At 36.9% G+C, this 57671-nt stretch carries 47 protein-coding genes, 17 tRNA genes, 1 rRNA gene and 2 other annotated features (1 of these 67 running past the window's edge); of the genes, 16 read left to right on the top strand and 49 right to left on the bottom strand.

Translation table 11 applies throughout. The annotated features are described in order from the left end of the window. Both BQ6100_RS04695 and BQ6100_RS04690 read right to left on the bottom strand, forming a co-directional pair. Positions 1-1690 carry the 5' portion of a putative thiazole-containing bacteriocin maturation protein gene (locus tag BQ6100_RS04695; RefSeq protein ID WP_075980570.1) on the bottom strand. It extends 278 nt beyond the left edge of the window, so 1690 of the gene's 1968 nt are visible here — the first part of the coding sequence; it begins with the start codon at positions 1688-1690; its stop codon lies off the left edge, out of view. Between the two features lie 154 nt (positions 1691-1844). Beyond that, positions 1845-2060: a heterocycloanthracin/sonorensin family bacteriocin gene (locus BQ6100_RS04690; protein ID WP_235816568.1), complete on the bottom strand. Its 216-nt coding sequence runs from the start codon at positions 2058-2060 to the stop codon at positions 1845-1847. A 186-nt stretch (positions 2061-2246) separates the two neighbouring features. Between BQ6100_RS04690 and BQ6100_RS21180 the strand changes: the two genes are divergently transcribed. Next, complete coding sequence (locus tag BQ6100_RS21180) at positions 2247-2417, top strand: hypothetical protein (protein WP_159433128.1); 171 nt, start codon at positions 2247-2249, stop codon at positions 2415-2417. Between the two features lie 51 nt (positions 2418-2468). Here BQ6100_RS21180 and BQ6100_RS04680 read toward each other — a convergent pair whose 3' ends face one another. From BQ6100_RS04680 to BQ6100_RS04670, 3 genes are all read right to left on the bottom strand, one after another. Beyond that, positions 2469-3884 carry a SpoVR family protein gene (locus BQ6100_RS04680; RefSeq protein ID WP_075980567.1) on the bottom strand — a complete coding sequence of 472 codons (1416 nt, stop codon included), beginning with the start codon at positions 3882-3884 and terminating at the stop codon, positions 2469-2471. 143 nt (positions 3885-4027) lie between these two features. Next, entirely contained in the window at positions 4028-4348 is a 321-nt protein-coding gene (locus tag BQ6100_RS04675; protein ID WP_075980566.1) for a DUF3889 domain-containing protein, read from the bottom strand. A gap of 31 nt (positions 4349-4379) precedes the next feature. Beyond that, positions 4380-5384: a M14 family zinc carboxypeptidase gene (locus tag BQ6100_RS04670; protein ID WP_075980565.1), complete on the bottom strand. Its 1005-nt coding sequence runs from the start codon at positions 5382-5384 to the stop codon at positions 4380-4382. A 174-nt stretch (positions 5385-5558) separates the two neighbouring features. On the opposite strand from BQ6100_RS04670, the gene BQ6100_RS04665 reads away from it, so the two are divergent. After that, a complete protein-coding gene (locus tag BQ6100_RS04665; RefSeq protein ID WP_075980564.1) occupies positions 5559-5816 on the top strand; it encodes a YhdB family protein in 258 nt (85 codons plus the stop codon). 114 nt (positions 5817-5930) lie between these two features. Here BQ6100_RS04665 and BQ6100_RS04660 read toward each other — a convergent pair whose 3' ends face one another. After that, positions 5931-7667, bottom strand: coding sequence for a phospho-sugar mutase (locus BQ6100_RS04660; protein WP_075980563.1), 1737 nt, complete (start codon positions 7665-7667; stop codon positions 5931-5933). Between the two features lie 242 nt (positions 7668-7909). Between BQ6100_RS04660 and BQ6100_RS04655 the strand changes: the two genes are divergently transcribed. Both BQ6100_RS04655 and BQ6100_RS04650 read left to right on the top strand, forming a co-directional pair. Beyond that, positions 7910-8347 carry a disulfide formation protein C gene (locus tag BQ6100_RS04655; RefSeq protein ID WP_075980562.1) on the top strand — a complete coding sequence of 146 codons (438 nt, stop codon included), beginning with the start codon at positions 7910-7912 and terminating at the stop codon, positions 8345-8347. 1 nt (position 8348) lies between these two features. Then, positions 8349-8819: a thioredoxin family protein gene (locus tag BQ6100_RS04650; protein WP_075980561.1), complete on the top strand. Its 471-nt coding sequence runs from the start codon at positions 8349-8351 to the stop codon at positions 8817-8819. A 46-nt stretch (positions 8820-8865) separates the two neighbouring features. On the opposite strand, the gene BQ6100_RS04645 is transcribed toward BQ6100_RS04650, so the two are convergent. Beyond that, positions 8866-9264, bottom strand: coding sequence for a YhcU family protein (locus tag BQ6100_RS04645; protein ID WP_075980560.1), 399 nt, complete (start codon positions 9262-9264; stop codon positions 8866-8868). 182 nt (positions 9265-9446) lie between these two features. Here BQ6100_RS04645 and BQ6100_RS04640 point away from each other — a divergent pair, with 182 nt between their 5' ends. The 5 genes from BQ6100_RS04640 (at position 9447) to BQ6100_RS04620 (ending at position 17644) form a co-directional block, all read left to right on the top strand. Further along, the gene (locus tag BQ6100_RS04640; RefSeq protein WP_075980559.1) at positions 9447-10367 is read left to right on the top strand and encodes an RluA family pseudouridine synthase; all 921 of its coding nucleotides are present in this window, start codon (positions 9447-9449) and stop codon (positions 10365-10367) included. A 229-nt stretch (positions 10368-10596) separates the two neighbouring features. Then, entirely contained in the window at positions 10597-11214 is a 618-nt protein-coding gene (locus tag BQ6100_RS04635) for a DUF47 domain-containing protein (RefSeq protein ID WP_075980558.1), read from the top strand. A 14-nt stretch (positions 11215-11228) separates the two neighbouring features. After that, positions 11229-12227, top strand: coding sequence for an inorganic phosphate transporter (locus tag BQ6100_RS04630; RefSeq protein ID WP_075980557.1), 999 nt, complete (start codon positions 11229-11231; stop codon positions 12225-12227). Between the two features lie 331 nt (positions 12228-12558). Continuing rightward, the gene (locus BQ6100_RS04625) at positions 12559-13902 is read left to right on the top strand and encodes a peptide MFS transporter (protein WP_075980556.1); all 1344 of its coding nucleotides are present in this window, start codon (positions 12559-12561) and stop codon (positions 13900-13902) included. A 700-nt stretch (positions 13903-14602) separates the two neighbouring features. After that, complete coding sequence (locus tag BQ6100_RS04620) at positions 14603-17644, top strand: efflux RND transporter permease subunit (protein ID WP_075980555.1); 3042 nt, start codon at positions 14603-14605, stop codon at positions 17642-17644. A 73-nt stretch (positions 17645-17717) separates the two neighbouring features. On the opposite strand, the gene BQ6100_RS04615 is transcribed toward BQ6100_RS04620, so the two are convergent. Continuing rightward, a complete protein-coding gene (locus BQ6100_RS04615) occupies positions 17718-18620 on the bottom strand; it encodes an aldo/keto reductase (RefSeq protein ID WP_075980554.1) in 903 nt (300 codons plus the stop codon). An 88-nt stretch (positions 18621-18708) separates the two neighbouring features. Next, on the bottom strand, positions 18709-20502 hold the full coding sequence (locus BQ6100_RS04610) for an ABC transporter substrate-binding protein (protein ID WP_075980553.1): 1794 nt from the start codon (positions 20500-20502) through the stop codon (positions 18709-18711). Positions 20503-20604: 102 nt separating this feature from the next. Here BQ6100_RS04610 and BQ6100_RS04605 point away from each other — a divergent pair, with 102 nt between their 5' ends. Beyond that, on the top strand, positions 20605-21822 hold the full coding sequence (locus BQ6100_RS04605) for an MFS transporter (RefSeq protein ID WP_075980552.1): 1218 nt from the start codon (positions 20605-20607) through the stop codon (positions 21820-21822). A 112-nt stretch (positions 21823-21934) separates the two neighbouring features. On the opposite strand, the gene BQ6100_RS04600 is transcribed toward BQ6100_RS04605, so the two are convergent. After that, positions 21935-24355: a heavy metal translocating P-type ATPase gene (locus tag BQ6100_RS04600; protein ID WP_075980551.1), complete on the bottom strand. Its 2421-nt coding sequence runs from the start codon at positions 24353-24355 to the stop codon at positions 21935-21937. A 331-nt stretch (positions 24356-24686) separates the two neighbouring features. Continuing rightward, positions 24687-25658 carry an alpha/beta hydrolase gene (locus tag BQ6100_RS04595; protein ID WP_075980550.1) on the bottom strand — a complete coding sequence of 324 codons (972 nt, stop codon included), beginning with the start codon at positions 25656-25658 and terminating at the stop codon, positions 24687-24689. A 381-nt stretch (positions 25659-26039) separates the two neighbouring features. Between BQ6100_RS04595 and BQ6100_RS04590 the strand changes: the two genes are divergently transcribed. Next, complete coding sequence (locus BQ6100_RS04590; protein WP_075980186.1) at positions 26040-27275, top strand: IS110 family RNA-guided transposase; 1236 nt, start codon at positions 26040-26042, stop codon at positions 27273-27275. A 115-nt stretch (positions 27276-27390) separates the two neighbouring features. Here BQ6100_RS04590 and BQ6100_RS04585 read toward each other — a convergent pair whose 3' ends face one another. Both BQ6100_RS04585 and proC read right to left on the bottom strand, forming a co-directional pair. Next, a complete protein-coding gene (locus BQ6100_RS04585; protein ID WP_075980549.1) occupies positions 27391-27954 on the bottom strand; it encodes a helix-turn-helix domain-containing protein in 564 nt (187 codons plus the stop codon). Between the two features lie 174 nt (positions 27955-28128). Further along, positions 28129-28941 (bottom strand): pyrroline-5-carboxylate reductase, encoded by an 813-nt coding sequence (gene proC, locus BQ6100_RS04580; protein WP_075980548.1) that lies wholly within the window; start codon positions 28939-28941, stop codon positions 28129-28131. Positions 28942-29173: 232 nt separating this feature from the next. On the opposite strand from proC, the gene BQ6100_RS04575 reads away from it, so the two are divergent. After that, positions 29174-29842, top strand: a complete 669-nt coding sequence (locus tag BQ6100_RS04575; protein WP_084780217.1) for a spore coat protein — start codon at positions 29174-29176, stop codon at positions 29840-29842. A gap of 133 nt (positions 29843-29975) precedes the next feature. Here the strand turns inward: BQ6100_RS04575 and BQ6100_RS04570 are convergent, their stop codons facing one another. The 8 genes from BQ6100_RS04570 to queG form a co-directional block, all read right to left on the bottom strand. Further along, positions 29976-30293: a hypothetical protein gene (locus tag BQ6100_RS04570; RefSeq protein ID WP_075980547.1), complete on the bottom strand. Its 318-nt coding sequence runs from the start codon at positions 30291-30293 to the stop codon at positions 29976-29978. A 234-nt stretch (positions 30294-30527) separates the two neighbouring features. Continuing rightward, entirely contained in the window at positions 30528-31691 is a 1164-nt protein-coding gene (locus BQ6100_RS04565; RefSeq protein ID WP_075980546.1) for a TIGR04053 family radical SAM/SPASM domain-containing protein, read from the bottom strand. A gap of 252 nt (positions 31692-31943) precedes the next feature. Beyond that, positions 31944-33113, bottom strand: coding sequence for a sporulation protein YhbH (gene yhbH, locus BQ6100_RS04560; RefSeq protein WP_075980545.1), 1170 nt, complete (start codon positions 33111-33113; stop codon positions 31944-31946). Between the two features lie 279 nt (positions 33114-33392). Beyond that, positions 33393-35288, bottom strand: coding sequence for a PrkA family serine protein kinase (locus BQ6100_RS04555; RefSeq protein ID WP_075980544.1), 1896 nt, complete (start codon positions 35286-35288; stop codon positions 33393-33395). Between the two features lie 424 nt (positions 35289-35712). Further along, the gene (nfsA, locus tag BQ6100_RS04550) at positions 35713-36462 is read right to left on the bottom strand and encodes an oxygen-insensitive NADPH nitroreductase (protein ID WP_075980543.1); all 750 of its coding nucleotides are present in this window, start codon (positions 36460-36462) and stop codon (positions 35713-35715) included. Between the two features lie 72 nt (positions 36463-36534). Next, positions 36535-37020 carry a tRNA (uridine(34)/cytosine(34)/5-carboxymethylaminomethyluridine(34)-2'-O)-methyltransferase TrmL gene (trmL, locus tag BQ6100_RS04545; RefSeq protein WP_075980542.1) on the bottom strand — a complete coding sequence of 162 codons (486 nt, stop codon included), beginning with the start codon at positions 37018-37020 and terminating at the stop codon, positions 36535-36537. Positions 37021-37158: 138 nt separating this feature from the next. Continuing rightward, positions 37159-38070, bottom strand: coding sequence for an amidase domain-containing protein (locus BQ6100_RS04540; protein WP_075980541.1), 912 nt, complete (start codon positions 38068-38070; stop codon positions 37159-37161). 77 nt (positions 38071-38147) lie between these two features. Beyond that, entirely contained in the window at positions 38148-39296 is a 1149-nt protein-coding gene (queG, locus tag BQ6100_RS04535; protein WP_075980540.1) for a tRNA epoxyqueuosine(34) reductase QueG, read from the bottom strand. Between the two features lie 108 nt (positions 39297-39404). Between queG and BQ6100_RS04530 the strand changes: the two genes are divergently transcribed. Then, entirely contained in the window at positions 39405-40073 is a 669-nt protein-coding gene (locus BQ6100_RS04530; RefSeq protein ID WP_075980539.1) for a B3/B4 domain-containing protein, read from the top strand. Between the two features lie 62 nt (positions 40074-40135). Here the strand turns inward: BQ6100_RS04530 and BQ6100_RS04525 are convergent. The 3 genes from BQ6100_RS04525 to BQ6100_RS04515 form a co-directional block, all read right to left on the bottom strand. After that, positions 40136-40209: transfer RNA gene (locus BQ6100_RS04525), tRNA-Gly, on the bottom strand. Positions 40210-40413: 204 nt separating this feature from the next. After that, positions 40414-41088, bottom strand: coding sequence for a hypothetical protein (locus tag BQ6100_RS04520; RefSeq protein WP_075980538.1), 675 nt, complete (start codon positions 41086-41088; stop codon positions 40414-40416). 112 nt (positions 41089-41200) lie between these two features. Beyond that, entirely contained in the window at positions 41201-41659 is a 459-nt protein-coding gene (locus tag BQ6100_RS04515) for a hypothetical protein (protein WP_075980537.1), read from the bottom strand. 245 nt (positions 41660-41904) lie between these two features. Here BQ6100_RS04515 and BQ6100_RS04510 point away from each other — a divergent pair, with 245 nt between their 5' ends. Further along, positions 41905-42924, top strand: a complete 1020-nt coding sequence (locus BQ6100_RS04510) for a DUF3231 family protein (protein ID WP_075980536.1) — start codon at positions 41905-41907, stop codon at positions 42922-42924. Positions 42925-43046: 122 nt separating this feature from the next. Here BQ6100_RS04510 and BQ6100_RS04505 read toward each other — a convergent pair whose 3' ends face one another. Together BQ6100_RS04505 and BQ6100_RS04500 are read right to left on the bottom strand one after the other, a co-directional pair. After that, positions 43047-43661: a LysE/ArgO family amino acid transporter gene (locus tag BQ6100_RS04505; RefSeq protein ID WP_075980535.1), complete on the bottom strand. Its 615-nt coding sequence runs from the start codon at positions 43659-43661 to the stop codon at positions 43047-43049. A 17-nt stretch (positions 43662-43678) separates the two neighbouring features. After that, complete coding sequence (locus tag BQ6100_RS04500) at positions 43679-44605, bottom strand: GGDEF domain-containing protein (protein WP_075980534.1); 927 nt, start codon at positions 44603-44605, stop codon at positions 43679-43681. Positions 44606-45063: 458 nt separating this feature from the next. On the opposite strand from BQ6100_RS04500, the gene ppsA reads away from it, so the two are divergent. After that, positions 45064-47484, top strand: coding sequence for a phosphoenolpyruvate synthase (gene ppsA / locus BQ6100_RS04495; protein ID WP_075980533.1), 2421 nt, complete (start codon positions 45064-45066; stop codon positions 47482-47484). A gap of 263 nt (positions 47485-47747) precedes the next feature. Here ppsA and BQ6100_RS04490 read toward each other — a convergent pair whose 3' ends face one another. From BQ6100_RS04490 to BQ6100_RS04465, 6 genes are all read right to left on the bottom strand, one after another. After that, positions 47748-48221, bottom strand: a complete 474-nt coding sequence (locus tag BQ6100_RS04490; protein WP_235816567.1) for an FGGY family carbohydrate kinase — start codon at positions 48219-48221, stop codon at positions 47748-47750. Positions 48222-48379: 158 nt separating this feature from the next. After that, positions 48380-49213, bottom strand: coding sequence for a BtpA/SgcQ family protein (locus BQ6100_RS04485; RefSeq protein ID WP_075980532.1), 834 nt, complete (start codon positions 49211-49213; stop codon positions 48380-48382). Positions 49214-49509: 296 nt separating this feature from the next. Then, on the bottom strand, positions 49510-49908 hold the full coding sequence (locus BQ6100_RS04480; RefSeq protein WP_075980531.1) for an acyl-CoA thioesterase: 399 nt from the start codon (positions 49906-49908) through the stop codon (positions 49510-49512). Positions 49909-49991: 83 nt separating this feature from the next. Continuing rightward, positions 49992-50762 (bottom strand): 3-hydroxyacyl-CoA dehydrogenase, encoded by a 771-nt coding sequence (locus BQ6100_RS04475; protein ID WP_075980530.1) that lies wholly within the window; start codon positions 50760-50762, stop codon positions 49992-49994. Between the two features lie 83 nt (positions 50763-50845). Beyond that, a complete protein-coding gene (locus BQ6100_RS04470; protein ID WP_075980529.1) occupies positions 50846-51997 on the bottom strand; it encodes a thiolase family protein in 1152 nt (383 codons plus the stop codon). 189 nt (positions 51998-52186) lie between these two features. After that, complete coding sequence (locus tag BQ6100_RS04465; protein ID WP_075980528.1) at positions 52187-52972, bottom strand: enoyl-CoA hydratase; 786 nt, start codon at positions 52970-52972, stop codon at positions 52187-52189. Positions 52973-53431: 459 nt separating this feature from the next. On the opposite strand from BQ6100_RS04465, the gene BQ6100_RS04460 reads away from it, so the two are divergent. After that, the gene (locus BQ6100_RS04460) at positions 53432-54028 is read left to right on the top strand and encodes a TetR/AcrR family transcriptional regulator (protein WP_075980527.1); all 597 of its coding nucleotides are present in this window, start codon (positions 53432-53434) and stop codon (positions 54026-54028) included. Between the two features lie 215 nt (positions 54029-54243). On the opposite strand, the gene BQ6100_RS04455 is transcribed toward BQ6100_RS04460, so the two are convergent. From BQ6100_RS04455 to rrf, 17 genes are all read right to left on the bottom strand, one after another. Further along, positions 54244-54325, bottom strand: a tRNA-Leu gene (locus BQ6100_RS04455). A 591-nt stretch (positions 54326-54916) separates the two neighbouring features. Then, positions 54917-55005 (bottom strand) — tRNA-Leu (locus BQ6100_RS04450). Between the two features lie 28 nt (positions 55006-55033). Further along, positions 55034-55107: transfer RNA gene (locus tag BQ6100_RS04445), tRNA-Cys, on the bottom strand. Positions 55108-55116: 9 nt separating this feature from the next. Then, positions 55117-55191: transfer RNA gene (locus BQ6100_RS04440), tRNA-Gly, on the bottom strand. A gap of 4 nt (positions 55192-55195) precedes the next feature. Next, positions 55196-55270 (bottom strand) — tRNA-Gln (locus tag BQ6100_RS04435). Between the two features lie 179 nt (positions 55271-55449). After that, positions 55450-55525 (bottom strand) — tRNA-His (locus tag BQ6100_RS04430). A 10-nt stretch (positions 55526-55535) separates the two neighbouring features. Further along, a tRNA-Trp gene (locus BQ6100_RS04425) sits at positions 55536-55609 on the bottom strand. 6 nt (positions 55610-55615) lie between these two features. Beyond that, positions 55616-55699: transfer RNA gene (locus tag BQ6100_RS04420), tRNA-Tyr, on the bottom strand. Between the two features lie 46 nt (positions 55700-55745). Beyond that, positions 55746-55821: transfer RNA gene (locus tag BQ6100_RS04415), tRNA-Thr, on the bottom strand. A 168-nt stretch (positions 55822-55989) separates the two neighbouring features. After that, a tRNA-Phe gene (locus BQ6100_RS04410) sits at positions 55990-56065 on the bottom strand. A gap of 168 nt (positions 56066-56233) precedes the next feature. Continuing rightward, positions 56234-56310, bottom strand: a tRNA-Asp gene (locus tag BQ6100_RS04405). Between the two features lie 7 nt (positions 56311-56317). Beyond that, a tRNA-Met gene (locus tag BQ6100_RS04400) sits at positions 56318-56391 on the bottom strand. Positions 56392-56560: 169 nt separating this feature from the next. Further along, positions 56561-56636: transfer RNA gene (locus BQ6100_RS04395), tRNA-Val, on the bottom strand. Positions 56637-56639: 3 nt separating this feature from the next. After that, positions 56640-56714 (bottom strand) — tRNA-Glu (locus tag BQ6100_RS04390). Between the two features lie 15 nt (positions 56715-56729). Next, positions 56730-56821, bottom strand: a tRNA-Ser gene (locus BQ6100_RS04385). 3 nt (positions 56822-56824) lie between these two features. Further along, a tRNA-Asn gene (locus tag BQ6100_RS04380) sits at positions 56825-56899 on the bottom strand. Between the two features lie 9 nt (positions 56900-56908). Then, positions 56909-57026 (bottom strand): 5S ribosomal RNA (rrf, locus tag BQ6100_RS04375). 254 nt (positions 57027-57280) lie between these two features. Then, positions 57281-57440: a sequence feature (23S ribosomal RNA rRNA prediction is too short), on the bottom strand. Positions 57441-57459: 19 nt separating this feature from the next. Beyond that, positions 57460-57628 (bottom strand) — a sequence feature (23S ribosomal RNA rRNA prediction is too short). Positions 57629-57671: the final 43 nt, after the last annotated feature.

The following is a 57671-nucleotide window of genomic DNA, read 5'->3' as shown; positions in this document are numbered from 1 at the left end:
TTCTAAGTGCAAAGGTTATATTTAAGCCCGCCTTTGTGTAAGATTGACCATTAGACCTTACCCGTATAACAGGGAAGCCCCAAATATCCTCTCTTAAATCGATGATTGATGGACCATTTAAGGTGGTCAATGCATTTAAGTAATACCTGCAGTACCGATCTTCTATTGATCCTTGCTGCAAATCCAAAATCTTACCCTGTTGATTTTCCTTTCTTTCTTTTATTTCTTCATCTAAGTATTTTTGTATCCCCCGACAAATGGCCTCTTCGATTGTTTCTCCTGCACCGATACCCATAAACCCCTCTGGAATGCTCGAGTTCACATAGTTATTCTGATTTTTAAATTCCTTTGCATGTAAATCAATCAACTGTGAAACATACATTTCAATGCCGGTCAGCCCGGCATTTTTTTTTGCTTCCTCATGTGTTAAACCAGCACAAACAACTTCAGGAAGAAGTGCTGCTGGTCCATTAGTCAATGGGTTTACTGCCTGAACATAACATTGTGCAAGAGGAAGCTGTGTTAAATCCCGTTCCTCCCATGTATGGAAAATTCCTATCTCCTCAGAGGTTAATCGGCTGAAATATTCCAATAGTTTACTAGGTGGAGAATTTCTATTAGATTCATGTTTCATCTTTAAATCTAGATCTTCAATCAACCTAGGAGTAATATTTACAGACGTAACCAATGGGTGTGCGATGAATGATAACCAGTTACCTTCCAATGTTTCAAGATTTAGCAAGTAAATTTGATTTCTTTGAGTGGAGGATGCAATTCCTGCAGCTTTCTTGAATAATTCAAATACAAGGCAATTTGCGAGAATGGCACCAGATGTTGGAGAGACGTTGTTAGGTTGTTGCTGATCGACTTGCACCGTAGCTTGATGTAGGCGGCGCCAAGCAGACTCCCAGCATCCATCAGATTCTGGATGAACGACCGGACCAGATAGACCCACTTGCCCTATGCATATGGCAGGTAGGAATCCCTTCCCTTCCTCCTTACAAACAACATTAAGACTTCTTAGTTCATTTACATTCCCTTCCTGCGAGACATATAGAACCCAATCATATTGCTGTACAACTTGTTTCCAGAATCTCTTGTGTTCACCTTTCTCAAATGGGACCTCCTTAACACCCACCTCAGGGTCTAACTCAAGGGCGTTCTGCACTATCTCATAAATTCGAAGTCGATTGGTAGGTATCGATCCTGTTATTAGAAAATCGAATTTTGGAAGTCCGGATTCAATTAATGCGCCTAATAATGAAATTAGAATGGGACCAGCTCCAACGATCAGTACTTTAGCCTGACGGAATTCTTGAAAGTGGTACGCACCAGAATCAACAAAATTTTCGATAAATTCAATTTGCGAAGAATATTTTTCAAGAATCGCAGGATTTAATTGATGTGGTCGATCTTTACTTACATCCCGGACAAATCCATTTTGGTACAACGTTTCTCCAATCTCAAAAACTCTTTTCTTATAAGGGGCAGTTAACCCCTCCGTTAATTCTCCCAATGTTTTCTCCCCATTGAACATCGGAATTAGTGTTTCAATCCACTGGTAGATGGTACTGCCTTTCATGCGAAATGAGCTTTCATTATTTCTAAAATACACACCACCTTCTGGGTCGGGAAGGTAAAATGTGTCTCTTTTTACCTTCAATCGCGTGGAACCGTTTAGTTTTGTCATTCAATTCCTCCTTATTTCTAATCGATTCTAGCTATGCATTACCATTCTATGTAATTTTATTTGTCCCTTATGAATAGCCCAAAAAGTAGTGCCCTTGCTATATTTATACAAGGGCACCTTATTATCATAATTCACTTAAATTTTGAGTAAACGATTAACCCCAACAGCGGAAGCAACTATGACATCTAAAACAGTTAGAACAACTGAAACAACTAAAACAGCTAAAGCAACTAAAGCCGCCACAACGATGAAAGCCTCCACAACGGCCAAAGCCTCCGCAACGACCAAAGCCTCCGTAAATACCAATTAGACGTTCATTCTCACCATAAGGATCCAGATGATTTAACTCGCCAACTTGGTATGGGTCCATTTCCAAGCTTTGTAATTGATTTTGAAGATTATACATGTTTTCTACTCCTTTATATTTAATTATCAGGTTCAACCGACACCTGACGGAGAGCTGAATGAAATGACAATCAGATTGGGCATTAAACTCATCAGATATTTCATGTACTCTCTTCAACAAAATATGATTCCTTTTAGGACGTTGTTACTGATGTCAAAGCCTAAATATAAACGGAGAATGAAGCCTTTGGGAGAGTTACTTTATGACAAACTTGCATTAACCCTAATAATTATTAGTATTTATGAACTATTGCTTATTTCGGTTAAGGGCAGCTTCCAAACTGGAGAGTTAATCGAAGAAGGATTAACCTTTTTTTGCTGAGGTTACTAAATTCCAAAAAAAAAGCAGGAGTATTCCCCTGCTTTTTAATCATTATAAATATTTTCTATGAATGCTTTTCCCATCATAAGTAAACAGCATATTTTTCCCCTCTATAACTGTCTCCAGATGAACTCCCCTTCCCCATAGCTGATGTATATAAGGAAGAACCTTTTCCAAATACTTAACATCCAATTCGATATCTTCATACCAGTGTTTTAAATATAGCTCACCGTTTTTTTGATAGTCTCCATCGGTAACGGTAATATATGGAAATCCTCCATTTACCCGCATACCTACTAATTGATCTCTTACCTGCTCCCAAGCCTTATCAACAATTTTATAGTCTTTCCCCTGTTTTTGGAATAAATACATATCCTCTCGATAGACTAAATCTTTCGTTAAGTAGTTGCGTAGAAAAGAGATATCTGATTCAATTTCACGTACCTCAAATATTTTTTCACGACCTGATCCTGGCTTCACTCCGCGTTTTTTCATTTCTTCTGTTGGATTATTGTATCGTTCTTCAATATCCTCATAGATTTTTAACCCCAAATAGTATGGGTTAATACCTGTTCGGGACGGCTGAACCACTCCTGCATTTAATTTTGCAAATTCTATCGACTCAGCAGAGGTTAAATCCATCTCTCGAAGAATCCTTTGATGCCAGTAGGACGCCCAGCCTTCGTTCATAATTTTTGTTTCTAGCTGTGGCCAAAAATAGAGCATTTCCTCCCGCATCATGGTCAAAATATCTCGTTGCCAATCTGAAAGCTCACGACTATATGATTCTATGAATAACAGCAGATCCTTTTCAGGCTGTGGAGGAAATTTTTTAACTTTCTTTTTCCTTTCTTGCCTTTGATTATTTCCACCATCCAATCCCCAAAGTTCATCATATGGGCTGGATTGCGCAATCTCTTCCTCTTCAAAAGGGTCATCCTCTAAGCTCCAAGATAGCTTCGGCCTCATTAAAGAAGGATCAATATGTTCTTCAATGGCTAAAACCGCATCCAAAAATGTCTCAACTTCAAGCTTGCCATGCTCTATTTCATATTTGCGAATTCGCTCAGCCGTCGCTGCCATACTCTCGACCATATCACGTTTTGTATTTTGGAAACGAACATTATTTTTAAAAAAGTCACAGTGAGCTAAAACATGGGCAACAATTAATTTATTTTGAATAAGCGAATTCGAATCAAGCAAAAATGCATAACATGGATTTGAGTTAATGACTAACTCATAAATTTTCGATAAACCAAGATCATAATGAATCTTCATTTTATGAAATTGTTTTCCAAAGCTCCAGTGGGAAAATCGCGTTGGCATACCATAGGCACCAAAGGTATAAATAATATCAGCCGGACAAATTTCATACCTCATTGGGTAATAATCTAAACCAAAACTATCTGCTATTTCAGTAATTTCTTTAATAGCATACTGCAGGGCATTACGATCCTCTTCACGCATTCGCAGCTCCCCCTTAAAGTTCCTTTATCACAATGTATGAGGGGGATGTGTAAATGATGATTTTTGAAATTCGAACTTATTCCCCTTCCAATATCAAAAAAAAGCAAAGGTAAATGACCTTCACTTTTTCTCTAATCCCTCACCTATTTATCCGTCTCTTCTACTGACAGGTTTAACAACTTTTCGTTATTAAGATTATGAATAATCTTAACCAAAACAAATTTCGGCTTTTTATTTTCGAGAACCTCAAAACGGAAGTTGTCCATTACCTCACTGTTTGATACCTTTTGCCTCCCCATATATTGGTACTCTACTATATCCTGACCTGGATAATCCTCTTTTACAACAGATATGGCAATTCTCCCATATTTTTCATAATCCGGTTTTTGAGCCAGAGTGTTCATGGAATGGAAGGAAAGTAAAAGACTGATTAACATAGTCATCGAGAAGATATTTTTTTTCATCGTATCCTCCTGTAATTAAGTCATTTTACTTCTATTTTTTGTTATTGTTGTTTGGAATATTCGATGCCTCTTTAATTAAAATAAATCCAACCTCTCGATTTCGTTCCCACTCTTCTTCAAATAATGACAAGGGTGGACTGGTTTCCTTTACAAAAGGGCAAATTTCTATTGTTATTGCAGGAAGATGGAAATTGGTGATAAACCAATCTGTATAACCCGCACCTGTTGCATTCTTTGATGGCTTACTTAATTGATATTTTGTAGTTTTTGCCACCTTTTCTGCAATCCGACGATCTCTCTCAAGGTTTTTTCCATTTTTATAATTCCAAAAAACTTCTCTGCCCGACGAGTGGTAAGCAACAGCAATAGTCGGCTTCACTTTTTTAGTGAAATGAGTAATCGCTACTACCTCCCTTGCCTGTAACGGCTTTTTCCCTTTATAAAATTGGTAATAAGGTTTAGTCGGCCCAGCCTTTATTTGTTCCCATCCTGACGGATATTGCCTGTTTAAATCAATCCCTTTAGCATTAGCCTTCCACCTTGCAAAATCATTTGATCCTTCATTCATTCTTTTTAGTTTCCATCGCCTGATAAAAGAGAAATCTTCTATTCCATTCTGCTGAATCATAACCCCATCTGGATTTAACATAGGAACAAACCAAATGGAAACCTTGTCTAATAATTTATCGGAGTGACTCCCGTAATTCGTCCCTTTTTGATAGGCCTTTGCATATTCTTCAAGCATCTTCATCAATATCGATGTCGTCATCCACTCTCTACCATGATGGGAACCAATCATTAGAATATTGCTGTTTCCCTTTCCAAGCTTTATTGCCCATAATTCCCTGCCTAAATATGACCTTCCAATCGAAGTGACTCGAATAACATCCCCATATTGTTTTTCTAACTGCTTAATATCTTGCTCTAAAACCCTATACGAGTACACTTGCTTATGATTAATAAAAGATTCATTTGCAAAGGAAGTATGAGGAGAAAAGAAATAAATTAGCGTAAGAACTAGATACATCCTTTTCATCTAATACCCCGTTTATAGATTCTTTTGCGATTATAATATTGCTTGATCTATTTCCTTTTATTCAGGAAATAACTGATAATCCTTATAAATCAACGAGACCAACATTTTCTGTATGTTTTTTTCTCCGTCACTCATATACTATTTTCAACTCCTTAAAAAGGAGGAGAGAAAATAATGAGCAGAGTAGATTATGACCGAGCATTGTATTATACACATAGATCTGAATGGGACAATTTGCTAATACTCATGGTAAGGACAAAAGACCATTTCCTTTCAAAAAAAATAGAGCATTTCCTGCATGCCTATAATTTTGAAAAGGATTATTCCGTCATCGAGAAAAAGCTATATTCATTACTCCGATACATCGACCATGCAAATGAATTATCAACTGAAGAAGAGCTGGATACAGCATATTACTACAGCACAACCTAACACACAAGAATTCCACTAATTAAAAACACGGCCTTTTAAGAGCCGTGTTTTTTCATCACTTATAGTGAAGGTTTATAAAGGCACAATAATTGAACAGCCTGTCAAATTCTATGTTTATAACTCATTCAATCTTATGTCAATTAACTCCATAAATTGTTTTTCAATGTTTTGCAAAGCTAATTTGCTTCCTTCTAATGAGCTTTCTTTTATACCAAAATAAAATTTAATTTTTGGTTCGGTTCCAGAAGGACGAATGCAAATCCAAGAACCATCATCTAAGAAATATTTGATTACATTGGACTTTGGAAGATGGATTGTCTCCATACCCCCATCATAATTATGACGAACACCAGATAAATAATCCTCACTTTTAATAACCTTCTTTTCACCCAATTGTCCCAATGGATTTTCTCTAAAGGAGGATAATAACCTCTCTATTAACTGAGACCCCATTTTCCCTTTTAACGTAAGTGAACGTTGCCCCTCAAGGAAGTAGCCATACTCATCAAATATAGAAATTAACGCTTGGTACAAAGTCATGCCTTGCATTTTATAAAAAGCACAGGCCTCGGTAGAAAGGATTGCTGCCTGAATGGCATCCTTATCCCTTGCAAAATCAGCGATTAAATATCCGTAACTCTCCTCATAGCCAAATAGGAAGGAGTAATTGCTATTCTGCTCATATTCCTTAATTTTTTCTGCAATAAACTTAAACCCTGTTAAAACATCAACGGTTTCCACATCAAATGAGGAGGCAATGGCACGACCAAGCTCTGAGGTAACAATTGTTTTTAGCATAACTCCATTTGAAGGAAGACTACCCTTTTTCTTTTTTTCAGTTAAAAGATAATGTAGCATTAATGCTCCTGTTTGATTCCCTGTGAGAACGACATATTCACCTTCCTCATTTTTCACAGCAATTCCTAGACGATCTGCATCTGGATCGGTTGCAATTAATATGTCCCCATTCACTTCTTTTCCTTTTTTGATCGCTAGTTCAAATGCAGCGTGTTCTTCAGGATTTGGACTTTTAACAGTAGAAAAGGCTGGATCCGGTTGCTCTTGCTCTGGAACTACATGGACATTGCGATATTGAAGAGAGTGTAGAGCATTTCTGAGAGGTTTGTTCCCCGTACCGTGAAGAGGAGTAAAAACGATTTGAATATCGGATTCTTGAGCAATATTCGGATTTTCGGAAACAGTTTTTAGCTTTTCAATATAAGCTTGGTCAATTTCCATACCAATGATATGAATAAGACCTTTCTTTATCAAATCCTCTTCATCCGCCACCTCAATTAAGAGTTCATCCTCTATCTCATTTACCTTTGTAATGATGATATCTGCATCGAACGGTGGGACTTGTCCACCATCTGGACCATAAACCTTATACCCATTATATTCAGGTGGATTATGACTGGCAGTAATGACAATTCCTGAAAACGCCTGTAAATATCGAAGGGCAAAAGACAGCTCAGGAGTTGGTCTTAATTCATCAAAAACATAGGTTTGGATTCCTCTTGTGGACAAAGTTTTTGCTGCTTCCATAGCAAATTCTCTGGATTTATATCGAGAATCATATGCAATAACTACTCCTCTTCTTTTTGCATCTTCACCGAATGATTCTATGTAAGAGGCTAGACCAGCTGTGGCCTTACGAATGGTGTAAACATTCATGCGATTGGTTCCAACACCTATCTCCCCTCGCATACCACCTGTACCAAATTCTAAATTTTTATAAAAGGCATCCTCTAGGAGTTTTTCATCTGAAAGAATGGACTCTAATTCCAGTCTCATTTCCTGATCTAAGTCTCCAAAATGCTGCCACTTTTCTACTTTTCTTCTCCAAACCATTGCTACTCCTCCAATTCCATCAATTCAATCTATACATTATATATTTAATTTACATGAAAATGACTGATAAAAAGTCCCCATCGGGAATTACTTATTACTATTTTCTAGCATAAATGTGTGGTAATATATTTGAATAATGAAGAGCAATTTTCATACTATTTTTATAGGTATTAAAGAATATAAATATCTATCCATTTTTTGTATGATTTGCCAATTCTATAATAACTTAAAAGGAGACCAATATGAAACCATCAAATAAGGATCAGCGGGAAAATCTGCTATTTTTATCATGGGCGGCCTCTGTTATTGCCATGTTTGGTAGTCTATATTTTTCAGAAATCCGTCAATATGAGCCTTGCGAACTTTGCTGGTATCAACGAATTTTGATGTACCCATTTGTCGTAATTCTCGGAATAGCTGTGGTTAAAAAAGACTATCGAATTTCTTTCTATTCAATGATTTTATCAATTATTGGAGCTGGTATTTCTCTTTATCATTATTCTCTTCAAAAGATTTCCTTTATTGCTGACACAGCACCTGCCTGTGGGAGAGTACCATGTACTGGTCAATATATCAATTGGTTTGGATTTATAACTATTCCTTTTTTAGCCTTAACAGCATTTATTATTATTTTTATCTGTAGTTATCTCATTTGGAAAAATACGCGAGGGGAGAAATAGGATGAAAAAAATAATCATCTTTTTAGTTGTCATTATCGCTCTATTTGCGACAGTGGGAGTTCTAACAAAAATGCAGAATGAGGAAAAGGTGTCTGAAAAGAATCCTTATGGTAAAGACTCCTTACATCCAGAAACAGTAGAACAATTAGATGATCCAAACTATCAAAATCTCATCTTGCCTGATGAGCTTGCAAATGCTCTAAAAGACAAAAAAGATACAACAGTATATTTTTACAGTCCAACATGTCCTCATTGTCAGAGGACTACCCCAATTGTCGCTCCATTGGCAAAAGATATGGATATTAATTTAGTACAATATAACCTTCTTGAATTTGAACAAGGCTGGGATGACTATCATGTTGAAGAAACACCGACAATCATTCAATATAAAGATGGAAAAGAAACAGCTCGAATCACGGGTTATCACGAGGAAGCAGAGTTTGAATCTTGGTTTAATAATAACAGTAAGTAAATAAATAAAATATCAAAAGGCTGGTCAAGCAGACCAGCCTATCTTATTATATTAAAAGTTCGTTAGCAGCTTTCGTATAAATACTAAATACACCATTTTTCATATTCCTTGACTCAAGAAATTGCTGAAACTCAAAAGGAAATGACAGCCCAAAGTCTGTTAAAATTTGGATATTTTTACTATAAAGAGTTTCATACTTATCTTTCGGCTCAGATGATAACAAAATAAATTTTATGGTTTGTAAGCTAGCGATTACTTGAAAAGCTTCCTTCAATGTCCCAAAATATTCAAAATGTCTAGTAGAAGTTTGCAATACATTTAACCTTTCAAACTCTTTAATATCCTCGTCTGAAAAGTAAATTGGGAAAATACTTGTATAAAATTCCTGCACCAGTTCTTCAACTTTTCTCTCTTGATCTGGAGTAGAAGCATAAACAACCTTCACAAAAAAACCCACCCTTAAAATAATCCATATAATTATTTATATACCCTTACATATAGAATAGAATAACATATATAATGCATAAGAAACGGTGGTAATTATACCCACCATGATGTATATCAAACCGTTTTATTAGTCCATAAACAAAATAAGCTAAATACTTAATACATAAGGAGAATTTCCAAATGATTTCTACAAAACGAAGGGGAGAATGGTTTGAAATGACCATTCCAAATGAATGGAAGGGATTTACTGTCGATAGGATTTTTAGAGAAGTTTGGAGGGCGCCTAATAAGCAAATACACTACTTTAGAACGAACAAAATGGTTAAGGTAAATGGAGGTCATTCAAGCTGGCAAAAAGAATTAGAAACGCATGACGTACTCCAGCTTCAACTTTTTGAAGAGAAAGATTTTGGAATACAACCAAATTACATGGATATAAACATTTTATTTGAAGATGACCATCTTCTCATTGCTAATAAGCCTGCAAATATTAATACACATCCTAATAGCCCTGATCAAACGGATACATTATCTAATGCTGTTGCCTATCATCTATTAGCACAGGGAGAAGCCCTTAAGGTTAAGCATGTTCATCGCCTAGATCGCGATACTACAGGAGCCCTTCTTTTTGCTAAGCACGACCTTGCTGGTTCTATATTAGATTCAATGCTAGAAGAAAGACTTATCAAGAGAACCTACCTCGCCCTCGTACATGGTATTTTGAGACAAAAGAAGGGAACGATTCATCTTCCGATTGGAAGAGACCGCCATCACGCAACGAGAAGAAGAGTGTCGAACAGTGGACAGGATGCCATTACAAATTTTGTTGTATTGAAAAAGTATATGAATAAAGACATGACTCTTATCCAATGCACATTAGATACAGGAAGAACACATCAAATTCGTGCTCATTTAAGCCATATTGGGCATCCCCTTGTTGGGGACGAGCTCTATGGTGGTAAAACGCTTTTCAGAAGGCCCGCATTACATGCAGTTAAATTAGAACTTTCTCATCCCTTTACAAAAGAGGAAATCGTTTGTCATGCTCCATTTCTTGATCAACCACCCATTTTTCTGGATATTGATCCATATGATGTTTAAGCTTAAATAAAGCTTCTTCTTACATATAAATGAATCTCTTATTCATAATTGTATAAACTACATTTATGGAGTTTTTTTTACATTTTTCGATCGTTTTGTAAAGGGAATGTAAAGATTGTGTAAATTTTTCTAAAATGACTTTTCCTAATCTCAACCTTTCGTATACAATTTTCATTGGTCAATAATGTTGTTGCATTGATTTTTTGGATATTTAATTGGGGGTAAAAACATGGCTTTCAAGAAAAAAGACAAATTTTCAGGTTTGCTTAGCAATATCGCAACGAATTTAAAGGAAAGTGCGAATTTCTTTGCAGACTATAAGCTGAATAACGTTTCTGATTTAAAAACCTTTTCAGAAACAATGAAGGATTATGAGCATAAAGGTGATTCCTTTGTTCATGAGATGATTAAGGAGTTAAACAATGCATTTATCACTCCTATCGAACGTGAGGACATCCTGCAATTAACAATGAGCATGGATGATGTGTTGGATGGACTAGAGCACACTTCTGCCCTATTCGAAATGTACAACATCACTCAAGCTGATGAATATATGGTGAAGTTTGTCGAAGCAATTCGCAGCTGTACACATGAAATTGAGACATCAGTAGAATTATTAAGTACGAAAAAGCTTCAAAAAATTAGAGAAAACGCCATTAAGATTAAGGATTACGAGTCAAAATGTGATGGCATTCAACGTCAATCAATTAAACACCTTTTCACAATTGAAAAAGACCCTATCCGTATCATTCAGTATAAAGAAATTTATGAAAGTCTTGAAGAGATTGCAGATAGCTGTCAAGGAGTGGCGAACACTTTAGAAACAATAATCATGAAAAATGCATAAGGAGCAAAAAAATAATGGATGGTTTATTAATACTTACATTATTAATTGTCATAGGTGCCTTTGCATTTGATTTTATCAATGGGTTTCATGATACAGCTAATGCAATTGCTACAGCTGTTTCAACAAAGGCATTAAAGCCTAGACATGCTATTATCATGGCAGCAACCATGAACTTTGTTGGAGCTATGACATTTACCGGAGTAGCAAAAACAATTACAAAAGACATTGTTGATCCATTTACGTTACATAATGGCTCATTGGTTATTTTAGCTGCTCTTATTGCAGCCATTTTGTGGAACCTTATAACTTGGTATTATGGAATACCATCTAGTTCCTCCCATGCCATAATTGGATCAATTGCAGGCGCAGCTATTGCGGCAGCCGGTTTTGATGCCTTGAATTACAAAGGTTTTATTAAGATTATTGAAGCGTTAATCCTTTCTCCAATCTTAGCTTTTGTAGTAGGGTTTATTGTTTACAGCATATTTAAGATCATATTTAAAAATAACAACTTAGCAAAGACAAACCGAAACTTTCGACTGTTCCAAATTGGAACGGCGGCATTACAGGCATATACACACGGAACAAATGATGCTCAAAAAGCGATGGGGATCATTACAATGGCTTTAATTGCAAACGATTATGCCAATACCTCAGACATACCTTTTTGGGTACAATTAGGCTGTGCAACTGCGATGGGTCTTGGAACCTCAGTTGGTGGATGGAAAATTATAAAAACCGTTGGTGGCCAAATTATGAAAATCCGCCCAGTTAATGGAGTTGCAGCTGATTTAACAGGTGCAATGATTATCTTCGGTGCTACCTTCATTCATTTACCAGTTAGTACTACCCATGTTATTTCATCTTCCATTTTAGGTGTGGGAGCCTCCCATCGTCTAAAAGGCGTAAAATGGGGAACAGCCCAAAGAATGCTAATAACTTGGGTAATAACACTTCCCATTTCAGCATTTATTTCTGCTTTAATTTATCTATTTTTAAATGTATTTTTCTAACGTAATCACTTGATTATATATAAAATATGTGAAGGTCATCCATCCTTTGGACAACCTTCACATGTTTTTTTATTATTAGTTAAAAATAGAGACTATCCCATTGATTTTTTGTATCTAAAATATTATTCTGAGATAGTATTTTAGATACTAGTTTGCACAATATAGGCGTCATCGTTTTATCGGAATTTTATAATAAATTACGAATAAAAATACTTTTACTTATATTCATAACATAGGGATGATTTTTACTTTTTCTTAAACTATTGACCAATTAATTATTTGTAAATTAATATTATTAACATATTCTAAAATAATAAATAGGAGGCTTTATATGGAAGCAACAGTTGATGTTAAACAGCAAGAAAAAGCCAGAAAAAAACATCCTCCTGGATTATACCTACTTTTCTTCACAGAGATGTGGGAACGTTTCAGCTATTATGGAATGAGAGCAATTTTAGTATTATATTTAACTTCTTCCCTAATTAATGGCGGTTTAGGTATGAGTGAAGGCTTCGCAATGGGGCTTTACGGATTCTTCACAGGAGCAGTTTATTTAACTCCAATGGTAGGAGGCTGGATTACTGACCGATTTATTGGTAGACGTACAGCAATCACTATTGGTGGGGTTACAATGGCCCTTGGTAACATAGCTCTTTTTGCAAGTCAAACAACTTGGGCGTTGTATGTAGGGTTAGCTCTTTTAATAATCGGAAATGGTTTCTTCAAGCCAAATATTTCCACCATGGTTGGAGAGCTTTATGAAGAAAATGATCATCGCCGTGATGCTGCCTTCACTATATTCTACATGGGTATTAATATTGGTGCCTTCTTCTCACCTCTAGTTGTCGGACTATTCACAGAGTTTAGATATGGATTCCTTGTTGCCGCTTTAGGAATGATTATTGGTCAATTGATCTTCAACTTATTCGGTAATCGTTATTTAGGTGATATTGGTAAAGCTCCAACTGCAAAACCAGTTGCTACAACTCAAAATGCAAAGGCGAAAAATCAACCATTAACTAAGAAGGAAAAACAAAGAACAGCAGTAATTTTTATTATTACTGCATTTGTCATTTTCTTCTGGGCTGGATTTGAACAAGCTGGAAGCTCATTGACTTTATACGCGGATCGTTTTGTTGATAGGAGTGCTGGCGGATTTACAGTTCCAACAGCATGGTTCCAATCTCTAAATCCATTATTCATTGTCATTCTTGCTCCAATTATTTCAGGTTTCTGGATTAAGCTTGCCAATTCAAAACGTGGAGATTTAAAAGTTCCAACAAAAATGGGACTAGGGATGATATTCCTTGGATTAGGTTATATGGTGCTATTAATTGCTGTATTACAAACAGGCAGCAATGAAGGTACTATCACAGTAAAAGCAAATATGATGTTCTTAGTTCTAACCTATTTAATGCACACCCTTGGTGAATTATTCTTATCACCAATCGGTTTATCACTAGTAAGTAAAATTGCTCCAATCAAGCTTGCTTCCTTACTAATGGGTGTTTGGTTAGCTGGAAGTGGTATTGCTAATATCCTTGCTGGTCAATTAGCTGTTTACACTCAATCACTTGGATATTTTGAAGTATTTGGATTAATCGGTTTAATGGCCATTGTATTAGGATTTATCTTACTATTGGTTTCAAAGAAATTAGTGAATATGATGGAATAATAAAAAAACTGTCCAATTAGGACAGTTTTTTGTTTAGGCATTATTTATTCACGTTCATATTGAGACAATCTGATCTATGTTCCAGGCACGAGGACTCCTCTATAAATGCTATCGCAATTTTAAGTGCGGTGTGTTACCAATAAAGCGATTTCAATGTCCAGCAGGAATACAGGGCTAAGAAGACCCAGAAGCAGTGAATTTCAAGAAGGAACCTCCCTGTCACGCCCGCAAACCTATTCTGGAACGGAAATCACCATTCTAATTTAATAGAACCTATGCTAAAAAATAATTTCCTGGTTGAAACAATTTAAGCTACAAATATGGATTACACTTTCTCCTGATTTGCTATTATTATTATTCCCCCAAACCAATTCCATTTTTATCCCTAAAAAAAATCAGTCTAAAGCCTTACATATTTTTTTATTTGATGAGGATATAATTGTAAAGTCTATTAACATATGGTAAATGAGGGAAATTTTTTACATCGCATCCTTCATGGTTTTTTCTGAAAAATAACAAAAAAGGTCCCACAAAAAATGAAATAATAAATCTTTACATCTATGACTTTTGTACTATTTCTAGACAGTAAATAGTGATTGTCTTAATATTTTTCAAAAGATAACATTTTTATTTTCATTTTTCAAATTGAAAGGATCCATTCTAATATGGACTTAGGGGAAAGAAAGGGGAAAAATTATTTATGTCTTTGCTTACAAAATGGGCTTTTGGAAACAAAGTAGCCGTAACGCTTATGACTATTCTTATTCTAATAGTAGGCGCAATTAGCTACTTTACTCTACCAATGGAATTCTTACCTGAAGCTGACAACCCACAAGTAACGGTTGTTGTCATTGGTCAGGGTACAGATTCGAAAACAATGGAGACAGAAGTCACTACACCTATTGAAAATGCTGTATCGGGAGTTACAGGAAAGAAAAACATTTTATCAACAACAGGTGATGGTTTTTCAAAAATAGATTTATTTTTTGAGTCTAAAACAGATATGAAGCAGGCAAAGCAAGATGTCCAAGAAGCCATCAATAATTTGAACTTGCCTTCAAATGTATTAAAACCATCAGTTGTTCAGCTAAATACAACAATGATTCCTATCGCGGAGCTAGCTGTCTCATTTAAAGATGGAGTTACAAATAAAAATGTAGAGTTCATGAAAGAAAAAATAGTACCACAATACAAAGATATTAATGGTGTCTCAAGTGTCAATTCAATGGGTGCGTCTTTTTCTTATGTATCCATTAAAGTAGATAATCAATTATTATCCAAATACCAGATTCCGTTACAAAATGTAATGAACTCAATCAAAGGGCAAAATGAATCATTTGCTCTTGGAGAGAAAGTCATCGGGAAAGAATCAAGCAATATCAATGTTTTTGGTGAGTTAGACAGTCTTGAAAAGGTCAAAAATGTTTCAGTGGCACCTAACATAAAACTTGAAAAAATCGCCGATGTGGAGATAATGAAACCTCAAGACACAGTCGCTCGTTTTAACGGTGAGGATAGCTTTGTTATTGATATTTCTAAGGAAAGCAATTCAAACGTTGTTTCAGTAAATAAAGAAATTAATAAAGTAACAAAATCAATCAATAAAAAATATGATCAAGTCGAGGCAAAAGTATTGCTCTCAACAGCGGATATGGTTCAATCCTCCGTTCATTCGATGATGAAGGAAGTACTTCTTGGAGCTTTATTTGCAACAATTGTAATCATGCTCTTTTTAAGAAATATACGGTCAACGTTTATCACAATTGTATCCATACCATTATCGCTTTGCTTTACATTATTCTTACTAGATCGTTCAGGAGTGACTCTTAATATTCTCACACTTGGTGGAGTTGCGGTTGCCGTCGGACGTTTAGTGGATGATAGTATTGTGGTAATTGAAAATATCTTCCGTAAAATGCAAACCGAAAAATTCTCGATACAAATGATTATGGATGCAACAAAAGAAGTAGGAAAGGCAATAACAGCTTCAACATTAACAACTGTAGCCGTATTCCTACCTATTGGTTTAGTAGGTGGAGGTCTACAAGATTTCATGCTTCCATTTGCTTTAACGATTACTTATTCTCTATTAACATCGTTAGTAGTTGCCTTAACTGTCGTACCATTGATGAGTGCTGGACTCTTGAAAAAGACAAAGCTTCCGGAGCACAAACCTGCTCATCGTTTTACAAAAGTAGTAACCTGGTCGTTAAACCATAAATGGGTCGTTCTAACACTATCCATCGTACTTTTTGCAAGTTCTATTGCAACTTATTTTATGATGCCAAAAGGGGCTACAGACAGTTCAAGTGCTGATTTTGTGCAGGCAACTATTAGCTATCCAAATAACACACCTGTAGAAAAAGTAAAAGAAAAGGCAATACAACTGGAAAAGTCCGTTATGGAAATCGATGAGGCCAAATATGTATTTACACAAATGGGTAACTCAGCCGAATCTGCCCAATATGGTAATGTGAGTTCTCCAACCATGGCTACAGTAGGTGCGATCTTAAATGACAAAAAAGATACTGACAAAATGGTAAAGGAAATTCAAAAATATAAAGACGATTACGATGGAGCGATTTTTGAAGTTGCTGCGACATCCATTATGTCGGGTTCATCTAAAACAAGTATTACCATTGACGTCGTTGGTAACAATCTTAAAGATTTAGAAGCAACAAGTAACGATATTAAAGAAAAAATTAGTGGTATTGATGGCATCGAGAAGGTTTCCTCAAATCAAGAAGAAAAGAAAACGGTCTACTCCTTCCATGTAGATACAGAAAAAGGAAATACAGAACAAATTGCTGGTCAACTTGGGATGATGTTAAATAAAACACCTATAGGAACGGTACAGCTAGAAGATCAACAAACTGCTGTATACCTAGAGCCAGTGATTAGCCCTGAATCAGAGAAAGACTTGAAAGACATTCCAATCATGACTGAACAAGGTATGATTCCAGTTTCCAAAGTAGCTAGTCTTGAAAAAGAAAACAAACCAACTAGCCAGTTCCATAAAGATGGGGATACTTACCTTCGATTAATTGCAGAGGTAGATCCTAAAAAGCTTTCTGAGGTAGATAAGGATATCAAATTAGAAATTTTTGGAGATAAAAAAGAGAATAAAGGAATGGAACTTCCTAAAGATGTCAAAATATTTGTAGGTGGTGCTAGCGCAGATACAGCAGAAGACTTTACCGATTTATTTATTACAATGCTCGTTTCAATCGGACTTGTCTTCCTGATAATGGTCATTACCTTTAAAACAATTAAAGCACCAATTGCCATACTTTGTTCACTACCACTTGCAGCTATCGGTGCCATTTTCGGATTGTTCATTAGTGGGATTGCTGTAGAAATAACTGCTTTACTTGGTGCATTGATGCTTATCGGAATTGTTGTAACCAATGCAATCGTGTTACTTGATCGTGTGAAACAAAACGAGAAAAAGAATATGATTTTAAGAGATGCTATTGTAGAAGCATGTGCAACAAGAATGAGACCAATCTTTATGACAGCGGTAGCTACCATCTGTGCAATGTTCCCGTTATTATTCAAAAAGGCAGAATCAACCGCTCTTGTTTCACAAAGCTTAGCTATTGTTGTAATTGGTGGATTAGCAGTAGCAACCTTATTAACATTGATTGTCATCCCTGTTGTGTATGAATTACTCAATTTCAAAAAGTCAAAAAAACAGAGATTAGAAAAACAAAAATTAGAACAGCAACAGCAAGCAGTTTAATAAAAAGTGGCTTCCCTTAAAGTATTACATTAAGGGGAAGCCACTTTTTTTTACATACCATAGATTATGATTATTATGCCACTTCTTTACCTGTAGAAGCTATCCATATTTTAAACCATTGTTCTCTGGTCAATTCAATCGATAGGGCTTCAATTGCCACTCGGATTCTCTCTAATTTTCCAGATCCAACAATAGGTATTAATTTCGCTGGATGGCTAAGTAACCACGCATACATAACGATGTCAATGGATTGGACCCCTAATTCTTCAGATAAATCCTCCAAAACAGATTTTATCCTTAATGACTTTTCGTCATCAGCCTTAAAAATCGATCCTCCAGCTAGAGGTGACCACACCATTGGAGATACTCTTCTTTCCAAGCATTGATCAATTGTTCCGTCTTGGAAAGCATCTAAATGACTAACAGAGATTTCTACCTGATTGGTTACCAATGAAAAATCTAAATAGCTTTGCAGCATACTAAACTGAGAAGGTGTGAAGTTAGATACGCCAAAATGACGAACCTTCCCTTGCTCCTTTAATATAGAAAAACTTTCAGCAACTTCTTCAGGATTCATATAAGGGTCTGGACGGTGAATCAAGAGCACATCAATGAAATCTGTATGTAAATTCTTTAAAGATTGGTCTACACTATTTAGAATATGTTGTTTGCTTGTATCATAATGATGAACTTTATTCTCTGGTCGGTTCTTTGAGAGCAATTTTATTCCGCATTTAGTTACAAGCTGCATCCCCTCACGAAGAGATGGTTCTTTCCTTAAAGCTTCACCAAATAGACTCTCGCAAGTATAGTCACCATAAATATCAGCATGGTCAAAGGTCGTAATCCCTAGCTCCATGCATGATTTAATCAATGATAGGGTTTGATCACTGGTTAAATTCCACTCAGCTAATCTCCATAAACCATGTACAATCTTTGAGAAAAACAAATCATCTGCAAGCTGAATTTTTTCCATTTACTAATCACCTGTTTCTTTGAAGTAGAGTATACAAAGGAACTTTACCTGATTGAAGATAGAATTGCAATAATGAAGGTTTGTGTATTTAGTTACTATTTTCACTACTTATTTTAATTATTGGCTTTACCCAAACCTTTTGAAAGTCCACCCACCCATTATCACTTAATTTCAACCCTTGGACAGCTGGATGATGGATGGTTCGAACCTTTTTCCTTGTCAAAAATAGAAAATAATAGTTCTCCTTCATATATGTCTCAAGCTCTCTTAATTTTTCCCGTCTATCCATTCCACTTTCAGTACTTATTATATCTGAAATCCTCTTTTCTACATTTGACTCATTCCCCAAGTGTATCTTTAAAAAGCTATTTCCGTGACAATATAACTCGATTTCAGAAATTTCCCCTCTGCTAAACACAGGCTCGAAAATAATCATATCGGCTTGTTCAACTAGCTCTTGATTCAAGAGATCCCCCCAATGAACGATATGTACCTGGATATCAATACCAAACTCTTTTAAATGGTTCGCTATCCAGTGTGCATCCTTTTCATGGCGTAAATAGGTGAAAAGAGTTAAGGAATCCCTTTGATCCCCATCACTACACTCAACTGTTGATTTATCTTGAATATAAAGCTTCCCCTCTTGGCCTTCATCAAAAAAGGAAAAGGCAGGTGAAACATTTGGTGCTCCGAGGTCTTCTACCATTTGTTCTCGATTAATGAGTTGATCTATTAATTGTCTAAAATTAAAATGATTTAATGCTCCGCCCTTCGTTTGATTGAATGATAAAATACTCGAACCGATATAATCATATTGGTCACACAAACCCTCCTGTAAAGCAGTCTCTCCTGAATCAATAATAACCTCATTTTCATTAGTGAAAGATAAATAATCCTGACTTGGAACGGTTATAATCTCAACTTTATCTAAATATGGTTTTTCACGAAAATATTCTTGATTCGCAATTAACTCAAACTTCTCCTTTGTCACTCCCCTATAATGAAATGGTCCGGTACCAATGGGTGTTAATAGTTTACTAGTTTTAGGGTGACATGCCTCGAATGGGATGATGGCTGTAGCTGGATGAGATAAATATTGAAGAAATAATTCATTTGGTTCAGATAGAGTCACTTCAACAATCAGTGGATTCAAAGCACAAACATCCTTGACCTTATCCATTAACCAACTTTGTGGAAAACGATTTTCTACATCCCTTAATCGATTAAAGGAAAACACCACATCAGCGGCCTGCATTACTCTACCATTATGAAAACGAATTCCTTTCTTTAAATAAAATCTCCAAAGTAATTTATTCTCAGACACTTCCCATTCATGAACAAGTAATGGTGTGACTTCTCTTTTATGGACATTATAATCAAACAATGGTTCAAAAATTTGTCTAGTAATATGAGTATCAAAAGTGAAATAACCCTCAGCAGGATCCAGTGTATTCAAGGTACGAAATACAGGAAAACGTAATATATCTTTTTTGAAATATTCACTGACATTTTCACTCTTCATCCCAAAATATTGATTAAGCCACTCTCCTATTTGTCTTCGAACTGTGGTCCCATCTCCATATTTATTAATCTCTGAAAAACCTTCTTGTAAATTCCCATGTTCAATTAAATAACGAACTCTTTCGAATAATATTTTTTCCTTTGAATAATTAAATTGCAGCAAAGAGGTAATCCCTCTTCCTCTTCCAGGAATATAATCAATCCACCCCTTTTGTTTCATTTTTTTTAAAATAATTTTTACATTGCGAGGAGTGCAAAACAATACTTCTGCAAGCTCATCAACTGTAACCCGAAAGCGCTCCCCTTCCTTTTGTACAGGGTAGGCCATTCTTAATGTTAAATAATCTAAATCTAATTGCATTGGAATTCCTCCGAAAAGTGGAAAATTCCCGCTGCCATTTTACCCTTTTTCTAAACCAAATTTCTCTGCATAATGATGACAAATGAATTGTGAGGGATGAGAATGGCAACGGTAATTTCAAATATTAAAGGTCAAGTAGTTAAAAATAGAGCTTTTTCAATTCTACTTACTGGTAACTTCTTATTAAGCATTGGAAATAAAATTTATGAAATCGTATTACCTCTGATGATTTATGAATTAACTCGTTCATCCATTGCGATGGGATCAATGCGAACAGCAGAACTTCTCCCTAATTTCTTTTTTGCAATTTTCATAGGTGTTTTAGTGGATCGCTTCAAAAAAAAGAAATGGGTACTCTGGATGATTGGGTCACAATCCGTTCTACTACTTATATTATTTATTCTCTTTAAAAGCGGGTCCAACCTTCTGCCGTTATATTATTTTCTAGGATTTCTCCTAATGACCGTCAATTACGGCTATTTCAATGCACAAATGAGTCTTACAAAGCTCGTTGTACCAACTAACATGTTAACCTCAGCAAATGCAAAGTTCTCCTTTGCTGAAACCTTTGTTGGGATTATGGGTCCCGCCTTAACCGGGCTCATTTTAATGATGGCACATATATATTATGGAATCATTATTACTGCATTTCTATACCTATTTTGTTTTTTCCTATTTGCTAGGTTAAATGTAGATGAGAACATAAAAGGAACAGATAAAAAGAGCTTCTTACTTGAGTTAAAGGAAGGTTGGCTGGCATTCCAATCCAACCGGCTATTACGCTTAATGACTATTTTTGTTGTCTTTTTAAACTCTACGATGATTGTCATTAATACAAGTGTTATCTTTCTTGCAAAGGATGAATGGAATATCTCCTCTACAAGTCTTGCTTTAGTTCTTGCAACTGCTGGAATTGGTGGTCTGTTAGCGAGTACCATCATTAGTTGGTTAAGGATAAAAATTAGATTAGGTGTACTGTTCGGCATGTCCATGATCATAAATGCTCTATCATATATTGGAATGGCGACAGCAAACCATGTATCGATACTTTTAATTGCATTATTCATTAATGGTATGGCAGCAACTGTTTACACGGTTTGTGCGTATACGTTTCGACATGAGCAAACACCTGCTCATTTAATGGGAAGAATTAATGGGATAACAGGGACTCTTTTCCGGATTGGCATGCCAATAAGTACATTTTTAGCTGGATACATGATGGATTGGTGGGGAACCATCTCAGTCTTTTTATCAGCCGCTATTTTGAACATCTTTATCTTTCTGATTTATCTAAAAACAACGTTATGGAAAATATCCTAAAAAGTAATTAATTTCGGATTCGATATAGTAAAAAAAAGGACAGTAGGTAAACCCTAGCTGTCCTTTGGTATAGCTTTTTTTTATAAAATAAGCATTCCGCCAGAAACGTCCCCTACAGCTTAACTCTTTGTAATCTTAAAGCATTTAATACGACTGATACGGAGCTAAAAGCCATAGCTGCTCCTGCTAACCATGGAGCAAGCCATCCTAAGGCTGCAATTGGAATCCCAATGGAATTATAAGCAAATGCCCAAAATAGATTTTGTTTAATATTTGTGATTGTTTTTTTACTCATATAAATGGCATCCGCAATGCTATTAAGATCCCCTCTTATTAATGTAACATCCGATGCTTCCATGGCAACATCTGTTCCAGTTCCAATGGCCATTCCGATATCTGCTAATGCCAAGGCAGGGGCATCATTGATTCCATCGCCAACCATAGCCACTTTTTTTCCTAGACTCTGCAGCTTCTTAACCTCATCCGCTTTTCCTTCTGGCAATACCTCGGCAATAACTGAATCAATGCCTACCTGACTTGCAATCGCCTTAGCTGTCTGAAGGTTATCACCAGTAATCATTATAACCTCGAGGTCCATATCCTTTAAGCGTTTTATAGCAAGTTTAGATGTTTCCTTTACGGTATCAGCAACAGCAACGGTTCCAGCATAAACTTGATTAATTGCTACCAGCATTGCAGTCTTTCCATCCTTTTCTAATGAATTCATGGTTGGAATAGCTTCACCTACATCAATGCCATGTTCCCTCATTAATTTTCTCGTACCGATGTATATTTCATTTCCATTTATTTTTGCCTTTATTCCAAACCCTGTAATAGATTCAAAATCGTCCACAGCTGTTAAAGTAATTCCCTTTTTGTTAATGCCTTCAACGATTGCTTGTGCCAATGGATGTTCAGACTGCTTCTCGGCTGAAGCAATAAGGGATAAGAACTCCCTTTCAACCCACCCATCAGTTTGAATGATATCCGTTAATACTGGAGCACCATTAGTTACTGTACCTGTTTTATCAAGAATCACAGTAGTAATTTGATGAGTCATTTCTAAATGCTCTCCGCCTTTGAAGAGGATACCAAATTCTGCTGCACGACCTGAACCAGCCATGATTGACGTTGGTGTCGCTAAACCTAATGCACATGGACAAGCAATGACTAGAACAGCAATCAGTTTTTCTAAAGCCTCGGCAAAGTCTCCTGGATCAACGACAATAAACCAAATCAAAAATACAAGAACGGCAATTCCAACAACAATTGGAACAAAAACACCTGATATTTGATCAGCTAACCGTTGTATTGGAGCCTTTGAACCTTGAGCCTCCTCGACAACCTTAATAATTTGCGCTAAGGCTGTATCTTTTCCAACCTTCGTCGCCTTTATCTTTAAAAATCCATTTTTATTAATCGTTGCACCAATAACTGAATCTCCAACTGTTTTATCAACTGGAATACTCTCACCAGTAATCATAGATTCATCTATTGCAGAGCGACCTTCAACAATTTCTCCATCAACAGGAACCTTCTCGCCTGGTTTTACATAAATGATATCCTCAACTTCTACTTGTTCTATTGGAATTTCAAGCTCAACTCCATTTCTAACAACAGTAGCTGTTTTCGCTTGTAATCCCATTAGCTTTTTGATTGCTTCTGATGACCTTCCCTTTGCCTTTGCCTCAAATAATTTTCCTAAAATGATGAGAGTGATTAAAACCGCACTCGTTTCAAAATACAAATCAGCCATATTCATTTCAGAACCAATCGTTTGGATCGTTAAATATAAACTATAAAAGTAAGCTGCTGATGTTCCTAAAGCTACCAACACATCCATATTGGCACTTTTATTTTTTAATGCTTTATATGCACCTACATAAAATTGCTTTCCAATGATAAATTGAACAGGAGTTGCAAGAGCCAATTGTACCCACGGATTCATTAGAATTTCAGGTAAATATATAAAGGAAGTAAACTCAAAATGCCTAACCATTGCCCAAAGTAATGGTATAGATAAAATAAGTGAAAAAACGAATTTTCCCGTTTGCTTTTGTATTTCCTTTTCTCGATAATCTACAATGTCCTGCTCTTTTCCTTCTTCTTTCATCTTTGCTTCATAGCCAAGACCTTCAACCTTTTTGATTAATTGATATATATTTGTGTTTGATGGGTCAAATTCAACTGTTGCTTTTTCCAATGCTAAGTTCACATTTGCTTTTGTTACTCCGTCGACTTTATTTAAGCCTTTTTCAATTCTTGTAGCACAAGCAGCACAGGTCATACCGATAATATCTAACTCGACCTTTTCAGTGACGACGTCGTAGCCTAAATCTCTAACTTTATCCTGCAAAGATTGAATGGAGGTTTTTTCTGGATCAAAGGTTACAGTAGCTTTTTCTAAAGCTAAGTTCACATTTGCATCGACAACCCCATCAACCTTTTTGATTCCCTTTTCTATTCTAACTGCACAAGCAGCACAAGTCATACCTGTGATTTGTAAGCTAGCTTCCTTTGCTTGCTGACTCATGATAAATCTCCCTTTCTATCTAGCAGTAAATAAAGAAGTGAAATTAATTATCTTTCTTACTGACTAATTTATTGCATTGAGAATCCAATAGATTTTTATATTTTGATTACTCCCCTTATTCTACTGCATCTTTTTTGTTTTTCTAAATAAATGCTTTTGTTGGACGCATGAATCATGACCCTTTTCTTCAGGGTGATCATTCTTTTGTGCAACTTTATATTTTATTTTTACCATACCCCCCTAAGGTATGTAAAGTACTTTTCACATAAAAATGGAAAAAAATAAAACAGCTCCTCGTCTTTCCTGAAGAACTGTTTCAACAAAAACTATTTTATTTTGCCACCTTGTTAGATAAATTCTGGTCTTGTAAAAAATGTGATGTTAACCATTTTTCGAGATGATTCAGTAAGTCTGGGTCGGTAGGCTGTGCTATTAATCCTTTATATTCTTTCATAATTCCAAGTATCGTATGTTCCTTCTCATATTTTTTAAAAAGATGGTTCATATTTGGAATGATATGCCACTCTGCTTCGCCTTGAACATACTCCGCCATTTTTTTGACGTGTTCTGGTGGAACTTGAATATCCTTGTCTCCAGTGATCGCTAGAACAGGAACTGTCACCTTTTGAAGATAATCAACAACATTATATTCAAACTGTTCTCTTATCCACTTGGCGTTATACTTGATCCCTTTAATTTTAATCATAGGTTCTGTTGATGACATAATCTTACCCATTATGGCTTCCTGCTGCTTATCCATCTTCTCTATTACTTTTAGTCTTTTATATAGCCATCCCTTAAAGCCATTAGTTGCAGCAATTTCCTTTTTTGCCATTTCCCTCTGCTTTGGAAACAATGTTTCTGATGGCTCTGCAGCACCTGCTAAAAGAATAAGTCCAGCGACATCTTCACCATGATAAACTGCTGGTGCTAGTAATGCACCTTCACTATGACCTAGTATGGTAATCCTCTCAGAATCAACAGATGAACAGTTTTTCAGAAATTGTAAACAGGCCTTGGCATCCTCAATAAAATCCCAAATACCTGCCTCCAAAAAGTTTCCTTCACTTTCATTAACTCCTCGTTTATCATAACGCAGTGTTACAAATCCCAATTTGGTCAAAAAATTTGCCAAATCCTTGTAAAGATTCATATTCAAACCCTTCACATTACCATCTCGATCTCCATTTCCACTTCCTGCAATAATTAAAATAGCTGGTGATTTTTCATTTTCATTTCCAGGAATGGTTAGTGTTCCTTTAATTTTAAAAGTACTTTCAATCGTAACAATCTGTTCTATCATTTTTTATTCCCCCTCGTATATTATGTTTAGTCCCTTTTATTTGAGGACCGTAATCCCTACTTTTCCTGTACAAAATAAATCAAATTTCTTGGGTGTCCCGAGATATTTCTAGATAATGAGATTAGGATCATTTGGGACAATTCTTTATCCCCCTGTGGGCTTAACCACATTTAAAGACTGTTTCTCAGTGTTCGTGCGGTGCTTCCTACTCGCAGGCTGTTCTCCCTGTTCTTCGAACCTAGATGGTAGTAGCTCTAGGGCGGCTTTCGAACCAGGGCAAGTTCTGATACACGAGGTTGCTGGTCGGCGTTCACACTAGAGATATCTCAGGGCATCCTAGAAATGTACCTATGATTCTAATTTGAAAGGAGGGGACACCCCATGAAATTATTTGTTGGCTTAGACATTAGTTCTTTTGATATTAAGGTTTGTATTTTGGGCGATGAAGGAGAGAAACTTCAATCCTTTTCTGTCTGTAACGATCTACCTGGCGCAACAGAACTCCGAGATCGTATTTTAGAATGTACCAAAAATCAAACCATTCAAGCGTTAAAAATTGGACTGGAATCCACGTCCGTCTATAGCTTTCATCCATCGATGTTCCTACACAACGATGAATCTCTTAAAGCTTTGGGAGCCCGAGTGTTTGTCATGAATCCCAAACAGATTGCTAACTTTAAGAAAAGCTATTCCGATATGGATAAGACGGATGAAATTGATGCGTTCGTTATTGCTGATTATCTTCGTTTCGGACGTAACTCCATGTCCGTGGTGAAAGAAGAACAGTATATTGCTTTACAACAATTAACTCGCTCACGTTACCAACTTATCCATCAAGTGGCTAGAGAAAAACAACATTTCTTACAACATTTGAGTTATAAGTGTAATACCTTTTCACTAGAAGTGGATTCATCTGTATTCGGAAACGCCATGATGGAAATGTTCTCCGAAAAGTTCAGCCTAGACGAACTAGCAGAAATGCCATTAGAAGATTTAGCCCATTTTCTTCAGGAAAAAGGGAAAAATCGATTTAATGACCCAGAGTGCGTGGCGAAATCCATAAAAAAAGCTGTACGTTCTTCCTATCGCTTAGACAAGGTAGTCGAAGATTCCATTGACGTTCTCCTTGGCACATCCATTGAAGTGATTCGAACCCTTCAAAAACAAGTGAAGGAGATTGAAAAGGCAATTGAACGCATCATGGTTGGCCTAGAAGAGAGACAGACTCTTCTATCCATTCCTGGGATCGGACCAGTCTTCACAGCTGGCATTATCGCTGAAATTGGCCAAATCGAACGCTTTGAAGATGAAACAAAAGTAGCCAAATATGGTGGCCTTTACTGGCGAAAACACCAATCTGGACGCTTTACCGCAGATGATACTTCCCTTTCTCGCAACGGGAACCAATATCTAAGATATTACTTAGTTGAAGCCGCCAACTCAGTAAGAAAGCATATACCCGAGTACCAAGAGTACTACGAGAAAAAGTACAAGGAAGTACCGAAACATCAACACAAAAGAGCACTCGTTCTAACTGCAAGAAAATTAGTGCGTTTGGTAGATGCGCTACTACGCAATCACCAAATTTACACGCCGAAAAGGAGCGTGAATAAATGACGCATAAGCGTTAATTCATCCTTTTTCACTAATTCCAGTAATTAACAAACCATTACTGGTTTAGTTTAGTGCTGCCTTTTTTCTGAAATTTTGATTCTTGATAACAAAATACTAATTATCTTTTGGTTGACATATTACCGCAGGTCTTTTTTACTTCAGGCATGATAATGGTTGATATAATTCTCTTTTTTCTTTCAGGTGATGGTTCATAATGCATAACCTTTTGAAATTCCCTTGATAGATTTTGTAGAAAATCAATAAACTCCTCATCACTTAAATAAATTCCTGCTTGTCGATAACCTACTCCGTCTCTTTCCGGATCAATTTCTTCTTGTGAGAGATAGGATTCATAGTTGGACATGATATGAGCGATAAAAATCATAAAGAAGTTCATTTGCTCTTCGCGTGAATTTTGATTAAATTCTTTATTGCCTACATTAGCTCCCGCTAAATTTAATCGATAAACCTTTTCAACTGTTCCCCTAATAGGGTTTTCCTCAACTACCTCGAGGATTTTATATTGTACTAGCTTATCTAAATGACGGTAAAGCGTGGCCTGGGAGATGGAAGGCAGTCTTTTCACCAGGTCTTTAGCTGTTAATTTCGTCAATCCTAAAAATTCTTGAACTATTTTTAGTCGTACTGGATGGAGTAAGATTTCTGCTTTCGTTTCTCTCATAAATGTTCACCTTTATTGTTTTATTTTATATTTTGATTATATTATCATTATTGATAATAATAAAGTAATATAATTCGACAAAATACGAGGTTTATCACCCGATTTTAATAAATCAGGTGATAAGTATACTATCTGTCACTATTCATTCCATTCCCCGCCAATTTGCCGTTATTCCTAATTGTTACTTAAAAGCTTCTTCGTCTTTTTCGTACAGCTTTCCATCGCCGTGATTACAGCAGACCGGAAGCCACTCTGCTCCAATGAAGCTACTGCCTCTATCGTGGATCCTCCAGGAGTACAAACCTCATCTTTAAGTTCACCTGGATGTTTCCCGGTTTCTAATACCATCTTTGCTGCACCTAGTACAGCTTGTGCTGCAAAGACATATGCTTTGTCCCTGGTTATTCCCTCCTTTACTGCTCCATCTGCTAATGCTTCAATAAACATATAAACAAAAGCTGGTGAAGAACCACTAACTGCAGGAATAGCATCCATTAGGTGCTCTTCAACAACCTCGACTTTCCCGAAACAATGAAATAATGAACGGACATCAAGAAGATCTTCTTCTGTTACAAGTTGATTACCACAAATAGCGCTCATCCCTTCCCCTACTAATGATGGAGTATTAGGCATAGCTCTCATGATTTTTAATTTTTGATAAAAATGTCTTTCTAAATATTCTATCGTAATACCCGCAGCAATCGTCACAACTATTGTATCTGGCTTTATGCTTTCATTTATTTCATGGATTACTTCCTCATGAAGATTAGGTTTAATTGCCAGAATGAGGATATCCGCCCAGTTGGCAACATCCTTATTATTTAATGATGTAGTAATATTCAAACGCTTCTTGACAGCATCTAAGGTAGATTGTGATTTTGCGCTAGCTATTATCTCTGAAGACTTCCAATTATTTGATTTTATTATTCCTTCAATCATGGCCTGAGCCATTTTTCCACAACCAATAAATCCAATATTCTTCCTCACATGTTCACATCCTAAATTTAGTCTATGCTTATTATACTAAACCACTGGAATTTAATAAGTTTAATACACACGAATAGGTTGACTTTATTACGGTAGTTGATTGACTGAATTGGAAAGTCATCTAGGTTTTGCTATTTTTACTGATGATCAAAATTGCATGTTCATGTAGCGGATCAACCATAATAGTATTTGTACGGCAAAAGCCTACAAATTAAGGCGAGGAGGCAGAATCATGCAACAGCAATTCAATTACAATCAAACGATGGGAAATATGAATACATCTGAAAGCATATCCTCAAACCTAAACCATGGTGCCCACGAGCTTCTAGATGTACATGAGGTACTCGGAGCAACTATTATCGCTTTGGATTCATATTTAATGTTTGATCAACATGCAAAGGACCCTGTATTAAAAGATATTCTCCATCGCCAGCGTCAATTTATTATGAGTCAATACAATACAACTGTAGATTGTTTCAGAACAGGAAAAGATCCTTCACAGGCAACAACCAGCTACAAAATGACTCAAGCTAACGATGTAGTTTATGGTTTAACCCCTGCACAGCCAAAGCATCCAGCGATGTCTGTTTCAGAAATTAGTGATGAGTGCATATCCTCCCATATGCTAACGGGTATGAAAACAATTGCGGGTGCAATGGCTAAGGCTGCAGGTGAAGTAAATAACCCAGTTGTCCGGCGCGTACTTCAAGATAGCATACCGAACTATCTAGAAATGGCCTATGAAATTTTCTTGTATCAAAATAAAAATCGATATTACCAGGTACCACAGTTCAACCAACAAGATGCATTGACAATGATTAATAGCTATGCCCCTGCTTCAATGGGAATGCAACACCCAGATCAAATCAATATGTTGAATCAATCAAATATGATTCAATAGTAGGATAATTAACCCTTTTTCATATTAAAAAGGAACAATCCAAAATTAAAGATGCCAGGATCCACAATACTTTGTGGCACCTGGCACCTTTTTTAGCAACCCCTCTATATTTATTATTAGTATGAATGCATGCTTAAGCTACAAATGAGATGATAACCTTTTGTGGAATTTCACTATTATTTCCATTCGTTTTAATTCTACCGCATGAAGGCATTTCATAAGAGAAATCGGTTACGTTTTGAGGGATTACTCCCTCATTTTTTAATTTTTCAAATACAACCTGCATAGCATCCTCAGTATCTAAGGTTTTTCCAGACTCCTCTGATTGGAAGCCATTCACACATGTCTCCACAACGTCTTCCATAATTTTTTCTTCCACAAATACCATTTTGGCCCCTGCCATCTGTTCAACTTCACGATTTTCCATTTCAATAATCGTAGTGATATTCATTATCACACACCTCCCAATGTCAATTCCATTATAAAGAATACGCTTACAGATTGTAGTAATTATTAATATGTTCGCATTTTATTCAAACTTTTTTGACAAAATTTCAAAAATTAGCTTTTTATCTTTTCAAAGGTAAAAAAATTTTTTAAAATCTACAATTTGCCATCAAAAAAAGGAAGGATCAATTAAGGAACCTTCCGTTTTCATATATAGTTTATTATACCTAACAATTTCCTACTTATTCTGCTTTCTCATCGCTTCAGGAATGTATACACAGAATGGTTCACTTTCTAAATAATCACCTGTTACAGCATAGGTCCTTGAACGAGAGCCTCCACAAACAAAACGGAATTCACAAACACCGCATTTTCCTTTATAAAGATTGGGATTTCTTATTTCCTTAAGAACTGGTGACTCACGATATATCTCTGCTAGTGGTTTTTCTCTAACATTCCCAACCTTTATTGGCAACAGTCCACTTGGAAATACATCACCTGTATGGGAGATGAAAATAAAGCCGTTGCCATCATTAACCCCTTTTGGTGCTCTTTTTAAGCCGTCTATCACTGATGCCTTATCGCTTGTGATTGTATCTTCATAATGGATTTCGCCTTTTTCAATAAGATGCTCTCTTGCTTTTTGCTGAATAACAACACGACGATAATGCTGTGCCGCTGTTGTTTTGATATCAAATGGAGATGTTTTTCCTAATTCATATAGCCATAGAAATACCTTTTCATGCTCTGCGGGAGTTAAGCAATCTTCCATTTGTCCTCTTCCTGTTGGAACTAACAGGAATATGTACCACATGATAGCCTTTAATTCCTTCACTAATTCAGCCATTTGTTCAAGATATTCATAGTTATAACGTGATATTACTGTATTAATTTGGAGAGGCATGCCAAGGTCTGTCAAAAATTTAATTTTTTCCACCGTAAGGTCAAATGATCCAGGAGTTCCTCTAAATTGGTCATGAATCTCAGGTGTTGGACCGTCTAGGCTCAAACCCCAACGGGATAATCCAACCTCCTTGGCTCTAATCATCCTCTCCTTGGTTACATTTGACGTGGCACTTGGTGTCATTGATACTCTCATGCCTTTTTTAACAGCATAATCGGCGAGTTCAAATAAATCCTCTCTAAGCATGCAGTCACCGCCGCTAAAGACAAGCATTGGGTTATTCATTTCATAAATTTCGTCAATTAACTTGATTCCCTCTTCATGAGTAAGTTCATTGGGATGAGGCTTTAACTGTGCATCGGCTCTGCAATGAACACATTTTAATTCACACGCTCTTGTTACTTCCCATATTGCAATAAATGGATTTAGGTTGTAATCAATCATCGTACCATGAGGATGACTGTGTGGATGGCTTTCTTTAATTTTTATATTTTCCATTTTTATCACCCATTCTTCTTTTAATTAGGAGGCTAATTCCATTTGACAATAGTACGGTTTAATTCAAAAATTACTTTGTAAAATTTGTTTATATTTTCACATAATATCCTATTTTGATTGTAAAGTTATTTTTTTCATAAGTGTGTTTCAATAATGTGAACGTATTTTTATGCAATTATATTAATCAGGTGCTTAAATTAAATAGTCGAGTACTAGTTGAAAAATAAAAGATAGGTGATCTACACCTATCTTTTATGCATGAACCTTATTCTCTTCCTTCTTAAAGAAGCTCTTCATCGCGTGGAATACATCTGCTTTTTGCTTGAGGATATAGTATCTGAAGTTTTCATTTTTGATGTTTTTGTATGCGGACATTAAGGTAGAATGACGGTTATACTGGTTTACCTCTCCGTATCCAAACATATTGGATACTTTCATTAATTCTTCGACAAGCTTCACACAACGGGCATTATCAGAGGTTAAGTTATCACCATCAGAAAAATGGAATGGATAAATATTATACTTACGTGGATTGTACTTATCTTCTATCAGTTCTAATGATTTCCTATAAACAGATGAGCAAATGGTGCCCCCACTTTCTCCCTTTGTAAAGAAATCTTCTTCTGATACAACCTTAGCTTCAGTATGGTGGGCAATAAATTCAATCTCAACAGTTTCGTATTTTGTTCTTAGGAACCTTGTCATCCAGAAGAAAAAGCTCCTTGCCATATATTTTTCCCAAATCCCCATACTTCCACTTGTATCCATCATCGCAAGGACAACTGCTTTTGAATCAGGCTTCACTACTTCATTCCAGGTTTTAAATTTTAAATCCTCCCGATAGATGGGATGAAATTTCGGTTTCCCATTCATCGCATTTCGTTTAAAGGCTGTCATCATGGTTCGTTTTTTATCAATGTTCCCCATTAAACCCGTTTTCCGTATGTCATTAAATTCAATGTTTTCTACGAGGTTTTCATCTTGTTCTTTCCTTTTTAAATTAGGCAGCTCCAATTCTTTAAATAATGCCTCCTCAATTTCCATTAAGGATACTTCCGCCTCAAAATAGTCTTCTCCTGCTTGATCTCCTGCTCCTTGGCCCTTTCCAGGCCCTTTCCCTCCACTAGATCCATCTCGAGCAACAACATCACCAATTTGGCTATCTCCATTTCCTTGGCCAACGTGTTTGTTTTTATCATAATTGTATCGTATTTTGTATTCATCAAGTGATCGAATGGGAATCTTCACTACATCCCGACCATTTGACAGGATTATATTTTCCTCTGTTATTAAATCTGGTAGGTTATTTCGAATCGCTTCTTGGACCTTCTCTTGATGGCGCTGTTGGTCATCATGGCCTTTTCGATGGAGGGACCAATCTTCTTTTGAAATGACAAACTGATGATTATTTTTTTCGGTCATCGTAACCCCTCCTTAATATTTATTTGTCACACATTCCTTTCAATTGTCATAAAATATCCCGAGTGTCAAAGTGTTACTACATTTAAAGTGATTACTCTATCTTATGCAAACCTCTTAAAATAATTTACAAATAATTACGACAATTGGTTGTTTGCCTAGGAATAGACAAGCCCATTTCGAGAAAACTCTTATCAAAAGATTGATTTTGAAAGATACTGATAGTTAAAAGTAGAAAGATTCAAAAAGAGCTGACTCATATGAATCAGCTCTTTTCATTTATCAACGATTTAGTAAGCTACCGACATATCTTAAAAGCTCATTTGCCGAGGTTGAATTATACCCATGCTCATCAATTAACCGCGCAACTACCTCATTTACCTTCTTCAATTGTTGCTCGTCTGGAGTTTTTGTGGATGTTGTAATTTTGACAACATCTTTTAAATCGGCAAAAAGTTTCTTTTGTATAGCCTCGCGAAGACGATCATGAGAGTTATAGTCAAACCTCTTTCCTTTTCTCGCATAGGCCGAGATACGAATGAGGATTTCTTCACGAAATGCTTTTTTTGCATTTTCTGAAATGCCGATTTGTTCTTCAATGGAACGCATTAGCTTTTCATCTGGATTAATTTCTTCTCCTGTTAATGGGTCACGAAGCTTAACTTTATTGCAATATGCTTCAACATTATCTAAATAATTATCCATTAAGGTTTTTGCAGATTCCTCATAAGAGTATACAAAGGCTTTTTGAACTTCTTTTTTCGCAATCTCATCGTATTCTTTACGGGCAAGTGAAATAAAGTTTAAATAGCGTTCCCGCTGTTCTGCAGTAATGGATGGATGCTGGTCTAAGCCCTCCTTCAAGGAAAGCAAAACATCCAAAGCATTAATAGATTGGATTTCCTTTCTAATAATAGTTGAAGAAATCCGATTGATAACATAACGTGGGTCAATTCCGCTCATGCCTTCATCGACAAATTCCTTTTTCAGTTCCTTCACATCTGCAGCATTGTACCCTTCCACATTTTCTCCGTCATAAAGGCGCATTTTTTTCACTAAGTCAATATCACCTTTTTTTGGTTCCTTTAATCTAGTCAAAATAGTAAACATGGCAGCGACCCTTAAGGTGTGCGGTGCGATATGAACATCAGCTACATCGCTTTCACGAATCATCTTCTCATATATTTTTTCTTCCTCTGTCACTTTTAAATTATAAGGGATTGGCATAACGATAATTCTCGAATGGAGTGCTTCGTTTTTCTTATTTGAAATAAAAGAGCGATATTCCGTTTCATTGGTATGAGCAACAATTAGCTCATCAGCGCTAATAAGTGCGAAACGCCCGGCTTTGAAATTTCCTTCTTGAGTTAAGGAAAGCAAATGCCAAAGAAACTTCTCATCACATTTCAACATTTCTTGGAACTCCATCATTCCTCGATTGGCTTTATTTAATTCCCCATCAAAGCGATAGGCTCTTGGGTCTGACTCGGACCCATATTCTGCAATTGTTGAAAAATCGATACTCCCTGTTAAATCAGCAATATCCTGTGATTTTGGATCGGATGGGCTGAATGTTCCAATTCCCACTCTTCGATCTTCAGAGAAAAAGATTCTTTCTACTACTACATCCTCAATCCGACCAGAATATTCTTGTTCAAGTCTCATCATATTGAGTGGGGATAGATTCCCTTCAATACGAATTCCATACTCATTATAGAAATCTTCACGTAAATACTGTGGGATGAGATGTAATGGGTCCTCGTGCATCGGGCAGCCCTTTATTGCATAAATAGCCCCTCTATCAGTACGTGAATATGCTTCTAACCCTCGTTTTAACATCGTTACTAGAGTGGATTTCCCTCCACTAACTGGCCCCATTAATAATAAAATCCTTTTTCTAACGTCTAAACGCTTCGCAGATGGGTGGAAATATTCTTCAACTAATCTTTCTAATGCTTCTTCTAAACCGAATAATTGATTATTAAAAAAGCGATATTGCTTTCTCCCACTAATTTCTTCTACTCCAGCGTCTTTAATCATATTGTAAACACGAGAATGAGCTGACTGTCCAATCCATGGCTTTTCTTTGATAATTTCCAAATACTCACCAAATGTACCTTCCCATTTTAACTTTTCTTCTTCTCTACGATACATCTCAATTTTTTTTAAAATGTCCATATAGACCTCCCCTGTGCTTACATTGTCAGAGACGATTAATATAATCTATGCGAGCCTTTATATGAACATGCGTATTTAAAAGATGTGTGAGATTGTCCTTTTTTGTTTCCGTTCTTTTTTATGGAAAAGGGAGAATATTGAATAGTCTGTCAGTTGTTAAAAAAACTTCATACTTTTCATTCACAGTTTTTTGTGGATAGGCTATAATAAGCATAGGATTCTTTATAATGGGATAAATGCTAAAGGGGGTTTACATAATCATGAAACTTATTTTAATTCTAGGAGTTATGATTGCATTCTTAACTGCCATTTTCACAGCGGGATATGAAGATAAACCAGGTGTTAAATAATAAAAACGAACCATTTTAAAGAGGCTGTCCCCAGGTGCTAGACACCATAAGGGACAGCCTTCTTTCATTTACACTTAGTGGAGATCCAATTTGACGCTTTCCAAAAATTCCTTCATATACATTCTTGTAGGCTTTTCAAGCATATGAGCCATTTGACCAGTCCATGTTTCTTTTCTCTGGCCATTTGTTCTTTCTTTATAATAATCTGAAATGACTTGATTATACTCCTTCAGCTGTGCAACATAATCTTCTTCATTTTGTTCATAGCCATTTTCATGGTATATATGTTCCATTGGGAGCCTAGGCTTTTGTTCATTTATTCTTATTGGATAACCAATACACATTCCAAATAATGGAACAACCTTTTCTGGAGTATGTAATAGCTTCCTCACTTCATCTAAATGATTTCGAATTCCACCAATATAGCAAATTCCTAAACCCATCGATTCAGCTGCAATAGCGGCGTTTTGAGCAGCGAGAGCAGTATCAACTAACGCAACCATAAATTTTTCCGAGCTTTCAATGGATTCCTCCACTTTTTTTCCTTCCATTTTTCCTAATAATTTATGGCGATATAAATCAGCACAGAAAATAAAGAAGTGACCATTATTCAAAACATATGGTTGATTTCCTGCTAATTCAGCGAGCTGTTCCTTTAACACTTTATCTGTTATGCCAATAATCGAATAGGCTTGAATAAAGCTTGATGTAGAAGCAGCTTGTGCGCTTTTCACAATCGTTTTGATTTGTTCCTTTGTTAACTGCTTGTCCTCAAAGCTTCTAACAGAGCGGTGGTTCATGATAGTTTCGATTATGGAATTCATTTCTACTTCAACCTCCGAAATGGTTTTTACATTTTAGGCTATGTCCACTAGTGAATATCTTTTACCCTTTCTTTATTCCTGCTTCATTCTTAGATTAGGATAGTTCTGCTGGCGGAGCGCTTCGTATATTAGAATAGCGGCCGTGTTAGAAAGATTTAAAGATCTAACATTTCCATTCATTGGAATCCTTAAACTTCGCTCTTTATTATTTTCTATTACATCCTTTGGAAGTCCGGTGGTTTCTCTTCCAAAAATAAAATAATAATCCTTGCTTAATTCACTATAATCAAAATCTGAAAAAGCTTTTTCCCCAAACTTTGTTATATAGTAAAATTCACCGCCTTGATTTTTTAAATAAAATTCATCTAATGAATCATAATATACAATTTTTACAAATTGCCAATAATCCAATCCAGCCCGTTTTAGCATTTTATCATCTGTAGAGAAACCTAAAGGCCTAATTAAATGTAAAACGGTATCTGTTGCCGCACAGGTTCGTGCAATATTCCCTGTATTGGCTGGAATCTCTGGCTGAAATAATACGACGTTCAAAGCCACTTTCTTTCACCTCTAATAGATTGTTTAAATGAATTAATCCTAATAACCATCTACCATGTACAGCTATCTGCGCACATGGTAGAACATCTTATGATTCTAGGAGATATTATACCACTCTTCCTTTTATGAGCCATAAAATTAATCATCATCCACAATGGTATAAAATTTATATTTAATATTTGGCGTATAAGCAGACGAATCCTCATATGCCCAGTAACGAAGCCGACTATTATAGGTATGTGCATTCACTAGTGGCATCCCATATGCATCCTTTGCCGTAACAATTGTATTATGATCGTATCTCCCATTTCCTTGAAAGTCATAGCAAATAACATCACCATGGAGCAATTCCTCTGGGCTGGAAACCTCCCTTGCTCGAAGGCCCACTGTTGAATTAGATAAATATAGACGCAAGGAATTGGCAATCGCCCAACTATAGCTCCAGTTGTTTCCTCTCATCCACCAACCCTTACCTCGATTTGGGTAACCCCTCATTGGCGAATTTCCTGCGTGTAAGCATTGTGAAATAAAATTAGTGCAGTCATTTTCAAATTTTTTGTAGGCAGGATTGTAGCTATTCCACCATCTCTCTGCATATTGAATGGCCTTTCTTCTATCATATTGATAGGATAACCTCAAATTTGAATTTCCCTGAATTTCATTCGAAAAAGAATCCTGTATCTTTTTTTCTTCATTCGATGTATTTATGGTTCCCTCTTGATTACTGTAAGGGATGATTTCTTTATCTGTAAGCAAGGTACCATGAAAGAAGGTTGCCACCCTTTTCTCTATCTCTTCCTCCTGATACATCTGCCCTTTTTGTTTGATTAAATATAGAAAATGAACTTGATAATGAACTGTTTCTAAATCTTCATGAACTTGTTTATTCAATATTTGTCCTATCGCTCTTGCTTTAACTATTTCAGCATTTCTATTTGATAGACAGTCTTTTTTCTTTTCTATCTTGGAACAATGGTCACTTGTTTTTCTACTATTGGATACGCATTGCTGGACACGTTTTTCCAAAAGTCTTTGTAGCTGCTCTCTCATAAAAAAACCTCCTTCCAATACATGTTTATGAAGGAGGGGGGTATTTCATATTTCATTAATCATAAAATATAAGGTTATTAATGTATTGTTTCATTAATAGCAATCTTCTTTAACCCTTTTTCAATTTCTTCTATTACCTTAGAATCCTCTTCGGTTTGTTTCGCCATTTCAAGAGCTACCTTTGCCCGATCTCCACCAATCTTTCCAATGGCCCAAGCCGAAGTTCCTCTCATGACTGGTCTTGAATCGTCATTCAATAATTTAATTAAATCATCCAATGCTGTTTCATCCTTAAAATGTGCTAAGGCAATAATAGCATTTCTTTGGATTGGCTTTTTCCCTCTCCATGCTCCAGAAAGATAACCATATTTCGTTTTAAATTCACGGTTGCTCATTTGAAGCATTGGCTTTAATAGAGGCTTAACCTCATCGGGATTTGGCTCCATTTCCTTATGAAAATGGAAATTCTTCCCCTTATTTTCTGGACATGCCGTTTGACACGAATCACAGCCATAGATCCTATTCCCGATTTTATCGCGATACTCTTCTGGAATGAAGTCTTTTGTCTGAGTTAGAAACGCAATACATTTCTGAGCATTAATTTGGCCACCTTGGACTAATGCTCCAGTTGGACAGGCTTCTATACATTTATTGCATGATCCGCATCTATCCTCTATCGGTTGATCCGGTTCAAAAGGAATATTAGTAATCATTTCTCCTAGGTAAACATAAGAGCCGAATTCTGGAGTGATAATTGCACAATTCTTACCGCTCCATCCAATCCCAGCTCTTTGTGCTACCGCTCTATCAGCTAATTCCCCTGTATCAACCATTGACTTTAGCCTTGCTTCAGGGTATTTCATTTTAATATATTGTTCAAGCTTTTCAAGTCGCTCACGTAAAATAATATGGTAGTCCATTCCCCAAGAAGCCCTACAAAATAATCCTCTTCGCTCCCCCTTCTTACCTTCTACCCGTGTATTCATTTTCGAAGGATAGGCAAGTGCAATCGAGATGATTGAACGTGGTTCATCTAACAATAAGGCAGGATTAACTCTTTTTTCAATATTAGGCTCTTCAAATCCAGATTGATAGCCTAGTTCTTGCTGGCGAAGAAGTCTGTTTTTCAATTCATCAAAGGTTGAAGCAGTGGTAAAACCAATTTTATCAATTCCGATTGTTTTACTATATTGGATAATTTCCTCTTTGAATTGCTTGATGTCCATTTCATCACCCCTTTCTTAAGTATTTAAATATATGGATTAATGAGATGAGTTTAGGATATATCGTAAGTTATGATAAACTATTTTCAAGATAAAGTGGAGGTGGAATGATTGGAAATAACAATATCGAATCAATTATGCATGGCAGTTCCCCATTTTCAAGTAGGGGTTATTCATTATCAAAACATCGTAGTGGACGAGTCCCCACAAATGTTGAAAGGAAAAATTCAAACCTTTCAGGAGTCCCTATTCTTTGATTTAGAAGAAAAAAATGTAACTGATTTAGAAGGAATAAAAGAATGGCGCCAAGTATTTAAGCAAACTGGAAAGGATCCTAACCGCTATCGTCATTCCGCCGAGGCGCTTCACAGAAGAATAAAAAAGCAAAACTTCCTTTCCCCTGTAAATAGTGCGATTGACATTAACAATTTCTTCTCAATAAAGTATCAAATACCGATTGGACTTTACGATACAGATAAACTCTCTGGAGGTGTCACAATCAGAATTGGAACTGAAACAGATGAGTATGTAGGTTTAAATGGAAGGAATAATTCTTTAAATCACTTGATCATCTCATCTGATAGTATCTCTCCATTCGGTAGTCCATTTGTCGATTCTGAAAGATCTGCAGTTACGTTTGAAACGAAAAATGCCTTACATATCGTATACTTACTACCCTCACAACAAGAACAAGAGGCCGATCAATTAATTCAGTCCTTAATGAATATGTTCTTACAAATTCATGGTGGAAATGGATCTTACCAAATCATAAAATGCTAAAAAAAATAAAAAACGCAATGCCACGTTCTTTCTGAAACGAAACACTGCGTTACTAATATGTATGGAGCGGGTGATGGGAATCGAACCCACGACAACAGCTTGGAAGGCTGTGGTTTTACCATTAAACTACACCCGCATATGTTTTTCCTTTAAAATCGACCTTTTTATTATACAAACATTGATTATCAAAATCAACCCATTTTTAAAATTTTTGTAGAAAGATGTCTAATTATCGAAATACCTTTCATAAAAATACATCAAAAAACCTCCATTAAAGGAGGTAATAAGTAACTTTTGTATCTTTATTTTTAATATGTCTTTTTATCAATGATTAGAAAGGCTAATTCCACTTAATGGTCTTCGCCATTGCTACAAACGGCTCAATATTTTCATTTGCTTTCTTTTCAAAAATCGTAAGGATGGATTGAGTCATTGGTAGATAAATGATATTTACCACATCACTTCCATTGACGGCTTTATAATGTACCCCTCCATCAAGGTCAGTCCCAACTGTATCTTTACGTGTGATTTCATTAGAAACAGCTAAGGCGCGCATTTTCAATTCTTCAGTTATCTCATTCATTGAGCCATCTGATGACTTTTCGATTCTTAACATGTCACCTGTTTTATCATCAATAACAACATATTTTCCTGGTTCTTCCTGATCCAAACTATAATTCGGTAATATTTTAATGGACAATCCATCCTTAGTTTTAGATGTGGCCTTTTGTTCAACTGTCTGTCCATTTTCTTGATAGGTGATTTTATTGTCACTACCTTCAGCTGGTTCATCTTCTTTTAGTGTATCCTCTTTTTCAGAAGGATTCTCTTTGGTTGAATCCCTTGATTCCGACTCACTCTTATTTATATCTGAAGCTGTTGTTGACTCAATCTCCTTCTTTTCCTCCGTTGGAGCTTTGGATTCTCTTTTGTCCTTTGCATTGTCACTCTGACCACATGCGGTGATAAAGAAAACACTTATTATTGCTAATAACAACCAAATATTTTTTCTCATATAAAAACCTCCCTATTACTTCCACTTTCATTCTACATTATTTGACGAATGATTATCGAATTAGTTACGTGATTATCGATAATAAATGGAAAAGAGAGATTTGCTGCAATAATTATTTTATTGTTCGGATTAATACTTTCCTTATGATAATACCAACAAGCAACCCTGGAATTGTAAACAACATTGGTAAAAAAACAGGACCAATAAGTGCACCAAATATTTTTATTTTTGTTGAATAAATTAAACCAACAGTCACAGAATAGGCTGCAAACACAAAAGGAAGAAATAAAAATGGGCTTTCATCATTCCTTGCATCCCGATATGCATCCCACATCGCAAAAAAATATAGACAAGGATAAAACATTAACCATTGGTAGTTAGCCTGCAAGATAGCTTCCTTAATATTGCCATGAAAACTATAGATAATTACTTCGTTAAAACGAGATAGGACATTCACAAAAAATTCTAAAAGGATAAAAATGATACCTTTTATATACCTTCCATTTAATAACTGCCCTAAACCAGGTAAAGCGATTGACCAAAGTAATTTTTCAACTGCATCCTTGTTCACATAATTACTTCCTTTTAAATGTGATATCAAAAAATATTTTTCTTCACCTAATCCAAAAAATAATTATGTTTTTCCAAATACCTCCTCTATTACAAACCTCTTATATTTTTATATTGCTGAACCTATTTTACTCAAAAGTTTGAACGGTTATCCTCTACTCATTCGTTTATTTAAATGATCCTCACCTACATATGTTTTAGCATTATGGAAAGTATAAGCATATGGACCGTATTTGGAGGTTGAAAATGGAAAACGAAAATAACCAAATAAGACTAACATCTTCAGAAATGGCTCAGCTCTGGATGCAATATTTAAATGACAGTGGGAGTATTTGTGTGCTCACTTATTTTCTTGAGAAAGTAGAAGATACAGAAATTAAACCAATCATAGAATTCGCCTTACAACTTTCTAAAAACCATATTCAAAAATTAACATCTATATTTAAAGAGGAGAAGCATGCTATTCCTTATGGATTTAGTGTAGAAGAAGATGTAGATATATCTGCACCTAGATTATTTTCAGACACTTACATATTAAATTTTATTCACCAAATGTCTAAAATTGGACTGACCACCTATGCAGCTAGTGTTTCGGCAGCTGTAAGGGAGGATATAACAGATTTTTATATGGAATGTCTTGCAGAAACATCGCAACTATACAAAAAATCTAAGGAATTGTTATTATCTAAAGGTCTATATATTAGATCCCCCTATCTTCCAAACCTTAAAAAAGTGGAATTTGTTAAAAAACAAGGATTTATTTTAGATGTTTTTAATGAAAAGAGACCATTAGTTGCCTCTGAAATTGCAAATATGTATGCAAATATTCAAAGAAATGCCTTAGGGGCAGCAACCATAACTGGATTTAGTCAGGTTACGCAATCAAAAGAGGTCAATCGATTTTTGATTAGGGGTTTAGAAATAGCTAAAAAACATATCAAACTATTTGCTTCTAAATTTGAGGAAAGCAATCTCTCTGTACCTATGACTTGGGCGTCAGAAATAACCGATAGCACAGCCTTTACCTTTTCTGACAAGCTCATGATGTTTTATACAAGTGGGATGATTGGTTTAAGTATTGGATTTTACGGGACAAGTGTTTCTCAAAGTCCAAGGGCTGATTTAGGAGTCCTATATAATAGACTTTCATTAGAAATACAGCTTTATTCTGAGGACGGATCGAATATTATGATAAAGAATGGATGGCTTGAGCAGCCTCCAATGGCATCAGATAGAGAACAATTATCCAAAGAGAACAAAAATTAAAGCAGTTATCTAATAAAATTGGTGCTGGGCTCTCTTGTTAGGAACTTTTCCCTAATGAGAGAGCCCACTTTCGTATTGAAATACAATACATGATAGGGAATATGGAATAATTCCCTATTTTATTAGATGACAAAAAATTGATATCCAATATAAATCGCCATTCCCCATATGATTAAAGCAGAAGCCTGATTGATTCTTTTTAAAAATTGTCCCCCAGGATTCACTTTCCCTATCCTTCTACCAGCAATAGCTAAGCCAAAAAACCAAATCCATGAAACACAAATACAGGCGATCATAAAAATCCACTTTTCTAATCCTGAATACGCTAAAGAACTTGTCCCAATTACACCTACAGTATCCATAATTGCGTGAGGATTAAGCAAGGATACAGATAACGCAAAAATCACTTGGCGCTTTGCGGAAAAAGTATTAGAATCCTGTTCACTTCTTTGATCAGGTGAACTCTTCCACATCATAAAACCCATATATAATAGGAAGAAGAATCCTCCAATAAAGAGTAAATTTCGTAACCATTCAAAGCTAAAGACAATAATCGAAACACCTGCAACTGCTAAATAAATTAATAATGTATCACAAATGGCCGCCGTCAATATAGCAGGAATGGCTTGATTAAACTGTTTTTGAATTGCCCCTTGGTTAAAGACAAAAACATTTTGAACTCCTAAAGGAAGAATTAAACCAAATGATAATATAATTCCATGAAGCAATGGTTCCACATCAATCCCCCCAATTCTTAACGGCCACAGGCCCCGAATCCAAATACACAAAACTGATTCGCATTCACTTTTTTCGCCTCATATAGGGCGATGTCTGCATTTTTCACCAGTTGTTTCTGATCCACTGAATGATCTGGGTATATGGCAATTCCAATTCCTGCTCCCATTTCAATTTCAAAACAATTAAATATGACCGGTTCATCAAATGATTTTAATATTCTTTTAGCAATCACTTCTGCTTCTTCTACCGAATCAATTTCAGGCAAGATAACTGCTAGTTCATCTCCCCCTAATCTGGCAACGGTATCTGTCTTTCTCACACATTTTTGAATTCTTACAGCCATTTCCTGAATGACAAAATCCCCTGCATCATGACCGTATGTGTCGTTTATTTTTTTAAACTTACGACCATCTAACATCAGTAAAGCAACCATCTTTTTCGAAAGTTCAGCCTGATGGATGGACATTTGTAATCGTTCATCAAAGGTCCTTCGATTAGGAAGACCTGACAAATAATCATAATATGCCATCCTTGCTAATTCATCTCTCATTTTTTTCCTTTCAGTGGTATCCCTTACAATTGCCATCACATATATGCATGCTCCATCCTCAGTTTTGATTGGGCTGAGGGTTGTTTCACCTGTAAATGTCTCTCCCGTTTCCATTTCAAGCGTTTCTGTGAAGCTTAACGGCTCTTTAGTAACTAAAACTTGCTTGTATTTCTCAATCAAACTTTTAGCATGCTCCATAGACAAGATCTCCTCAATCCGTCTACCTTCAATATCTTCCTTAATATTCAATACCCTTTTAGCCGATTGGTTCACAAATACATAACGAAACGAGTCATCTTCCTTCTCCATTAGAAAAACTAAATCAATCATATAATCAAATATACTAATGATTGCTGAAGCATCAGAACCAATCTTTTCTAGTAAGTTTTTCAAAACGTATGAACCCCTTTTTCATTTTTCCTTAAACAAGCAAAATCTCTTAGAATTCTCGGGCGAGGTAATGCTTGTTTAAGAATACCTAAATAACAATATTAAATGCAACATTTAATAATTATAGACTGAAATATTCCTTTTTTATTATTTAATAGTCTCCATGCCACCTAAACTAAATGGAAATTACTGATTAGTTTTGTTATACGCAAGCTAGGCTGAGGAATTTTTCCATCTCATTTGCTTTGTTATTAAATTGACAGAATCTTAGACCATTTCAGCATTATACTGTGATAAATTTATATTAGATGCTATTTTATTGAAATTTTTGCCAAAATAATTGATTGCAAATCTGTCATTCTGGTAAAAAACCACATTCATTTAGCATTGTTTTTCCTAGATAACACCATGGCATTTCATTCATATTTGCAAAAAATCAAATTTGAAGGGAAGGATTTTTTATGTCTCGCTTAACATTAGGCTTTGCGGAAATCAGATTGGAGGATATTCCAGTTGTTGGAGGGAAAAACGCTTCATTAGGAGAGATGTATCGTGAACTGACTCCAAAGGGAATAAAAATTCCTGATGGCTTTGCCACAACTGCCGATGCCTACTTCTATTTTTTACAGTCTTCGGGCCTTGAATCTTCAATTAATGAAATCCTTAACAAATTGGACCCCTATGATACAAAAGATTTGGCTGAGAAAGGAAAGCAAATTCGTGAGCTAATTCTTTCTGCTAAATTTCCTATTAAACTAACAGAAGAAATAAAAGCAAGCTATAACCAACTGTGTGCTAAATATGGAGCTAAAATTGATGTAGCCGTACGTTCAAGCGCGACTGCAGAGGATTTGCCTGAAGCTAGCTTCGCCGGAGCACAAGAGACCTTTTTGAATATTAGAGGGGTTGACGCATTAATTGAATCCTGCCGTAAATGTTATGCCTCTCTTTTCAATGATCGGGCCATCTTTTACCGTGAAGTAAATGGATTCAAACATTCTCAGGTAGCCTTATCAATCGGGGTACAGAAAATGGTTCGTTCAGACTTGGCTTCTTCAGGAGTTATTTTCACCTTAGATACTGAAACGGGATTCCAGGATGTTGTTTTTCTAACATCTGCCTATGGTCTTGGTGAAAATGTCGTTAAGGGTTCAGTGAATCCTGATGAATTTTACGTCTTTAAACCCACTTTGAAAATAGGATTTAAGCCTATCATAGCCAAGACAATAGGCTCTAAAGAAATAAAAATGGTTTATGAAGAAGATGAGAATGCTTCTATAGGTCTAAGCACCAAAAACATACCTGTACCTCTTAGTGAACGAAAATTATTTTCCATTAACGATAATGAAATTCTACAGCTTTCACAATGGGCTGTATTGATTGAGGAACATTATAGCAATAAGGCGGGATACAAAAAACCAATGGATATCGAATGGGGCAAGGATGGTCTATCGGGTGAGTTGTATATTCTACAAGCACGACCTGAAACCGTACAAGCGAAGAATACCGGCACACGTATGACACAGTATTCCTTACTAGAAGAAGGTAAGGTATTGGCCGTAGGTAGGGCCGTAGGTGCGAAGGTTGGATACGGAAAGGTTCGAATTATTAAATCTGTAAAGGACATCGAACTTTTCCAAGAGGGAGAAATCCTAGTAACCAGCATGACAGACCCTGACTGGGTGCCTATTATGAAAAAAGCAGCCGGAATTATTACAGAGCGTGGCGGACGAACTTGTCATGCCGCCATTGTTAGCCGTGAACTAGGAATACCTGCCATCGTAGGTGCAGACAATGCTATGAATCTACTCAAAGATGGTATGGAAGTCACCCTGTCATGTACAGGTAAAGATGAAGGAAAAATTTATGAAGGCATCCTTAAGTTTCATAAAGAAATGATTGAGCTAAAACAAACCGTTCGACCAAAAACAAATATTATGATGAATGTCGGCAATCCTGAAGAGGCCTTCAAGCTATCAGCAATTCCAAATGATGGGGTTGGTTTAGCACGGATGGAGTTTATTATTAATTCTCATATTCAAATCCATCCACTTGCTCTCATCCATTATCCAGAAATTAAGGAATCAGATAAAAAGCTAATCGATGAATTGACAGTTGGTTACGAGAATAAAGTAGACTACTTTATTGAAAAACTTGCCCAAGGGATTGGAAAAATAGCCGCTTCTTTCTATCCAAAAGATGTTATTGTAAGAATGTCCGATTTTAAAACAAATGAATATGCAAATCTTCTAGGCGGTAGTGATTTTGAACCGAAAGAGGATAATCCAATGCTTGGATTCCGAGGGGCTTCCCGCTACTATAATCCTCGTTATCGTCAAGGATTTGCTTTAGAATGTGCGGCTATTAAGAAGGTACGTGAGGAAATGGGACTCTTCAATGTCAAGGTCATGATTCCTTTCTGCCGAACCATAGAGGAAGGTAAAAAGGTGCTCGAAGAACTGGAAAAGAATCAACTAGTTCAGGGAGAACATGGACTTGAAGTCTATTTAATGTGTGAGCTCCCTTCCAATGTCATTCTTGCTGACGAATTTCTAAAATATTTTGATGGTTTTTCAATTGGTTCCAACGATTTAACTCAATTAGTTTTAGGTCTAGACCGAGATTCTGAGATTGTTGCTCCGCTATTTGACGAACGGAATGAAGCAGTAAAGGAAATGCTCAAAAAGGCAATTAAAGTGGCCAAAGCAAATAATAAAAAGGTCGGAATTTGCGGCCAAGCACCGTCAGATTATCCAGAGATTGCCCAACTATTAGTTGAATGCGGTATCGACTCCATGTCCCTTAACCCGGATGCTGTTATCTCCACATCATTAAAGGTATATGAGTGGGAGAAAGACCATGATCTCAAATTGTTACATTAAATTGAGAGAAACACATAATGGTATGAGTTGAAATAAATATCACGAAGCACACATAATGAATCACACCATTCAATAATTAAATAAAATTAACAAAGGGATATCTCACTCTTGATGAAATATCCCTTTAATACGTTATTATGATAACTCGTGTGCTAGTTGTTTGGTCACCTCATATAGACAACCATATATTTCTTGATATTTCTTGTATTTTTCGTGGTTTTCCATGTTTGGCACATACTCTTTGTCCGGTTTTATATATTTTGTCAAGCTGGCAAAATTGATTTATGAGTTTTTTCATATACTTCAGGTTCATTGTTTTTGATCCAAAGAATTTTGGGCATTACATCACTGGAACACAACGGACGGCCATACCATTTATTAATTTGCTCTTCACCATACCTCTCGGTTAGCTGTGCTATTTCATCGGTAGCACGGGCATCAATTCCGTATAATATTGCTTTCCTCAACGGGTTACAGTCTTCATCAACCGGTAGACAATCTGCACCAAGAGCACTAGCTCCTAATGCTTTAATGTCTTTTGGGTCTATTCCGGATTTTTCAATCAATGCTTGACTGATTGTACAGAAATCACCCCACCAGTCTTTTTCAGCATCATGTTCAAAGTGGTTTGGTTTAGGATTCGTCATAGCGTGTTCAGTCGCATGTATGGCTATAATATTGCATTTACTGTCAATCAGGACACCCTTACTAGAGTTAGTGCCAGTGTCAATACCCATAAAGTATGCCTCACTCATAGAATTCATCCTCTTTTCTAATTTTTATATAAGCCTATGTAGCAGTTATCCACCTAAGGGCAGATTAAAGCTATATTTTTCACAGCAGCTTGCAATTTTTGTAGCAGACTTACTAAACATTGAATTATAGCTTTATATCTTTATAGAGTTTTGCGAAATTTATATACCACTTCCATAAATTCCTTCACTCGATTAAGTTGTACACGAACATTTTCAAGTTTCTCATTTTCCAATTGGCCATTTTCTTTGAAATAAGTGCCAACAACAGCAGCATCTGCATATGTCAATTTGTGTTCAATAGTATTGGGGCGGCAGCCAGTATTGCACAGAACAGCAACTTCCGGTGCACCAGCTTTTACACTCTTAATCAATTCTTCGTCTACATCTTGACCTGCGGCATTTGCAGATATACACAAACCATCTGGATGGGCTTTGAAAATAGTAGATTTTGCGATATCAACTAAGGGACGAGTGTCTAAATTACGATCGGACTCAGGGTTAATAAAATACAACATCTTCAAATCGTATAAATGCAGTTCGTTTTTACGACGTATTAGTTTAGAAAAGTCATTATTATATAATCCTCCATCACCTACATAGACACCAGAGAAGGTACCACGAACAAAATTAGCATCAACAGCTGCAGCTAATTCCAATGTGGCTCGGCCATCCGAAATACAATCCACACCATATGGTACACGAATATCTGTTCTTAATTCACCAATGACACGAGCCATGGCTGAGGGTGTAACAAAACTCATATTTCGCTCATATGGTAGGCTGAATTCATTGCTGATGATAACACCGTCAACACCACCCTCTTGTAAAGCTATTAAATCCGCACGAGCATGTTCTACAACCGTTTCCATACTATTAACATAACGAAAGCGAGGATCACCAGGGAGAGGATCTAGATGAAGCATTGCAATAATAGGTTTTTTCACACCAAACATTTCTTCAGTCCATAACATCATAATCATTCTCCTTTTGGAACACAAACTATATAAGTTTGGTTTTTTTTATGCCAGAAAAAACTTTAAAAAAATAGTCACCGCAAAAAGTTACGGTGACATCTTTTTGTCTCTAATTATATTTTATTATAAATAGACACTATGTCAATATAATAACCACGGAATTATAAAACGCTTTCAAACCGAGTCACCCATAGACTTATTAATTAGCTTTTTTAATAACTTCAGTAGATAAAAAGCATTTGAATTTGGTTAGCAGAAATATTATCGATAAAGGAAATACTGCCATACTCCCTTTATTAGGTATATTTTAAATGACGGGCAATTTCTTCGATTACTGGGACTCCCTTTCTTGTCGTTGTATTAAACATGACAAATGTTTTTGTTGCTTCGGTAATAAGGATATCATCTTGATTATAGATTTCTTGTTTTACCGAAAAGCTTTTATTACCTACATGTGTTAAGCTTGTTTTGACATTCAGGGTATCTCCCAATCTAGCTTCCTTATTGTAAGAGATATCTAATTTTAGCACTACGGTACCGAGGTCTTTTTCCCTTAACTCATGAAAGTTAACCCCTGCCTGTTTGTACCAATGACTTACACCTTTTTCTAAAAATAGAATATATTTTAAGTAATTCACATGACCTAGCTGGTCGATATCTTCTGGAGAAACGATAATTTTTGTAACTGTCTGCATTTTCTTCCCCTTTCTTCAAATGGAAATTATGATCTATGTAGTAAATGAACCTCCAGACTACACTCTGGAGGTTATTTCTCTTTTTATTTAGGCTGCATCCGGATTGCACCGTCAAGTCGGATGGTTTCCCCATTTAACATTGGATTTTCAATAATACATTTTGCCAAATGAGCATATTCGGATGACCGACCCAATCGTGGAGGAAATGGAACCATTGCTCCCAACGCCTGCTTGACCTTTTCTGGAGCACCTGCAAAAAGAGGTGTGTCCATTAGCCCAGGAGCGATTGTCAGAACTCTTATTCCATGTCTGGATAAGTCGCGGGCAATTGGTAGCGTCATACCGACAATACCACCTTTTGAAGCGCTATATGCAGCCTGGCCCATTTGACCATCAAATGCAGCAACAGAAGCAGTGTTGATAATGACTCCTCTTTCTCCCTCTTCATTTGGGGAGTTTTGCGTCATTTTTTCCGCAACCAATCGAATTACGTTAAAGGTGCCTATTAGATTGACCTGAATGACTCTAGTAAAACTAGCTAGATCATGAGGCTTATCTTTGGATACAGTCTTTTCAGCTACCCCAATTCCCGCACAATTCACTAAAACATGAATGGCACCGAATTTTTCAATGGTTTGATTGACAGCATTTGCTACATCCTCTTCATTGGTTACATTTGTTTTAATAAATAGAGCACGGTCAGAACCTACTTTTTCAACTAGTGCTGCCCCTCTTTCCTCTTGTAAATCTAGGATGGCAGCATAACCTCCGTTTTCAACAATCGTTTCAACAGCTGCCTCCCCCAGTCCTGAAGCGCCTCCTGTAACTACTGCCACAATGCCATTAATCTTCATGTAAACACTCCTCCCCAAATTAAACATCTATTTATCTAATTCTTTCAATATATTCGCGTTGCCCATACCGTCGCCTTCGCAAATTAACCAATTCTTTCAATTATCGTGGCGTTGGCCATACCTCCACCTTCGCAAATAGCCTGCAAACCATAACGGCCGCCACTTCTTTCGAGTTCATGCAACATCGTAATCATCAAACGGGCACCGGAAGCGCCTAGTGGATGGCCTAAAGCTATAGCACCACCATTTGGATTAAGCTTTTCAGGATCTGCATTAAGTTCATCCAGCCAAAGTAGTGGGACTGGTGCAAACGCCTCATTTACTTCATAAGTGTCCATATCTTCAATGGAAAGGCCTGCTTTTTCCAATGCCATTTTAGAAGCAATTGATGGACCGGTTAACATTAAGGTTGGATCAGAACCTACTACCGAACGGGAAACAATCCTGAATCGAGGTTTTAGTCCCAGTTCCTCCGCTTTTTCCCTTGACATTAATAGAAGGGCAGCAGCACCATCACTCATTTGGCTGGAATTGCCGGCATGGATTTTTCCATTCTGAGTAAAAGCAGGCTTAAGGGAAGCTAGCTTTTCCAACGTTGTATCGTTCCTTGGACCTTCATCCTTTGTCACTGTGATAGTCGACCCATCCTCCAGTTTTACCTCAAGCGGCATAATCTCACGGTCGAACCGGCCTTCTTCTTGTGCTTGAATAGCCTTTCGATGACTATTAAGCGAGAATTCATCGAGCTGGCTACGGGTATAGCCCCATTTTTCGGCAATTCGCTCTGCCGATAAGCCCTGATGGATCATTTCATATTTGGAAGTCAATTCTTCACTCCAGGTAGATTCTCTGCGTGATGCACCCATCGGGATTCTTGTCATGCTTTCAACTCCACCAGCAATGACAACATCCATATCTCCACTCAAGATTGCTTGGGAAGCAAAATGGACAGCTTGTTGACTAGACCCGCATTGACGATCAATTGTCGTTCCGGGAACATGAATTGGAAAATCAGCCATTAGAGCCGCATTGCGGGCTATATTTAATCCCTGTTCTTCGACTTGAATAACACAGCCTAAAATGACGTCTTCCACAATATCAGGGGAGACTCCGGCACGGTTTACTAATTCCTTCAGAACCTTTGCAGCCAGTTCATCCGGACGGGATGTACCGAGTACTCCCTTTCTTTTTCCTACAGGTGTACGAACAGCCTCAACAATTACAACCTCTCTCATTCTTGAAACCTCCTAATAAATATAAATTGGACAAAACATTTTTATTCATAGAATGGTAGAAAAAGTACCATAATCTTTTAATAACCCGATCTTTTTCATTTTTCACATTTCGATTCGATATAAGAAAAATCCATTCTTCACTAGTTTTAATAGTATTTATTAATAAGTAATTATCTTTTTAATGTAGGATTAACGATGGTTGAAGGATGGTGACCGCTTTTCAATAAACGCCTGGACTCCTTCTCTTACATCCTCTGTACCAAATACTTCAGCAAAGAGCTCGGCCTCTATTTCCAATCCTTCATCAAGCGAAGTATCAAATCCCTTGTTTACGGCCTCCTTTATTCTGCTTAAAGCCTGCAAAGAATATCCCGCCATCCTTTTCGCCATGGAAAGGGCGTTATCCATCCCCTTTCCGCTTTCTACAACCTGATTAACCAATCCGATTTTAAGGGCATCCTCTGCAGATAATGGTTCCCCCAAAAACATTAATTCCTTTGCTTTTGATGCTCCTATTAATCTAGGTAATCGCTGCGTTCCTCCTCCGCCAGGGAATAGCCCTAACTTGATCTCTGGCAGCCCTATCTTAACGTTCACTTCGGCAATTCGGATATCACAGGTTAAAGCAAGTTCACAGCCCCCACCAAGTGCAAGTCCATTTAGTACGGCAATGGTTGGCTTAGGAATATCAGCAATAAAGTTTAATACTTCATGGGTCTTTAAATTATTTTTCTTTAACTTATCCTTTTCCATCCCCAATGATTGAGGGAATTCCTTAATATCAGCCCCAGCCATAAATGCCCTATTACCAGCTCCTGTTAAAATGGCAACAATAACCTCATCATCCTCGGCAATGGCGGTGAAAACCTCACCAAGTTCCTGTGTTACTTGCCTACTTAATACATTCATGGGCGGGTTATCAATGGTGACAATGGCCACACCTTCAGTCTTTTCGAGATGCACTAATCTTGTCATAATTAGAACCTCCTACTATAAAAAAGTTAAAAATGCCTCACAATACCAAGTTAAGAATGGTTAAGTTACCTTTTTAATGATTGTTGTGTATGGATTTTCAGGATGGATAATGGTTTTGCCACTGGTAAATTGAATTTCGTGGATGTTTACACAAGGTAATAGTTGAATGTTCGCTTAAGTAGATGGTTGCAGGGTGTTCAAACTCTTATACCTTTTGTTTAATTGTTCTTGATAGTAGAGGATTAATTCTTCAATACGATTTTCCCATTTTGAAAATGATAATCGTGGGAGGAAAAACATAATTAGCATTATAACTATTAAAATAATACTATTATTCTGATAATTTAACAATACATTTATTTTTTAAATTAATATTTAAATTTTAAACTCACCTTATATAATATTTATCCGGGTTTTAGTATAATATTCATAAATAGTTTCCATTGGGGAGGATTATATATGGCTTCATTCAGGGAACAAAAAATCGCCAAGAAAAAAAGGGAGATTCTTCGTTCTGCCGCAGCCGTTCTTGCGGAAAAAGGCTATCATGGTACTACTATGGAAGAAATAGCCGCTCAGCTATTAATGACGAAAGGTTCCATGTATTACTATTTTAAAAATAAAGATGATATTCTTTATCATTGTCACCAAATGATTATGGAATTAAGCCTTGAAAAAATAGAGGAAATTGTGGGAAGTGATTTGGATCCAGTTAATAAGCTTGAGAGTGCAATTAAGGCTCACATCCTGCTATCAATTGAAGAAAAATCGATGTTTATGATAATGGATAAACCCTCCCAAAACTTTACGGAAAATCAGTACAAAGAGGTACTAGAAGCCCAAAGAAAATATGCCCACTATTTTGATAGAATCCTTAAAGAAGGCATTGAAAAACAGGCTTTTGATATTAATGATATAAAAATGGTCCGAATGATAATATTAGGAGCTCTAAACTCTATCCGGCACTGGTACAACCACGAAGGCCCCCAATCAGCTAAAAAAATTGCAGAAGCCTATGCATCAAACCTACTTAAAATGGTTGTAAAGCCCTCCTAAACTGATTGGAGGGTTAATCCTTCTCTTAAAACATCCTCACCCAAATAAAAAGTATGAGCGTGTCTAATGGAGGTTTCAGACTTTACATCGTTTACTATTTCCAAATCTGTGTTTCCTATTATGTATTTAAAAACAAAAAAATACTCACAAATGTTGAGTGTCAACATTTGTGAGTATTTGAATATTGTCAAATGATATTATAGTTCATAGAAAAATACCGGTGGTCGGGGTCGAACCGACACTCCTTACGGAACACGATTTTGAGTCGTGCGCGTCTGCCAATTCCGCCACACCGGCATAATATCACTTTGCGTGACAAAATATAATATACCATTCAATTATTAAAATGTCAATTGGTTTTTCCATTCTGCTTTTTCAAACTGACCTTAAAGAATTATTTTTAATGTCTTCCTTCTATAAAGTCTACCAAAGAGGATTTGATTCCATCCTAAAAAAAATGACCCTTAATTTAATCTTTGAAAGAGGAGTTCAATATGGATTTCTTATTTAGTTATTATCAAAAATGCTTGCTTTTAGTATGTATCGGACTCTAGTTCCTCTATTTATATTAAATAGATTGATTTCAATAAAATATCGGACTCTACTTCCGTTATTCCCAGAAAAACAGCAGTTTCCCAGTTGATTTTACTCCCTTAACGGATTCTCTGTCCGAAAATTACAGTTCTTGGACTGTTTTTATCTAAATAGCGGTTCCTCTGTCCGATAAAATATTAGATTTTTAGAAATCCCCACTAGCTCGTAATCCGAAATCTACTGAATTGCTAATATATCCATCATACTTCCCACAAATCGATCAAATTGCATTCAAAAAATAAAAAAGTCTTAGCCATTTCTGGATAAGACCGTTATATGTATTATGATATTCAATGGTGCCGAGGACCGGAATCGAACCGGTACGGTAGTCACCTACCGCAGGATTTTAAGTCCTGTGCGTCTGCCAGTTCCGCCACCCCGGCAAATATTATTGCTCTTTAAAAAACCTTTTGGAGGCGGCAACCGGATTCGAACCGGTGGTAAAGGTTTTGCAGACCTCTGCCTTACCACTTGGCTATGCCGCCAAAATAAAATGGAGCGGAAGACGGGATTCGAACCCGCGACCCCCACCTTGGCAAGGTGGTGTTCTACCACTGAACTACTTCCGCGTAATGGCTGGGCTAGCAGGATTCGAACCTACGCATGACGGAGTCAAAGTCCGTTGCCTTACCGCTTGGCTATAGCCCATTGAATAATCATCCTGAATCAACTTCCTCGAATTCATCTCAAGAGTCGGAACCGTAGGAAGATTTAATTGCAAATAAATAATCTCCCTTGAAATACTTCTGTAGTTAAATCTTTCGACATTACTCGATATGACCACAAAATAAATTCATAAGAATTTTTCAAGTAAAAAAAGAAATATATGGGGCGATCGATGGGAATCGAACCCACGAGTGTCGGAGCCACAATCCGATGCGTTAACCACTTCGCCACGACCGCCATAATAAATTGGCAGGGGTAGTAGGAATCGAACCCACACCAAAGGTTTTGGAGACCTTCGTTCTACCTTTAAACTATACCCCTATAAAATGGTGGAGGGGGACGGATTCGAACCGCCGAACCCAAGGGAGCGGATTTACAGTCCGCCGCGTTTAGCCACTTCGCTACCCCTCCATTTTAACATATGATTCAAAAGGATTCACATATAATTTGAACCACATGGTGCCGGCCAGAGGACTTGAACCCCCAACCTACTGATTACAAGTCAGTTGCTCTACCAATTGAGCTAGGCCGGCATATGGAATAAAAAATATTTAGTTAGAAATTCGCTTTTTGCTTTAGTCGTCCTGATCTCAGAAAGCTTATTCAAGAAGCAACTCGATCAGTACGCTGAAGTATTTCAAAGAAGCATATTCGGTCGTGCTCTACCAATTGAGCTAGGCCGGCATCAATGCTAGTATAAATGGTGGCTCAGGACGGAATCGAACCGCCGACACAAGGATTTTCAGTCCTTTGCTCTACCGACTGAGCTACTGAGCCATAAAAATAAGTATCCTACAGTTTTGTTTTACCTTGTCCTTCGCCCAAAACTCTGAATGATAATTCAAGATGCCTTTCGTTTTGTGCGCTGATGCATATGCTTCGTAGCCTATTCGGTCGTGCTCTACCGACTGAGCTACTGAGCCAGATGATTCTTTATTTCAAATATGGCGGTCCGGACGGGACTCGAACCCGCGACCTCCTGCGTGACAGGCAGGCATTCTAACCAACTGAACTACCGGACCATTGCGATTGCGGAGGCAGGATTTGAACCTGCGACCTTCGGGTTATGAGCCCGACGAGCTACCAGACTGCTCCACCCCGCGATAATAATATTATATTTCATTTTATTTATGCATCTTATTTGAACTATGACTGTCCCGATCTCAGGAGGCCTAATCAAGAAGTGGCTCGATCGGTACAACTCGCAGATTATTCGATGAAGTAACGCTCGTTGCTCCACCCCGCGATAATAATATGAAACTTCTTTATAAATGGTGGAGGATGACGGGCTCGAACCGCCGACCCTCTGCTTGTAAGGCAGATGCTCTCCCAGCTGAGCTAATCCTCCACTTGGTGACCCCTACGGGATTCGAACCCGTGTTACCGCCGTGAAAGGGCGGTGTCTTAACCGCTTGACCAAGGGGCCAATTTATTATTTTAATGGCGGAGAGCAAGGGATTTGAACCCTTGAGACAGGGTTACCCGCCTACACGATTTCCAATCGTGCTCCTTCGGCCACTCGGACAGCTCTCCATATGGCTCCGCAGGTAGGATTCGAACCTACGACCGTTCGGTTAACAGCCGAATGCTCTACCACTGAGCTACTGCGGAATAATCACAGCCTGGCAACGTCCTACTCTCACAGGGGGAGAGCCCCCAACTACCATCGGCGCTCTAGAAGCTTAACTTCCGTGTTCGGTATGGGAACGGGTGTGACCTTCTCGCTATCGCCACCAGACTATTTTCAAGACATTCTTTATTATAATGTCTTTTTGATTTTTTTCAAGAGAAAATTTTAATTTATTCTCTCAAAACTAGATAATGTGGAAGAAGAAAGAATTACTTCGTAATCAGTTGTCTAGCTCCGGCTCCTAGCTTCTCGGCCGTTTCGATCCGTCCCTACAAATCCAAAAATCGGGATNGTCCATCCCGGTCCTCTCGTACTAAGGACAGCTCCTCTCAAATTTCCTACGCCCACGACGGATAGGGACCGAACTGTCTCACGACGTTCTGAACCCAGCTCGCGTACCGCTTTAATGGGCGAACAGCCCAACCCTTGGGACCGACTACAGCCCCAGGATGCGATGAGCCGACATCGAGGTGCCAAACCTCCCCGTCGATGTGGACTCTTGGGGGAGATAAGCCTGTTATCCCCGGGGTAGCTTTTATCCGTTGAGCGATGGCCCTTCCATGCGGAACCACCGGATCACTAAGCCCGACTTTCGTCCCTGCTCGACTTGTAAGTCTCGCAGTCAAGCTCCCTTGTGCCTTTACACTCTACGAATGATTTCCAACCATTCTGAGGGAACCTTTGGGCGCCTCCGTTACTCTTTAGGAGGCGACCGCCCCAGTCAAACTGCCCACCTGACACTGTCTCCCACCC

The organism is Bacillus massilinigeriensis (genome assembly GCF_900117315.1).
GTDB lineage: Bacteria > Bacillota > Bacilli > Bacillales > Cytobacillaceae > Bacillus_BE > Bacillus_BE massilionigeriensis.
The sequence above is the reverse complement of the archived record's forward strand: the minus strand, read 5'-3'. Positions and strand labels throughout refer to the sequence as shown.

What these genes read in the sequence shown, in the direction of transcription:
- BQ6100_RS04690 (WP_235816568.1), bottom strand. Translation starts at nt 2,060, where the DNA reads ATGGACCCATACCAAGTTGGCGAGTTAAATCATCTGGATCCTTATGGT.
- BQ6100_RS21180 (WP_159433128.1), top strand. Translation starts at nt 2,247, where the DNA reads ATGTCAAAGCCTAAATATAAACGGAGAATGAAGCCTTTGGGAGAGTTA.
- BQ6100_RS04680 (WP_075980567.1), bottom strand. Translation starts at nt 3,884, where the DNA reads ATGCGTGAAGAGGATCGTAATGCCCTGCAGTATGCTATTAAAGAAATT.
- BQ6100_RS04675 (WP_075980566.1), bottom strand. Translation starts at nt 4,348, where the DNA reads ATGAAAAAAAATATCTTCTCGATGACTATGTTAATCAGTCTTTTACTT.
- BQ6100_RS04670 (WP_075980565.1), bottom strand. Translation starts at nt 5,384, where the DNA reads ATGAAAAGGATGTATCTAGTTCTTACGCTAATTTATTTCTTTTCTCCT.
- BQ6100_RS04665 (WP_075980564.1), top strand. Translation starts at nt 5,559, where the DNA reads ATGAGCAGAGTAGATTATGACCGAGCATTGTATTATACACATAGATCT.
- BQ6100_RS04660 (WP_075980563.1), bottom strand. Translation starts at nt 7,667, where the DNA reads ATGGTTTGGAGAAGAAAAGTAGAAAAGTGGCAGCATTTTGGAGACTTA.
- BQ6100_RS04655 (WP_075980562.1), top strand. Translation starts at nt 7,910, where the DNA reads ATGAAACCATCAAATAAGGATCAGCGGGAAAATCTGCTATTTTTATCA.
- BQ6100_RS04650 (WP_075980561.1), top strand. Translation starts at nt 8,349, where the DNA reads ATGAAAAAAATAATCATCTTTTTAGTTGTCATTATCGCTCTATTTGCG.
- BQ6100_RS04640 (WP_075980559.1), top strand. Translation starts at nt 9,447, where the DNA reads ATGATTTCTACAAAACGAAGGGGAGAATGGTTTGAAATGACCATTCCA.
- BQ6100_RS04635 (WP_075980558.1), top strand. Translation starts at nt 10,597, where the DNA reads ATGGCTTTCAAGAAAAAAGACAAATTTTCAGGTTTGCTTAGCAATATC.
- BQ6100_RS04630 (WP_075980557.1), top strand. Translation starts at nt 11,229, where the DNA reads ATGGATGGTTTATTAATACTTACATTATTAATTGTCATAGGTGCCTTT.
- BQ6100_RS04625 (WP_075980556.1), top strand. Translation starts at nt 12,559, where the DNA reads ATGGAAGCAACAGTTGATGTTAAACAGCAAGAAAAAGCCAGAAAAAAA.
- BQ6100_RS04620 (WP_075980555.1), top strand. Translation starts at nt 14,603, where the DNA reads ATGTCTTTGCTTACAAAATGGGCTTTTGGAAACAAAGTAGCCGTAACG.
- BQ6100_RS04615 (WP_075980554.1), bottom strand. Translation starts at nt 18,620, where the DNA reads ATGGAAAAAATTCAGCTTGCAGATGATTTGTTTTTCTCAAAGATTGTA.
- BQ6100_RS04610 (WP_075980553.1), bottom strand. Translation starts at nt 20,502, where the DNA reads ATGCAATTAGATTTAGATTATTTAACATTAAGAATGGCCTACCCTGTA.
- BQ6100_RS04605 (WP_075980552.1), top strand. Translation starts at nt 20,605, where the DNA reads ATGGCAACGGTAATTTCAAATATTAAAGGTCAAGTAGTTAAAAATAGA.
- BQ6100_RS04600 (WP_075980551.1), bottom strand. Translation starts at nt 24,355, where the DNA reads ATGAGTCAGCAAGCAAAGGAAGCTAGCTTACAAATCACAGGTATGACT.
- BQ6100_RS04595 (WP_075980550.1), bottom strand. Translation starts at nt 25,658, where the DNA reads ATGATAGAACAGATTGTTACGATTGAAAGTACTTTTAAAATTAAAGGA.
- BQ6100_RS04590 (WP_075980186.1), top strand. Translation starts at nt 26,040, where the DNA reads ATGAAATTATTTGTTGGCTTAGACATTAGTTCTTTTGATATTAAGGTT.
- BQ6100_RS04585 (WP_075980549.1), bottom strand. Translation starts at nt 27,954, where the DNA reads ATGAGAGAAACGAAAGCAGAAATCTTACTCCATCCAGTACGACTAAAA.
- BQ6100_RS04575 (WP_084780217.1), top strand. Translation starts at nt 29,174, where the DNA reads ATGCAACAGCAATTCAATTACAATCAAACGATGGGAAATATGAATACA.
- BQ6100_RS04570 (WP_075980547.1), bottom strand. Translation starts at nt 30,293, where the DNA reads ATGAATATCACTACGATTATTGAAATGGAAAATCGTGAAGTTGAACAG.
- BQ6100_RS04565 (WP_075980546.1), bottom strand. Translation starts at nt 31,691, where the DNA reads ATGGAAAATATAAAAATTAAAGAAAGCCATCCACACAGTCATCCTCAT.
- yhbH (WP_075980545.1), bottom strand. Translation starts at nt 33,113, where the DNA reads ATGACCGAAAAAAATAATCATCAGTTTGTCATTTCAAAAGAAGATTGG.
- BQ6100_RS04555 (WP_075980544.1), bottom strand. Translation starts at nt 35,288, where the DNA reads ATGGACATTTTAAAAAAAATTGAGATGTATCGTAGAGAAGAAGAAAAG.
- nfsA (WP_075980543.1), bottom strand. Translation starts at nt 36,462, where the DNA reads ATGAATTCCATAATCGAAACTATCATGAACCACCGCTCTGTTAGAAGC.
- BQ6100_RS04540 (WP_075980541.1), bottom strand. Translation starts at nt 38,070, where the DNA reads ATGAGAGAGCAGCTACAAAGACTTTTGGAAAAACGTGTCCAGCAATGC.
- queG (WP_075980540.1), bottom strand. Translation starts at nt 39,296, where the DNA reads ATGGACATCAAGCAATTCAAAGAGGAAATTATCCAATATAGTAAAACA.
- BQ6100_RS04520 (WP_075980538.1), bottom strand. Translation starts at nt 41,088, where the DNA reads ATGAGAAAAAATATTTGGTTGTTATTAGCAATAATAAGTGTTTTCTTT.
- BQ6100_RS04510 (WP_075980536.1), top strand. Translation starts at nt 41,905, where the DNA reads ATGGAAAACGAAAATAACCAAATAAGACTAACATCTTCAGAAATGGCT.
- ppsA (WP_075980533.1), top strand. Translation starts at nt 45,064, where the DNA reads ATGTCTCGCTTAACATTAGGCTTTGCGGAAATCAGATTGGAGGATATT.
- BQ6100_RS04490 (WP_235816567.1), bottom strand. Translation starts at nt 48,221, where the DNA reads ATGGGTATTGACACTGGCACTAACTCTAGTAAGGGTGTCCTGATTGAC.
- BQ6100_RS04485 (WP_075980532.1), bottom strand. Translation starts at nt 49,213, where the DNA reads ATGATGTTATGGACTGAAGAAATGTTTGGTGTGAAAAAACCTATTATT.
- BQ6100_RS04480 (WP_075980531.1), bottom strand. Translation starts at nt 49,908, where the DNA reads ATGCAGACAGTTACAAAAATTATCGTTTCTCCAGAAGATATCGACCAG.
- BQ6100_RS04475 (WP_075980530.1), bottom strand. Translation starts at nt 50,762, where the DNA reads ATGAAGATTAATGGCATTGTGGCAGTAGTTACAGGAGGCGCTTCAGGA.
- BQ6100_RS04470 (WP_075980529.1), bottom strand. Translation starts at nt 51,997, where the DNA reads ATGAGAGAGGTTGTAATTGTTGAGGCTGTTCGTACACCTGTAGGAAAA.
- BQ6100_RS04465 (WP_075980528.1), bottom strand. Translation starts at nt 52,972, where the DNA reads ATGACAAGATTAGTGCATCTCGAAAAGACTGAAGGTGTGGCCATTGTC.
- BQ6100_RS04460 (WP_075980527.1), top strand. Translation starts at nt 53,432, where the DNA reads ATGGCTTCATTCAGGGAACAAAAAATCGCCAAGAAAAAAAGGGAGATT.